At 64.7% G+C, this 54,839-nt stretch carries 61 protein-coding genes and 1 pseudogene (2 of these 62 cut by a window edge); 29 read left to right on the top strand and 33 right to left on the bottom strand.

The window, feature by feature from the left end:
• Positions 1-1,598, bottom strand: partial view of a threonine--tRNA ligase gene (gene thrS / locus F4U95_RS05740; protein WP_120251902.1) — the 5' portion only. The gene continues 385 nt to the left of window position 1, outside the view; only the first 1,598 of its 1,983 coding nucleotides appear in the window; its start codon is at positions 1,596-1,598; its stop codon lies off the left edge, out of view.
• A 176-nt stretch (positions 1,599-1,774) separates the two neighbouring features.
• On the opposite strand from thrS, the gene F4U95_RS05735 reads away from it, so the two are divergent.
• Both F4U95_RS05735 and F4U95_RS24555 read left to right on the top strand, forming a co-directional pair.
• Positions 1,775-2,209, top strand: a complete 435-nt coding sequence (locus F4U95_RS05735; protein WP_150424924.1) for an ExbD/TolR family protein — start codon at positions 1,775-1,777, stop codon at positions 2,207-2,209.
• Between the two features lie 196 nt (positions 2,210-2,405).
• Positions 2,406-2,582: a hypothetical protein gene (locus F4U95_RS24555; protein WP_161600372.1), complete on the top strand. Its 177-nt coding sequence runs from the start codon at positions 2,406-2,408 to the stop codon at positions 2,580-2,582.
• 1 nt (position 2,583) lies between these two features.
• Here F4U95_RS24555 and F4U95_RS05730 read toward each other — a convergent pair whose 3' ends face one another.
• From F4U95_RS05730 to F4U95_RS05695, 9 genes are all read right to left on the bottom strand, one after another.
• A complete protein-coding gene (locus F4U95_RS05730; RefSeq protein ID WP_150424923.1) occupies positions 2,584-2,949 on the bottom strand; it encodes a DsrE family protein in 366 nt (121 codons plus the stop codon).
• Positions 2,937-3,704 carry a HesA/MoeB/ThiF family protein gene (locus F4U95_RS05725; protein ID WP_150424922.1) on the bottom strand — a complete coding sequence of 256 codons (768 nt, stop codon included), beginning with the start codon at positions 3,702-3,704 and terminating at the stop codon, positions 2,937-2,939. Before F4U95_RS05725 ends, F4U95_RS05730 begins: the two co-directional genes overlap by 13 nt.
• Positions 3,701-4,105 (bottom strand): hypothetical protein, encoded by a 405-nt coding sequence (locus F4U95_RS05720; protein WP_150424921.1) that lies wholly within the window; start codon positions 4,103-4,105, stop codon positions 3,701-3,703. The genes F4U95_RS05725 and F4U95_RS05720 overlap by 4 nt, the downstream gene beginning before the upstream one ends.
• A gap of 4 nt (positions 4,106-4,109) precedes the next feature.
• Complete coding sequence (dut, locus tag F4U95_RS05715) at positions 4,110-4,565, bottom strand: dUTP diphosphatase (protein ID WP_150424920.1); 456 nt, start codon at positions 4,563-4,565, stop codon at positions 4,110-4,112.
• On the bottom strand, positions 4,540-5,811 hold the full coding sequence (gene coaBC / locus F4U95_RS05710; RefSeq protein ID WP_150424919.1) for a bifunctional phosphopantothenoylcysteine decarboxylase/phosphopantothenate--cysteine ligase CoaBC: 1,272 nt from the start codon (positions 5,809-5,811) through the stop codon (positions 4,540-4,542). The genes dut and coaBC overlap by 26 nt, the downstream gene beginning before the upstream one ends.
• Positions 5,808-5,939, bottom strand: a complete 132-nt coding sequence (locus tag F4U95_RS25345; RefSeq protein WP_281347227.1) for a hypothetical protein — start codon at positions 5,937-5,939, stop codon at positions 5,808-5,810. The genes coaBC and F4U95_RS25345 overlap by 4 nt, the downstream gene beginning before the upstream one ends.
• Positions 5,939-6,235 (bottom strand): nucleotidyltransferase family protein, encoded by a 297-nt coding sequence (locus tag F4U95_RS05705; RefSeq protein WP_150424918.1) that lies wholly within the window; start codon positions 6,233-6,235, stop codon positions 5,939-5,941. Before F4U95_RS05705 ends, F4U95_RS25345 begins: the two co-directional genes overlap by 1 nt.
• A 4-nt stretch (positions 6,236-6,239) precedes the next feature.
• The gene (ubiB, locus tag F4U95_RS05700; protein WP_120251911.1) at positions 6,240-7,778 is read right to left on the bottom strand and encodes a 2-polyprenylphenol 6-hydroxylase; all 1,539 of its coding nucleotides are present in this window, start codon (positions 7,776-7,778) and stop codon (positions 6,240-6,242) included.
• A gap of 151 nt (positions 7,779-7,929) precedes the next feature.
• Positions 7,930-8,661, bottom strand: a complete 732-nt coding sequence (locus F4U95_RS05695; protein WP_120251912.1) for a class I SAM-dependent methyltransferase — start codon at positions 8,659-8,661, stop codon at positions 7,930-7,932.
• A gap of 134 nt (positions 8,662-8,795) precedes the next feature.
• On the opposite strand from F4U95_RS05695, the gene mutM reads away from it, so the two are divergent.
• From mutM to F4U95_RS05675, 4 genes are all read left to right on the top strand, one after another.
• Entirely contained in the window at positions 8,796-9,608 is an 813-nt protein-coding gene (gene mutM / locus F4U95_RS05690; RefSeq protein WP_150424917.1) for a bifunctional DNA-formamidopyrimidine glycosylase/DNA-(apurinic or apyrimidinic site) lyase, read from the top strand.
• Between the two features lie 116 nt (positions 9,609-9,724).
• Positions 9,725-9,988 carry a 30S ribosomal protein S20 gene (gene rpsT / locus F4U95_RS05685; RefSeq protein WP_120251914.1) on the top strand — a complete coding sequence of 88 codons (264 nt, stop codon included), beginning with the start codon at positions 9,725-9,727 and terminating at the stop codon, positions 9,986-9,988.
• A 441-nt stretch (positions 9,989-10,429) separates the two neighbouring features.
• Positions 10,430-11,821: a chromosomal replication initiator protein DnaA gene (gene dnaA / locus F4U95_RS05680; protein ID WP_425505034.1), complete on the top strand. Its 1,392-nt coding sequence runs from the start codon at positions 10,430-10,432 to the stop codon at positions 11,819-11,821.
• A gap of 45 nt (positions 11,822-11,866) precedes the next feature.
• The gene (locus F4U95_RS05675) at positions 11,867-12,484 is read left to right on the top strand and encodes a peptidylprolyl isomerase (protein ID WP_150424915.1); all 618 of its coding nucleotides are present in this window, start codon (positions 11,867-11,869) and stop codon (positions 12,482-12,484) included.
• Positions 12,485-12,487: 3 nt separating this feature from the next.
• On the opposite strand, the gene F4U95_RS05670 is transcribed toward F4U95_RS05675, so the two are convergent.
• The 5 genes from F4U95_RS05670 to secB form a co-directional block, all read right to left on the bottom strand.
• Positions 12,488-13,705: a dicarboxylate/amino acid:cation symporter gene (locus F4U95_RS05670; protein ID WP_150424914.1), complete on the bottom strand. Its 1,218-nt coding sequence runs from the start codon at positions 13,703-13,705 to the stop codon at positions 12,488-12,490.
• 161 nt (positions 13,706-13,866) lie between these two features.
• Entirely contained in the window at positions 13,867-14,523 is a 657-nt protein-coding gene (locus F4U95_RS05665; RefSeq protein ID WP_120249212.1) for a DUF4136 domain-containing protein, read from the bottom strand.
• Positions 14,524-14,741: 218 nt separating this feature from the next.
• Entirely contained in the window at positions 14,742-15,746 is a 1,005-nt protein-coding gene (trpS, locus tag F4U95_RS05660; RefSeq protein ID WP_150424913.1) for a tryptophan--tRNA ligase, read from the bottom strand.
• 18 nt (positions 15,747-15,764) lie between these two features.
• A complete protein-coding gene (gene murJ / locus F4U95_RS05655; protein ID WP_150424912.1) occupies positions 15,765-17,354 on the bottom strand; it encodes a murein biosynthesis integral membrane protein MurJ in 1,590 nt (529 codons plus the stop codon).
• A gap of 153 nt (positions 17,355-17,507) precedes the next feature.
• Positions 17,508-18,008: a protein-export chaperone SecB gene (gene secB, locus F4U95_RS05650; protein WP_150424911.1), complete on the bottom strand. Its 501-nt coding sequence runs from the start codon at positions 18,006-18,008 to the stop codon at positions 17,508-17,510.
• A gap of 202 nt (positions 18,009-18,210) precedes the next feature.
• On the opposite strand from secB, the gene F4U95_RS05645 reads away from it, so the two are divergent.
• The 4 genes from F4U95_RS05645 to F4U95_RS05630 all read left to right on the top strand — a co-directional run bounded on the left by F4U95_RS05645 (position 18,211) and on the right by F4U95_RS05630 (position 22,468).
• Positions 18,211-18,867, top strand: coding sequence for a Tim44/TimA family putative adaptor protein (locus F4U95_RS05645; protein WP_150424910.1), 657 nt, complete (start codon positions 18,211-18,213; stop codon positions 18,865-18,867).
• Complete coding sequence (gene mltA / locus F4U95_RS05640; protein ID WP_150424909.1) at positions 18,864-20,123, top strand: murein transglycosylase A; 1,260 nt, start codon at positions 18,864-18,866, stop codon at positions 20,121-20,123. The genes F4U95_RS05645 and mltA overlap by 4 nt, the downstream gene beginning before the upstream one ends.
• Before the next feature lie 3 nt (positions 20,124-20,126).
• Positions 20,127-20,690, top strand: coding sequence for a Smr/MutS family protein (locus F4U95_RS05635; RefSeq protein ID WP_150424908.1), 564 nt, complete (start codon positions 20,127-20,129; stop codon positions 20,688-20,690).
• A 95-nt stretch (positions 20,691-20,785) separates the two neighbouring features.
• A complete protein-coding gene (locus F4U95_RS05630; protein ID WP_150424907.1) occupies positions 20,786-22,468 on the top strand; it encodes a putative bifunctional diguanylate cyclase/phosphodiesterase in 1,683 nt (560 codons plus the stop codon).
• Positions 22,469-22,615: 147 nt separating this feature from the next.
• Here the strand turns inward: F4U95_RS05630 and dapE are convergent, their stop codons facing one another.
• Positions 22,616-23,755, bottom strand: a complete 1,140-nt coding sequence (gene dapE, locus F4U95_RS05625; protein WP_150424906.1) for a succinyl-diaminopimelate desuccinylase — start codon at positions 23,753-23,755, stop codon at positions 22,616-22,618.
• Positions 23,756-23,833: 78 nt separating this feature from the next.
• Between dapE and F4U95_RS05620 the strand changes: the two genes are divergently transcribed.
• Positions 23,834-24,886, top strand: coding sequence for a S66 peptidase family protein (locus F4U95_RS05620; RefSeq protein ID WP_150425041.1), 1,053 nt, complete (start codon positions 23,834-23,836; stop codon positions 24,884-24,886).
• Positions 24,887-25,133: 247 nt separating this feature from the next.
• On the opposite strand, the gene F4U95_RS05615 is transcribed toward F4U95_RS05620, so the two are convergent.
• Positions 25,134-26,399 carry a dipeptidase gene (locus tag F4U95_RS05615; protein WP_150424905.1) on the bottom strand — a complete coding sequence of 422 codons (1,266 nt, stop codon included), beginning with the start codon at positions 26,397-26,399 and terminating at the stop codon, positions 25,134-25,136.
• Positions 26,400-26,500: 101 nt separating this feature from the next.
• On the opposite strand from F4U95_RS05615, the gene aat reads away from it, so the two are divergent.
• Positions 26,501-27,241: a leucyl/phenylalanyl-tRNA--protein transferase gene (aat, locus tag F4U95_RS05610; protein ID WP_150424904.1), complete on the top strand. Its 741-nt coding sequence runs from the start codon at positions 26,501-26,503 to the stop codon at positions 27,239-27,241.
• A gap of 35 nt (positions 27,242-27,276) precedes the next feature.
• On the opposite strand, the pseudogene F4U95_RS25080 reads toward aat, so the two are convergent.
• The 4 genes and pseudogenes from F4U95_RS25080 to F4U95_RS05590 all read right to left on the bottom strand — a co-directional run.
• Positions 27,277-27,447 (bottom strand): annotated as a pseudogene (locus tag F4U95_RS25080) (DUF2155 domain-containing protein); the annotation flags it as partial.
• Positions 27,448-27,692: 245 nt separating this feature from the next.
• Positions 27,693-28,091: an NADH:ubiquinone oxidoreductase subunit NDUFA12 gene (locus F4U95_RS05600; RefSeq protein WP_120249224.1), complete on the bottom strand. Its 399-nt coding sequence runs from the start codon at positions 28,089-28,091 to the stop codon at positions 27,693-27,695.
• A 57-nt stretch (positions 28,092-28,148) separates the two neighbouring features.
• Positions 28,149-28,694, bottom strand: coding sequence for a DUF192 domain-containing protein (locus tag F4U95_RS05595; RefSeq protein ID WP_150424903.1), 546 nt, complete (start codon positions 28,692-28,694; stop codon positions 28,149-28,151).
• 185 nt (positions 28,695-28,879) lie between these two features.
• Positions 28,880-29,221, bottom strand: a complete 342-nt coding sequence (locus tag F4U95_RS05590; RefSeq protein ID WP_150424902.1) for an endonuclease domain-containing protein — start codon at positions 29,219-29,221, stop codon at positions 28,880-28,882.
• A 138-nt stretch (positions 29,222-29,359) separates the two neighbouring features.
• On the opposite strand from F4U95_RS05590, the gene F4U95_RS05585 reads away from it, so the two are divergent.
• Positions 29,360-29,659, top strand: coding sequence for a terminase small subunit (locus F4U95_RS05585; protein ID WP_150425040.1), 300 nt, complete (start codon positions 29,360-29,362; stop codon positions 29,657-29,659).
• A 214-nt stretch (positions 29,660-29,873) separates the two neighbouring features.
• Here the strand turns inward: F4U95_RS05585 and F4U95_RS05580 are convergent, their stop codons facing one another.
• The gene (locus tag F4U95_RS05580; protein ID WP_120249227.1) at positions 29,874-30,395 is read right to left on the bottom strand and encodes a regulatory protein RecX; all 522 of its coding nucleotides are present in this window, start codon (positions 30,393-30,395) and stop codon (positions 29,874-29,876) included.
• A 187-nt stretch (positions 30,396-30,582) separates the two neighbouring features.
• On the opposite strand from F4U95_RS05580, the gene F4U95_RS05575 reads away from it, so the two are divergent.
• Complete coding sequence (locus F4U95_RS05575) at positions 30,583-32,304, top strand: fatty acyl-AMP ligase (protein WP_120249228.1); 1,722 nt, start codon at positions 30,583-30,585, stop codon at positions 32,302-32,304.
• Between the two features lie 113 nt (positions 32,305-32,417).
• Entirely contained in the window at positions 32,418-34,703 is a 2,286-nt protein-coding gene (locus F4U95_RS05570; protein WP_150425039.1) for a putative bifunctional diguanylate cyclase/phosphodiesterase, read from the top strand.
• A 2-nt stretch (positions 34,704-34,705) separates the two neighbouring features.
• On the opposite strand, the gene F4U95_RS05565 is transcribed toward F4U95_RS05570, so the two are convergent.
• From F4U95_RS05565 to aroQ, 5 genes are all read right to left on the bottom strand, one after another.
• On the bottom strand, positions 34,706-35,455 hold the full coding sequence (locus F4U95_RS05565; RefSeq protein ID WP_150424901.1) for a ParA family protein: 750 nt from the start codon (positions 35,453-35,455) through the stop codon (positions 34,706-34,708).
• An 85-nt stretch (positions 35,456-35,540) separates the two neighbouring features.
• Entirely contained in the window at positions 35,541-35,885 is a 345-nt protein-coding gene (locus tag F4U95_RS05560) for an arsenate reductase family protein (RefSeq protein ID WP_150424900.1), read from the bottom strand.
• Entirely contained in the window at positions 35,882-37,234 is a 1,353-nt protein-coding gene (gene accC, locus F4U95_RS05555) for an acetyl-CoA carboxylase biotin carboxylase subunit (protein ID WP_120249231.1), read from the bottom strand. Before accC ends, F4U95_RS05560 begins: the two co-directional genes overlap by 4 nt.
• A 15-nt stretch (positions 37,235-37,249) precedes the next feature.
• Complete coding sequence (accB, locus tag F4U95_RS05550; RefSeq protein WP_120249232.1) at positions 37,250-37,735, bottom strand: acetyl-CoA carboxylase biotin carboxyl carrier protein; 486 nt, start codon at positions 37,733-37,735, stop codon at positions 37,250-37,252.
• Between the two features lie 93 nt (positions 37,736-37,828).
• The gene (aroQ, locus tag F4U95_RS05545) at positions 37,829-38,269 is read right to left on the bottom strand and encodes a type II 3-dehydroquinate dehydratase (protein WP_120249233.1); all 441 of its coding nucleotides are present in this window, start codon (positions 38,267-38,269) and stop codon (positions 37,829-37,831) included.
• 110 nt (positions 38,270-38,379) lie between these two features.
• On the opposite strand from aroQ, the gene thiS reads away from it, so the two are divergent.
• The 13 genes from thiS (at position 38,380) to F4U95_RS05485 (ending at position 49,513) form a co-directional block, all read left to right on the top strand.
• Positions 38,380-39,381, top strand: coding sequence for a sulfur carrier protein ThiS (thiS, locus tag F4U95_RS05540; RefSeq protein ID WP_150424899.1), 1,002 nt, complete (start codon positions 38,380-38,382; stop codon positions 39,379-39,381).
• 537 nt (positions 39,382-39,918) lie between these two features.
• Positions 39,919-41,394: a signal recognition particle protein gene (gene ffh, locus F4U95_RS05535; protein WP_150424898.1), complete on the top strand. Its 1,476-nt coding sequence runs from the start codon at positions 39,919-39,921 to the stop codon at positions 41,392-41,394.
• A gap of 118 nt (positions 41,395-41,512) precedes the next feature.
• Positions 41,513-41,962 (top strand): 30S ribosomal protein S16, encoded by a 450-nt coding sequence (rpsP, locus tag F4U95_RS05530; protein WP_150424897.1) that lies wholly within the window; start codon positions 41,513-41,515, stop codon positions 41,960-41,962.
• Between the two features lie 5 nt (positions 41,963-41,967).
• Positions 41,968-42,462, top strand: coding sequence for a ribosome maturation factor RimM (gene rimM, locus F4U95_RS05525; RefSeq protein WP_150424896.1), 495 nt, complete (start codon positions 41,968-41,970; stop codon positions 42,460-42,462).
• Between the two features lie 32 nt (positions 42,463-42,494).
• Complete coding sequence (locus F4U95_RS05520) at positions 42,495-42,767, top strand: antitoxin (protein WP_150424895.1); 273 nt, start codon at positions 42,495-42,497, stop codon at positions 42,765-42,767.
• Entirely contained in the window at positions 42,764-43,162 is a 399-nt protein-coding gene (locus tag F4U95_RS05515) for a type II toxin-antitoxin system VapC family toxin (RefSeq protein WP_150424894.1), read from the top strand. The genes F4U95_RS05520 and F4U95_RS05515 overlap by 4 nt, the downstream gene beginning before the upstream one ends.
• Positions 43,159-44,661 carry a serine hydrolase domain-containing protein gene (locus F4U95_RS05510; RefSeq protein WP_211363948.1) on the top strand — a complete coding sequence of 501 codons (1,503 nt, stop codon included), beginning with the start codon at positions 43,159-43,161 and terminating at the stop codon, positions 44,659-44,661. Before F4U95_RS05515 ends, F4U95_RS05510 begins: the two co-directional genes overlap by 4 nt.
• Positions 44,662-44,720: 59 nt before the next feature.
• Positions 44,721-44,993, top strand: a complete 273-nt coding sequence (locus F4U95_RS05505; RefSeq protein WP_150424892.1) for a hypothetical protein — start codon at positions 44,721-44,723, stop codon at positions 44,991-44,993.
• Complete coding sequence (trmD, locus tag F4U95_RS05500; protein ID WP_150424891.1) at positions 44,990-45,727, top strand: tRNA (guanosine(37)-N1)-methyltransferase TrmD; 738 nt, start codon at positions 44,990-44,992, stop codon at positions 45,725-45,727. The genes F4U95_RS05505 and trmD overlap by 4 nt, the downstream gene beginning before the upstream one ends.
• A gap of 6 nt (positions 45,728-45,733) precedes the next feature.
• Positions 45,734-46,099, top strand: a complete 366-nt coding sequence (gene rplS, locus F4U95_RS05495) for a 50S ribosomal protein L19 (RefSeq protein WP_150411837.1) — start codon at positions 45,734-45,736, stop codon at positions 46,097-46,099.
• A 47-nt stretch (positions 46,100-46,146) separates the two neighbouring features.
• A complete protein-coding gene (locus tag F4U95_RS24890; RefSeq protein WP_150443118.1) occupies positions 46,147-46,428 on the top strand; it encodes a hypothetical protein in 282 nt (93 codons plus the stop codon).
• Positions 46,429-46,447: 19 nt separating this feature from the next.
• Complete coding sequence (locus F4U95_RS05490) at positions 46,448-48,925, top strand: TonB-dependent receptor plug domain-containing protein (RefSeq protein WP_150424890.1); 2,478 nt, start codon at positions 46,448-46,450, stop codon at positions 48,923-48,925.
• 66 nt (positions 48,926-48,991) lie between these two features.
• Positions 48,992-49,513, top strand: a complete 522-nt coding sequence (locus F4U95_RS05485; RefSeq protein WP_150424889.1) for a GNAT family N-acetyltransferase — start codon at positions 48,992-48,994, stop codon at positions 49,511-49,513.
• A 162-nt stretch (positions 49,514-49,675) separates the two neighbouring features.
• On the opposite strand, the gene F4U95_RS05480 is transcribed toward F4U95_RS05485, so the two are convergent.
• Positions 49,676-50,977, bottom strand: a complete 1,302-nt coding sequence (locus tag F4U95_RS05480; protein WP_150424888.1) for an MFS transporter — start codon at positions 50,975-50,977, stop codon at positions 49,676-49,678.
• 88 nt (positions 50,978-51,065) lie between these two features.
• A complete protein-coding gene (locus F4U95_RS05475) occupies positions 51,066-51,866 on the bottom strand; it encodes a TrmH family RNA methyltransferase (protein ID WP_150424887.1) in 801 nt (266 codons plus the stop codon).
• Positions 51,867-51,996: 130 nt separating this feature from the next.
• Between F4U95_RS05475 and F4U95_RS05470 the strand changes: the two genes are divergently transcribed.
• Complete coding sequence (locus tag F4U95_RS05470) at positions 51,997-53,091, top strand: AI-2E family transporter (protein ID WP_150424886.1); 1,095 nt, start codon at positions 51,997-51,999, stop codon at positions 53,089-53,091.
• Between the two features lie 109 nt (positions 53,092-53,200).
• On the opposite strand, the gene F4U95_RS05465 is transcribed toward F4U95_RS05470, so the two are convergent.
• The 4 genes in view from F4U95_RS05465 to F4U95_RS05450 are tightly spaced (at most 28 nt apart) and all read right to left on the bottom strand, a layout consistent with a single transcriptional unit that may run on beyond the window.
• Entirely contained in the window at positions 53,201-53,473 is a 273-nt protein-coding gene (locus F4U95_RS05465) for an HPr family phosphocarrier protein (RefSeq protein ID WP_120249247.1), read from the bottom strand.
• Entirely contained in the window at positions 53,470-53,874 is a 405-nt protein-coding gene (locus F4U95_RS05460) for a PTS sugar transporter subunit IIA (protein ID WP_056683923.1), read from the bottom strand. The genes F4U95_RS05465 and F4U95_RS05460 overlap by 4 nt, the downstream gene beginning before the upstream one ends.
• A 28-nt stretch (positions 53,875-53,902) precedes the next feature.
• On the bottom strand, positions 53,903-54,829 hold the full coding sequence (gene rapZ, locus F4U95_RS05455) for an RNase adapter RapZ (RefSeq protein ID WP_120249248.1): 927 nt from the start codon (positions 54,827-54,829) through the stop codon (positions 53,903-53,905).
• Positions 54,826-54,839, bottom strand: partial view of an HPr kinase/phosphorylase gene (locus F4U95_RS05450; RefSeq protein WP_120249249.1) — the 3' end only. Its footprint extends 427 nt past the window's final position; the window shows 14 of its 441 coding nt (coding positions 428-441); the start codon falls outside the window, past its right edge; the stop codon is at positions 54,826-54,828. The genes rapZ and F4U95_RS05450 overlap by 4 nt, the downstream gene beginning before the upstream one ends.

Genomic DNA, 54,839 nt, shown 5'->3' with positions numbered 1-54,839 from the left:
TGCAGCATGACCGGACGATGCCGTTCGCCATCCTCCGCAATGTAGCTGGCGTCGAGTCGTTCGGGCAGCACGCGGTCCGACTGGATAGTGCCGACCTGCCAGGTGCGGCCGATCGCGTCGGTCAGATGCCATTCCAGCTTGGGCGCGTAGAAGGCGCCTTCGCCCGGCAATTCTTCCCAGCCATATTCGGGCGTGTTGAGGCCGGCGGCGGCCACCGCGTTGCGCAGCTCTTCCTCGGCAATGTCCCACACTTCTTCGCTGCCGAAACGCTTTTCGGGGCGCAGGGCCAGCTTGATGGAATAAGTGAAGCCGAAATCCTTGTAGATCCGGTCGGCCAGCGCGCAGAAGGCGCGGACTTCCTCGACGATCTGGTCTTCGCGGCAGAAGATGTGCGCATCGTCCTGCGTGAACTGGCGCACGCGCATCAGGCCGTGCAGCGCGCCATGCGGCTCGTTACGGTGGCAGCAGCCATTTTCGTAGAAGCGCAGCGGCAGGTCGCGATAGCTTTTGATGCCCTGGCGGAAGACCATGACATGTGCCGGGCAGTTCATGGGCTTCAACGCCATCCACTCGGCGTCATTCGACACCAGTGGGCCTTCATCCTCCACATTGGGGACTTCGTCGGGGATGACGAACATATTTTCGCGATATTTGCCCCAATGGCCGGACTGCTCCCACTGGCGCGCATCCATCACCTGCGGGGTCTTCACCTCGCGATAGCCCGCATCGTCGATGGCGCGGCGCATATAGGCTTCCAGCTGACGCCAGATCAGATAGCCCTTGGGGTGCCAGAAGACCGAACCATGCGCTTCCTGCTGAAGGTGGAACAGGTCCATCTCCGCGCCCAGCTTGCGATGGTCGCGCCGGGTCGCTTCTTCAAGGCGCGTAAGATGTTCGGCCAGCTGCTTCTTGTTGAGCCAGCCGGTGCCGTAGATGCGGGACAGCATCGCATTCTTCTGGTCGCCGCGCCAATAGGCGCCCGACACGCGCGTCAGCTTGAACGCGGCCGGGTCCAGACGGCCGGTGGAGGCCAGATGCGGGCCACGGCACATGTCATACCACCCGTCACCCGAATGATAGACGGTCAGTTCCTCGCCCTGCGGCAGTTCGGCGGCCCATTGCGCCTTGAACGTCTCGCCGGCCGCTTCCCATTGCGCGATCAGCGTGTCGCGGGCGATGACTTCGCGGCGCAACGGCTTGTTGGCGGCGATGATCTTGCGCATCTCCGCCTCGATCGCGGGCAGGTCTTCCTCGGTAAAGGGGCGGTCCTTGGGCGCGAAGTCATAATAGAAGCCATCGTCGGTCGACGGGCCGAAGGTGATCTGCGTGCCGGGGAACAGGCTCTGCACCGCTTCGGCCAGCACATGGGCGAAATCGTGCCGCGCCAGTTCCAGCGCGTCGGCCTCATCCTTGCTCGTCACCAGCGCCAGCTGCGAATCCTGTTCCAGCGGGCGACCGATGTCGCGCAGTTCGCCATCGACGCGCGCGGCGATCGCGGCCTTGGCCAGACCCGGCCCGATCGCCGCTGCAATATCCGCCGGAGTAGTGCCGGGCGCGACTTCGCGCACGGAACCATCGGGCAGGGTGATCTTGAGCATGGCGGACACGGGGGGTCTTTCTATTGAAAATGTCAGGTCGCGCGGCATCCAGAAAGCCGCGCCTTCCCCTTAAATGGGCGGTCGGTCCTGTCAATAGAACCCCTCTTGCCAAGATGCGGCAGGCGATGCATCATTTATGTGCTGATATATCATATTTTCAGCATGAGGAGGGACGTATGGCTTTGAGCTTTGCAACACCCCAATCGGGCGATCAGGGGACGCCCATTTCCGATCTGAACACCACGCCGCTGATCGACGTGATGCTGGTGTTGCTGATCATGTTCATCATCACCATCCCGATCCAGACCCACAGTATCGGCGTCGACCTGCCGGGGCAGGCGACCGCGCAGACGATCCCCATGGACCCGGTGAAGAACAAGGTGACGATCGATGCGGCGGGCCTGATCCGCTGGAACGGGACGGCGATCGATCGCCTGACGCTCCGCCAATATCTGGCCGCGTCGCTGCGCATGCCGGTGGAGCCGGAATTGCAGTTCCAGCCGGAGGCCGATGCCCGTTACCTGACCGTGGATGAAGTGCTGGCCGACATCAAACGATCCGGCGTCACCCATCTCGGCTTCGTCGGCAACGAACGCTATCGGGATTTCTAGCGTTCCCGATGTAATCAGCCTGATTCATGTGAGCCGTTCCCCGGCGCAGGCCGGGGTCCAGTTCAGAGCGTGGAACTGAACCCCTGGCTACGCTTGAGCGGACCAAGTCAGAGCGACGACGGTATGACAGCCTCTGTGCCTTGTCCCCTGCCTGCGTCCCCTGTACACAGGCGCGCATGGAAAGGGGGCAGGGCGCATGAAATCCATTCGATATGGTCTGATCGCCTTCTTCTGCCTCGGCGCCATCTGGGGCGTGGCGCATATGGCGACCCTGCCGGCATCGGACGGCGCAGGCATTCCCGGTTTCGATGTCGCACCCGCCGCGCAGCATCAGGCGCAGGGCAATTGGCGCTACTTGCCGGTTCTTCGATAAATTACGCCATCAACAGCCGGGCGCCGTCGTCCACCTGTTGCAGGAAGCCGATCGGTCCGCCGATATCGACGCCCTCGGGCAGGTCCGCCGCGCTCATGCCGCTCAATGCCAGCCCGCTCTGACAAGCGGATAACGCAACGCCCAGCGCCAGCGATTCGGTCAGCAGCGCGGCCAGATCCGGCAGGCCCGCCGCCCGATGATCGGCATCGCGCGGGCCGGCGATCGGCGCCCTGAGCAGCGCGACCGCGTCGAGTTGCAGGAAAATCGCGGCCTCGCCGCCCATCGCCGCCTGCGCCGCCGCCAGCATCAATGCGCCGCGCAGCCGCTCCGCATCGGTAGTGGCGACGACGATGTTCAGGGCGCGCATAGGGCGGCCGCACAACCGGGGCAGGCGGGATCCTTGGGCACATCCAGCGTGCGGAAGCGCATGGACAGCAGATCGGCGATCAGCAGCCGTCCCGCCATGTCCGTGCCGAACGGCACCAACGCGCGGATCGTTTCCAGCGCGGCCAGGCTGCCCATCGCGCCGGTCAGCGCGCCGATCACGCCGGTTTCCGCGCAATTGCGTTCGGGCGCATCCTCCGGCGCGCCGACCAAGCAGCGATAGCAGGGCTTGTCCGCTTCCCAGCCGCGATAGGTGGCGATCTGCCCTTCGAACGGCCCGACCGCCGCCGATACCAGCGGAATGCGCAGCCGCTGGGTCGCATCGGCCACCGCCAGCCGCGTGTCGAAATTGTCGCAGCCGTCCATCACGACATCGGCTTCGCGCAGGATCAGGTCGGCATTGGTCGCGTCGATCCGCGCGTTGATGGGGATCAGCTTCACGTCCGGATTGAGCCGGGCGACGGCGGCCATCGCCGCTTCGGCTTTCGGCGCACCGACATCGGCCGTGCCGAACATGATCTGCCGTTGAAGGTTGGACAGGGCGACCGCATCATGGTCGATCACGCGGATGGTGCCGACGCCGGCGGCCGCCAGATAGAGGATCGCCGGGCTGCCGATGCCGCCCGCGCCGATCACCGCCACATCGGCGGACAGCAGCCGGGCCTGACCCGCGCCGCCTATTTCCTTCAGGATGATATGCCGGGCATAACGCTCCAGCTGCTCATCGCTTAGCGTCACGGCGCATCGGACCAGAGGAAGCGGACCTGCGAACGCATCCAATAGGCTTGCGTCGCGCCGCTCTTGGGGAAGCTGTTGCGCAACGAACTCAGGATGCGGCTGCTCACGAACTTTTCCACTTCGGGGCAGCGCGCATTGACGGGGGCGATCTTCAACGGCTTGCCGTCGCCCGACAGCAGGAACAGCATGTCGATTTCCAGCAGATGCGACCCCTGATGGTCGACCGCGCCGCTACATTCGCCACGGCGATAGAGGCGGGCGACATCTTCCGACCATTCCGGGGATTTGCGTCGGCCCAGCCAGCCGTCGATGACCGGCACGCTGCCCAGATCCTGCGGCATCGGCGGCGCGGCGCCCGCCACCGGGGTTGCGGCCAGCATCAGCGAAAGCAGCATCGTCATCGCATCACACTCCTGTCGATCCGAACCCGCCCTCTCCGCGAACGGTATCGTCCAGACTATCGACTTCCGCAAAGCTGGCAAGCTGCACCGGCGCCACCACCAGCTGGGCGATCCGGTCGCCGCGCGCGATGGGGAAGGGCGCGTCGCCCAGGTTGATGAGGATGATCTTCAATTCGCCGCGATAATCGGCATCGATCGTGCCGGGCGTATTGGGCAGGCTGATCCCATGTTTCAGCGCCAGTCCCGACCGGGGGCGCACCTGAACCTCATAGCCTTCGGGAATGGCCATCGCAAAGCCGGTCGCCACCGCATGACGGCCGCCCGGCTGCAGCACCAGCGCCTCCGCCGACACGACATCCATCCCCGCCGCATGGGCGGTGGCATAGGCCGGCACCGGCAGCCCATCGCCATGGGGCAGGCGCTTCAGCTGGATTTCAATCGGGGTAAGAGGCGAGGGCATGGGCAACCTTTTCGATGAGTTTGTCGGCCACCTCGCTTTTGGGGAGGCTGGGCCAGGATTCGATGCCGGCGGCGCTGACGATCTGCACGGCGTTGGCGTCGCCGCCCATCACGCTCATGCCGGGCGGGCCGGACACATCGTTGGCGACGATCCAGTCCGCGCCTTTCTTCGCCAGCTTGGCCTGCGCATGCTCGGCAATCTTCTGCGTCTCGGCGGCAAAGCCGACCAGCAGGGCCGGGCGCTGCGCATGATGGCCCAGCGTCGCAAGAATGTCCGGATTCTCGACCAGAGCGAGCGGGGCGGGCTGGCCGGAGCCATCCTTTTTCAGCTTCTGGTCGGCCGCATCGGCGGCGCGCCAGTCGGCCACGGCCGCGACCATGATCGCGGCGTCGGCGGGCAAAGCGGCTTCGACGGCGGCCAGCATCTGTCGCGCGGTTTCGACGTCGACCCGATCGACGCCTGCGGGCGTGGGCAGATGAACCGGGCCTGCGACCAGCGTGACGCGCGCGCCCGCCTTTGCAGCGGCGGCGGCGATGGCGAAGCCCTGTTTGCCCGACGATCGATTGGCGATGTAGCGCACCGGATCGATCGGCTCATGCGTCGGGCCGGCGGTGATGAGGATATGCTTCCCCGATAAACCGCCGTTCGGTTCGAGCCTGTCGAGAACCGGTTGCGCAAAAGGCTTCTCGACTTCGCTCGAAGCGAACGGAATTTCGAGCAGCCGCTCGATCTCTGCCGCAATGGCTTCGGGTTCGGGCAGTCGTCCCTTGCCAAATTCGCCGCACGCCATGGCGCCGTCGTCCGGCTCCATCACATGCACGCCATCGGCGCGCAATTGGGTCAGGTTCCGCTGGGTCGCGACATGATGCCACATGCGCACATTCATCGCCGGCACGGCCAGCACCGGCTTGTCGGTGGCGAGCAGCAAGGTGGTCGCCAGATCGTCGGCGATGCCGTGCGCCATCTTGGCCAATATGTTCGCGGTCGCGGGCGCCACGACGACCAGATCGGCCTGACGCGACAGCTGGATATGCCCGATTTCCTGCTCGTCCTTCAGGTCGAACAACTGCTTGAAGACATGATCCTCGGTCAGCACGCCCAAGGTCAGCGGCGTCACGAATTGCTGCGCGCTTTCCGTTAGCACCGCCCGCACCGCAATGCCCCGCTTGCGCAGCAGCCGCACCAGTTCGAGCGATTTATAAGCGGCAATACCGCCCGAGACGATGAGAAGGACGCGCTGGGTCATTCGCCGATCCGATCCAGTTCCGCACGGCATAGAATGGCCAAATCTGTCTTTACCAAACGCGCATGAATCCGGTCGATCAGCAGCAGGATCACCTCCAGCCTGGTCGCGTCTCTTTGATCGTCATCCATCAAAAAATGCGCACCGTGTCTGCGGCTGCGTGTCGCGCAACGCGCGGATACAGAGCCTGCCGTTCGACAAGGTCAACCTCTGCTCGCAATATGTGAGACAGGCGCTCCTGCAAACCTATAAATTCCAGGAGGCCGATCTTTGGTGTCGCGGCAATATCGCAGGACAGATCGACATCGGAATCTGGACGCGCATCGTTGCGCGCCGTCGATCCGAACAGATAAAGCGCCGCCAGCCCTGCCGCGCGCAGTTCCGCTTCATGCGGCTTGATCCGGGCAATGGCTTCTTCGCGCGTCATGGCCTCAAGATAAGGTAAGCAACGCCATAGCGCCAGCCCCGGCCGCCGCCGCGATGACCGCCACCAGCGCATAGCGCCAGCCGCCGCCCACGCGGATCAGCTTCACCTCGCTCAGGGGCGGGGGAGGCGGGGCGCCGCCCTTTTCGGGGAAGGCGTCCTCGATCCGGCGGACCAGTCCCGGCAGCCGCTGGAGCGTGCGCCAATTTTCGATCAGCGTGTCGGCGGCCTTCGCCTCCGGCCCCAGTTCGTCGCGCAGCCAGTTCTTCACATAGGGGCCGCTGGTTTCCCACAGGTTGATGTCGGGGTCGAGCGCGGTCGCCACGCCCTCCACCATCACCATGGTCTTCTGAAGAAGGAGAAGGTGCGGCTGGGTCTGCATGTCGAAATCGCGGGTGATGGCGAACAGGCCGTCCAGCATCCCGCCGACCGACAATTCGCGCACCGGCTTGCCGCGCATCGGCTCGCCCACCGCCCGCAACGCCGTCGCGAATTCATCGACATTATGATGGCCGGGCACATATTGCGCCTCGAAATGGATTTCGGCGACGCGCTTGTAGTTGCCGGTGATCAGGCCGTAGAGAATTTCCGCCAGCCACATGCGCGCGCGCCGGTCGATCCGGCCCATGATGCCGAAATCGATCGCGACGATGTCGCCATTGGGCGTCACGAACAGGTTTCCCTGATGCATGTCGGCGTGAAAGAATCCTTCCGCAATCGCCTGCCGCAGGAAGGCGTTGACCAGGCGTGCGGCCAGATCCTTTATGTCGTGGCCCGCCGCGATCAGGGCGTCGCGATCGGAAATCTTGATCCCGTCGATCCACTCCATCGTCATGACCTTGCCGGTCGTGCGATCCCAATCGATGGCGGGGATGCTGTATCCGGGCATCGCCTCCATCGCCTCGGCCAGTTCGGAGGCGGAGGCGGCTTCGCGGCGCAGGTCCAGCTCGCGCGCGGTCCAGCGCTTCATGTTCGCGATGACGAGGCGCGGGCGCAGGCGCGCCAGTTCGCCGCCCAGCATTTCGACATGGGCGGCGGCCCATTCATAGGTCTGGATGTCGCGGTTGAACTTCTCGATCACGCCGGGGCGGATCACCTTGACCGCGACGTCGCGCCCATCGGTGGTCAGCGCGCGATGCACCTGCGCGATAGAGGCGGCACCGACGGGCACTTCGTCGAACCGGCTATACATGGCCTCCAGCGGCCGGCCGAAGCTGGTTTCGATCTGCGCGCGGATCGTGTCGAACGGCACGGGGGGCAGGGCGTCCTGCAAGCGCAACAGATCGTTCGCCGCATGATCGCCGACCAGATCGGGCCGGGTCGCCAGCGTCTGGCCCAGCTTGATCGCCGCCGGACCGATCGACTGGAACGCGTCGGCATAGCGCGGCTGCTTGGGCACGCGCGCGCCGAAACGGGCGATGCGGACGAGGCGGCGGACCGGGCCGGGCGTGAGCGGATCGCGCTCGATTCCCGTCAGCGCGCCATGCCGCGCCAGCGTGCGGCCCCATTTTACGAGGCGCCAGAGATGCGTGATATGAGCGGTCATGCCAATTCTTCCCCCCTCCCTTTCAGGGAGGGGCTGGGGGTGGGTAGCGAGCGAAGCGAGCCTTGTTCCATCTCCATAGGGCATAGGCGCCGCTGCGCGGCGCACCCACCCCAACCCCTCCCTGACAGGGAGGGGCTTTTGGAAACAGGCGTCAAATCTTCCAGCCCGAATGGATCGCGACCAGCCCGCCCAAGATCGGCTCGACCTTCGTGTTCACGAAGCCGGCCTCGCGGATCATGCTCTCGAATTTGGGCATGGGCGGGAAGCGGCGGATCGATTCGATCAGATAGCGATAGCTGTCGGCATCATTGGCGAACAGCTTGCCCAGATGCGGCACCAGCTTGTGCGAATAGACGTCATAGACGTCCGAAAAGCCCGGCCAGGTGGTGGTCGAAAATTCGAGGCAGAAGAAACGCCCGCCGAACTTCAGCACCCGGTTCGCTTCGCGCAGCGCCTGGTCGATATGGGTGACGTTGCGGATGCCGAAGGCGATCGTATAGGCGTCGAACGCGCGGTCGCCAAAGGTCAGCGTCTCGGCATTCTGTTCCGACCAGATCAGGCCCTCATAGCCCTTCTTCTGCGCCCGCTCGACGCCCACGGCCAGCATTTCGGGGTTGATGTCGGACACCGTCACCTGCGCGCCATGCTTGTGCATGCGGAACGCGATGTCGCCGGTGCCGCCCGCCATGTCGAGAATCTGTTCGCCGGCGCGGGGCTTTACCCGACGCACGAACTGATCCTTCCACAGCCGATGCGCGCCGCCGGACATGGCGTCGTTCATCAGGTCATATTTGGCTGCGACATTGGAGAAGACTTCGCGGACCATGCCCGCTTTCTGTGCGGCATCGACGTCGCGATAGCCAAAGGATGCTGTTTCGCTCATGCGCCTCGCTCTAGCCGCAGTTCCGGCGCCATGCCAGCGCGAACGCGCGCATATGACGCTTTGGCGACGGCCCCCGTTGCAGCCCCCGCCGCAGCCCCTGTCGCAGGACGGCTTTAGTCCCTACATGATGGCCTATGCCTGAGCTTCCCGAAGTCGAAACAACCGTCGCTGGCCTGCGCTCCGTGCTGGAGGGCAGCGTCCTGACCCGCGTGGAGCCGCGCCGCGCCGACCTGCGCTGGCCGATTCCCGTCGACCTGCGCCAGCGGATGACCGGCGCCATGGTGACGGGCCTGTCGCGCCGCGCCAAATATGGCCTCATTGAAACCGATCGCGGCGACATGATGATCTTTCATCTCGGCATGTCGGGGCGCTGGCGAATCGACCCGGCGGAGATCGGAACCCATGATCACCTGTTGCTGGAAACAGGAAAAGGCCATGTCCTCGCGCTCAACGACCCGCGACGATTCGGATCGCTCGATCTGGTGCGGTCGGACGCGTGGCAAAGCTATACGCCCTTCACTCGCATGGGGCCCGAGCCGCTGGGGCCGGATTTCGATACCGCCTATCTGGCCGCCGCGCTCAGCGGCAAGGCGACGTCGATCAAGGCGGCGCTGCTCGATCAGCGGATCGTGGCGGGCCTGGGCAATATCTATGTGTGCGAAGCGCTCAACATGACCGGCATCGCGCCGACTCGGGCGGCGGGCAAGATCGGTCGGGCGCGACTCGCGCTGCTGGTGGAGGCGATTCGCGACGTCCTGTCGGCCGCCATCGTCGCGGGCGGGTCTACCCTGCGCGATTATGCGCGGCCGGACGGAGAGCTGGGCTATTTCTCCAAACAATGGCGCGTCTATGGGCGGGAAGGCGAATCCTGCCTGTGCGGCGGCACCGTCCAGCGCCGGGTGGATGGCGGCCGATCGACCTTCTTCTGCCCAAAATGTCAGAAATAGGCTGGCCCGAATCCGTTGACGCCTGCTCCGATACTCTGTAAGGGGCGCACCTTCACGAGGCATGTCGGCAGTTCGGCGGGCCTCTTCCCGAGATTTGATGAGAACCGAGGAATAGAATGGCCAATACGCCGCAAGCCAAGAAGCGCATCCGTCGCAACGAGCGTCGCGCCGCAATCAATGGCGCCCGCATCAGCCGGATCCGCACCCTGGTGAAGAAGGTGGAAGCCGCCATCACCGCTGGTGACAAGGATGTCGCTGCAACCGCTCTTCAGGCCGTTCAGCCCGAGCTGGCCCGTGGCGTTGCCCGCGGCGTGCTGCACAAGAACACCGCATCGCGCAAGTTCGGCCGCCTGACCAAGGCTGTCAGCGCGATCGCCTAAAAGCCTCTGGCTTTACGGACGCATTAAAGGCCCGCCCCGGCTATCGGGGCGGGCCTTTCGTCGTTTCTTCACAATAACGTCACTTTAACGATCGACCAATTTCCCGCGATTCGACGCGCTGCGGCATAAATTGCAGCTAATAAAGCATTGAAAAACTGTCATAATTTGATTGTCGGCGGATTCCCGCGGCTTTGCCGAGTCAACGGCTTTATTTCACTTTTTTGAACCAGGCTGCCCTTGATCCCATGAAGCAGGCCCGTCTATTTTTGAAATCCGGCCGCCGTCGAATCACCTTGAGGCGGCCATCTTGAAAGATTGATTGTCGTGGAGAATCCGGAAACGGGGGCGTTTCCGGGTCAGGCTTCGTGCGTCTTTTTTCCTGCCCGATAACGGGGGGCATAGTTGGTAGGGTCGTCTAAGGTTATGAAGGATAGTGTGCGCGTGGTTGGTTGGCAGGACGGACAGGTGGACAAGGCCGATGCAGGTCTGGAATCCGCCTGGACCGCGATCCGCGCCGGCCTGCGCCGCGATGTCGGCGCCCGCATGTTCGACCAGTGGTTGAAGCCCGTGCGCCTGGGCGATTATTGCGCCGAATCGCAGACGCTCGACCTGCTGGTGGCCAGCGACTTCAGCGCCAATTTCGTGTCCGGCCAGTTTGGCGACCGCCTGCGCATGGCCTGGCGCAGTGCCAGCGTCGGCGTGCGCGAAGTGCGCCTGCGCCGGGCGACCGACGTGGCCGGCCCGCGCCTGCTCGAAGTCGTGCATGTCGAAGCGGCTGCCCCTTCGCTCGTCGAAACGCCGGTCGCGATCGCGTCCAACTTCCTGCCGCGCCATGGTTTCGAGGCATTCGTGACCGGCGACACCAATCGCCTGGCCTTTTCGGCGGCGCAGGCGATGGCGGGCGAAGCCACGCCGCGTTTCAGCCCGCTGTTCATCCATGGCGGCACCGGTCAGGGCAAGACGCATCTGCTGCACTCGATCGCTCGCGCCTTCTCCGCGCACAGCCCGTCGCAGGCGGTGCTCTACATGTCGGCCGAACGCTTCATGGTCGAATTCGTGAACGCCATGCGCGCCAATGAGACGATGGCGTTCAAGGGCCGGCTGCGCGCCGCGCGCCTGCTGCTGATCGACGACATCCAGTTCATCGCGGGCAAGGGATCGACGCAGGAGGAGTTTCTCCACACGATCAACGACCTGATCGATACCGGCGCGCGCATCGTCGTGACCGCCGACCGGGCGCCGCAGCTGCTCGAATCGATCGACCCGCGCATCCTGTCGCGTCTGGCCGGTGGCCTGGTCGCGGACATTCAGCCGGCCGGCCTCGACCTGCGCCTCGCCATCCTGGAGGCCAAGCGGGCCGTCGCGGGCGATCCGCCGGTGCCCGACGCGGTCATCGACTTCCTCGCCCGTTCGATCCGCTCGAACGTGCGCGAACTGGAAGGCGCGTTCAACAAGCTGGTCGCCTATGGCCAGCTGACCGGCCGCTCGATCGACCTCGACTTCGCGCAGCAGATGCTGGCCGATGCCGTGCGCGCCAATGCCCGCCGCATCACCGTGGATGAAATCCAGAAGGCCTGCGCCGCCCATTTCAAGATCGACCCGTCGGAAATGCGCTCCAAGCGCCGCGCCCGCGCGGTCGCCCGCCCGCGTCAGGTGGCGATGTACCTCGCCAAGAAGATGACGCCGCGCTCGCTGCCCGAAATCGGCCGTATCTTCGGTGGTCGCGATCACAGCACGGTGATCCATGCCGTGCGCACGATCGAGGCGCTGCGTGAAAGCAACCCGGATATGGACGCCGACGTCCGCGCGTTGCAGCGCTTGCTGGAAGGCTGAACGCAGCCCTCTGGCGCCTGCCGCAAGACAGGCTAGGCTGGCGGCATGATTCGCTCCCTAGCCCTGCTGCTCGCCACCCTGCTGACCCTGTCGCCCGTCGCGGCGCAGACGGCGCCCGCCGCGCCGCCCGCACTGGCATCCCATGACGTGCGGGTCGCGCTCGATACCAGCGCCGGCCCGATCATCGTCGCCGTCCATGTGGACAAGGCGCCGGTCACTGCCGCCAACTTCCTGAAATATGTCGACCAGAAGCGGTTCGACGGCACCGCTTTCTATCGCGGCGTGGGCGCGGCCGATTATGGCTTCGTGCAGGGCGGGGCGCAGAACGATCCCAAGCGCATCCTGCCGCCCATCAAGCATGAGCCGACCACGCAGACCGGCCTCACCCATGATGACGGTGCGCTGTCGATGGCCCGCTATGCGCCGGGCAGCGCGACCGGCGACTTCTTCATCGTGCTGGGCAAGATGCCTGCCATGGACGCCCATCCCGAAGCACCGGGCGACAATCAGGGCTTTGCCGTCTTCGCCCATGTGGTGGAGGGGCTGGACGTGGTGAAGGCGATCCTCGCCGCGCCCAAATCGCCCACCGCCGGGGAAGGCGTGATGAAGGGCCAGATGCTCGCCGCACCGATTCGGATCGTCACGGCGCGGCGGGTGCCTTGATTTTTACGCCCGATCCAAGATCCAGCCCGCCGCCATGTCGGCGGTTACGTTGCCCACCGTGCGGAAGATGTCGGGCACCGTTTCCACCGCCAAGAGCAGGGGCAGTGCCTCCACCGGCACGCCCATGGCCAGGCAGATGGGACCAGTGGTGGTGAAGAAGGTGATCTGGCTGGGCAGGCCGACCGCCGCCAGGCTGACGATCGCGGCCACCAGCACCCCCATCACCAATTGCGCCGGGCCGAGCGCCACCCCGTTCATCGCCGCCACATAGAGGGCGACGCCCAGATTGGCCGGCGGACTGGTGATGCGGAACAGGGATATGGCGAGCGGCAGGACGATGCTGCGCGTAGTTTCCCGCACGGCGAGTGGCCCATCGCTCGCCTGAATCATCGCGGGCAGCGACGCGATCGAGCTTTGCGTGGAGAAGGCGATGGCCTGCGCCGGAATAGCGGCGCGGACGAACCGGCCCAGCCCGATTCGCCCCGCGATCATGACCAGCGGATAGACGAGCAGGGTCACGATGACGCAGATCAGCACGATGAAGCCGATATAGTGAAGCAGCGCGCCTGCCGTCGCCAGACCCGATCGCGCGCCTGCCACCAGCGCCAGCGCAAAAACGCCGACAGGGGCCAGCCACAGCACCCAGCCGACCACGACCAGCAGCGCATCGGCCAGCGCCTGAAAGAAGCCGGTCAGCAGCGCGCGCCGCGCTTCGGCAATGCGGGTGACGGCAAAGCCGAAGATCAGCGCGAACAGCACCACGGCCACCACCTGCCCTTCGCTGGCGGACTTCAATGGATTGACCGGGATGAAGCCCAGCAGCCAGTCGGCCGATGGACGCACGTCCGGCACTTCGGCCACGCCCTCCGCCCCCGCCAGCGCGCCGACCGCCCCGGCCGGCACGGGCCAGACATGCAGCATCATCGGTCCCACCAGCGCCGCGACGGCCGCCGACCCGACCAGCAGGATCGCAAACAGGGCGATCGCGCGCCCGGCCAGGCCATTGGTCCGCGCGCTGGTCGCCGCCTGGGTGATGCCGGTCACCAGCAGCGCGAAGATCAGCGGAATGAGCGGCATCTGCAATCCGCCCAGCCACGCCTTGCCGATCGGCTGGGCCAACGCCACGACATCGTTCCCCCATCGGCCGCCCCCTTCCGCCAGCGCGATCCCGCAGGCCAGGCCCAGCACAAGCGCGATCAGGATGCGGACGGTCAGGGACATGGGCGTGAACTTCCTGGCAAGGGTGCCTGAATGGCAACGGGCCGGGGCAGGCTATCCGCTATGCGGACGGACGAAACGGGGAAATTTCAGTCCCATGACAAAAAAAGCCGGCGCATCCTGCGATGCACCGGCTTTTTGAACCGCATGAAGCGGGTCTGTACTCAGCCCCGCTTTTCGGGCGGCAGCGTCACCTTCACATCTTCGCCGCTCTTGCCGGGGAAGTTGGTGAACATCACGTCGATCAGGTTCGGCACCAGATAGGTCAGCTTGTTGGACAGCGACTGGGCGCTGGCCTTGCCTTCGAACAGGCGGCGATTGTCGGCCGCGCGGTCGATCTTCAGGCTGAGGTCGCTGGTATAGACGGTGTAGCTCGACACGTCGTTGAAACCGCCACCGCCAAACAGCCAGGGATCATAGAAACCATAGCCCCATGGGCGACCCCAACGGCCGCCAAAGCCACCGCCCCACGGCCCCCAGGCCGATCCGTACCCGCCGCCAAAGCCGGTCGAGCGGACCTTTTCACGGCCATTGTCGACATCATAGGCGACACGCACGATCAGGTCGGCGCGGGCCGGGTCGCTGGCGGCGACATAGCCGGTCTGGGCCAGACGCTGCCCGACCAGGTCGGCATAATGGGCGAACTCCAGCCCGCCGGCCAGGCGCGGATCGTCGGCGACGACGGTATAGCTTTGCCCGGCAGGGGCGGGGAGTTGCTGGAAGCGGGCGACATTGGCCTTGAAGCCAGTGGTGCAACCGGACAGCGCGACCAGCGCCAGAGCGGGCGCTGCAATCAAGCCGAACTTCTTGAAACGAGCCATGTTTTTACGTCCTATTTCAGGCGAACCCGCCTGCGACCATCTTTGCGCCCTGTCATAGCAAAACGCAACTGAACATCGTTTGAACGCGCGAACCCATCGAACGGGCGCAAAACCATGTTCTCACACTTACGACGCTGCGGAGATGGCTATTCCGTACCCCAAAGAAAAGGGGCCATCCTTTCGGACAGCCCCTGTGACTTTGGCGCATCAGTTGCGGGTTAGCGCATCAGACCCATCGCATCATAGGCCGCGCGCAACGTCGGCTCCGCCGCCGCCGCCGCCTTGGCCGCGCCCTTGTCCAGGATCGCGTCGAGCGCCGCATCCTCGGTGCGCAGCTCCAGGAAGCGCTCGCGAATCGGGCGCAGCGTTTCCACCAGCACCTCGCCCAGCGCCGGCTTGAACGCGCCGAAGCCCTTGCCCGCAAACTCGGCGCAGACCGCATCGGTCGTCCGCCCGGTCAGCGTCGCCAATATGCCGACCAGATTGCTGGCTTCCGGGCGACCGGTCAGGCCCTCGGCCGTTTCGGGCAGCAATTCCTGATCGCTCTTGGCCTTCTTCACCTTGGCCATGATCGCATCGTCATCATCGGTCAGGTTGATGCGGCTCATGTCGCTGGGGTCGGACTTCGACATTTTCGCCGTGCCGTCGCGCAGCGACATGATGCGCGCCGATTCCTTGGGGATGATCGGGGCGGGCAGGGTGAAGAGGTCGACGCCGAAATCGGTGTTGAACTTGGTCGCGATGTCGCGGCACAATTCCAGATGTTGCTTCTGATCCTCGCCCACCGGGACATGGGTGGCGTTGTAGATCAGGATGTCAGCGGCTTGCAGCACCGGATAGACGAACAGGCCGACAGAGGCGCCCTCGCGATCCTTGCCCGCCTTATCCTTGAACTGGGTCATGCGATTGAGCCAGCCGATGCGCGCCGTGCCGTTCAGCAACCAGCACAGCTCGGCGTGGGCGGGTACGCGCGCCTGATTGAACAGCACGCTGCGATCCGGGTCGATCCCGGCGGCCACCAAAGCGGCGGCCATGTCGCGCACGTTGCGGATGCGCTGCTCGCGCCCTTCATGCACGGTGATGCTGTGCATGTCGGCCAGGAAGAAGAAGCACTGGCTATCCGCGTCCATCTCATCCTGCATCCGCACCCAATTGCGGATCGCGCCCAGATAATTGCCAAGGTGCAGATTGCCGGTGGGCTGGATGCCGGAAAGGACGCGCATTAGGAGATCCGTTCTTCTTCAGTTTGCATGTTTGCGGCGCATCAGCGCCTTGATGTCGGACAGCCGATAGGCCCTCGTGACGACGGACGCCAGCCCGTAAAGCGCCACGCCAGCACCCACCAGTACGGCCAGCGCGGCATAGCGCTGCACCATCGCGCCGGTCAGCCAGGGATCGAGCAGATCCTCGCCCGCCCACAGCGCCACGCCCATGATGAGCGCGGCGATCGCCAGCCGGGGCAGGCGGCGGCGCAGCCCCGCATCGGCCGCGAAATGGCCGCGCTTCACCAGCGTGGTATAGAGCATCGCGACATTGATGGTGGAGGACAAAGCGGTCGCCAGCGGCGGGGCGACATGGCCCAATCCGAAACGGGCAAGCGTCGGGATCATGGTCAGGTTGCCGACGATGTTGATGAGGATCGAGAACATGGCGTAACGCACCGGCGTCTTCGTGTCGCCGCGCGCATAATAGCCCGGCGTCAATACCTTGACGAGGACATAGGAGGGCAGGCCGATCGAGAAAGCCGACAGCGCCCAGCCGCAGCGCATCGCATCTTCCGGCGTGAAGCGGCCATATTGGAACAGCCCCCGCACGATCGGTTCGGCCACGACCAGAAAGGCGACGGTCGCCGGCAGCGTCAGGAACAGCGCCAGTTCGATGCCCCGGTTCTGCGTCTCCATCGCCTCGGCCTCCTGCCCCTTGGACAGCATGCGCGAAATGGTGGGGAGCAATATGGTGCCAAGGCCGATGCCGATCAGGCCCAGCGGCAACTGATTCAACCGATCGGCATAATAAATATAGGTGATGGAGCCGGACGCCAGCAGCCAGCCGGACAAAGCGGTGGAGATCAGCAAATTGATCTGCGACGCGCCCGCGCCGGCGGCGGCGGGCAAAATCTTGCGCAGCAATTCGCGCACATCGCCATCCAGCCGCGGGCGTTTCAGTTTCATCGACACGCCCGACCGCTTGCACGCCCAGATCAGCCACAGCAGTTGCAGCGCGCCGCCGATCGTCACCGACATGGCCTGCACCCGCGCCGTCTCATATTCGTCGGCGCCGTGGAAGAACCACAGCCCCGCGATCATCGCGACGTTCAGCAGGATGGGGGCGGCGGCATTGACCCAGAATTTGTCGAGCGAATTGAGGATGCCGCCCAGCAGCGAAGCGAGGCTGATCAGCGCCAGATAGGGAATGGTGATGCGCGACAGGGTGACGGCGAAGGCGAATTGATCCGCCGTCGGATTTTGCCGCGCAAAGCCGCCGGACAGCGCCCAGGTGATCGGCCAGGCGGCGGCGATCAATATGGCGGTGAACAGGATCAGGACCGGCAGCAGCACCGCCAGCGCCCGCTCGGCAAAATCATAACCGGCGGGCAGTCCGCCTTCGCCGGCCGCCTTCTTGTTGAACAGCGGGACGAAGGCGGCGGAAAAGGCGCCCTCGGCAAAGAGCGCGCGAAACATGTTGGGCAGGCGGAAGGCGACGCCGTTGAAAGCATCCGACGCAAAGCCCGCGCCGACATAGCGCGCCGCCAGCGAATCACGCACCAGCGCCAGCACCCGGCTGGCGAGCGTCAGCCCACCGACGGAGCCAAGGGCCTTGACCAGTTTCACGGCCTAATCCCTCCAGCCAGTAAGATCCGTTCGTCCTGAGTAACCACTGCGCGAAGTCGAAGTGGTGTATCGAAGGATGGATGCGCGGATGCTTCGATATGGGCCTTCGACAAGCTCAGTCCCTACTCAGCACGAACGGTTACGTTAGGTGAATCAGGCGTGACCGGCCGGTTCGCCTGCGGTCTGCTGCATCTGCTCGGCCTGCTGCAAATAGAGCGAGCCGAAGTCGATCGGATCGAGCAGCAGCGGCGGGAAGCCGCCGTCGCGGATCGCGTCGGCCAGCACGCGGCGGGCGAAGGGGAAGATGAGGCGCGGCGCTTCGGCCAGCATGAAGGGCTGGACCTGATCTTCGGGCACGTTGCGCATGCCGAACAGCGCGGCATACAGCAGTTCCACGGCAAAGGCGGTGCCCTGCGGCGCGATCGCCTTCACTTCGATCTTCAGCGCGATTTCCAGCACGTCGTCAGCGACGCGTTCGGCGCCGATGTTGAACTGCACGTCGATCTGCGGCTGGTCCTGCCACTGATATACCGCCGGCGCGTTCGGATTTTCGAACGACAGATCCTTCACATATTGGCTGATCAGGGCGATCTGCGGCGCGGTGTCGGCGCCATTGCCCAGGTTCGTGGTGATGTGGTCCGTTTCGTCGGCCATGCTCTTCCCTTGACTTTCCTCTGGTCCGGCGGCGGGAAGCCGCCGAATATCTCGACCCGCGCGCTTAGCAGGGGCTTTCCGACAGGGCAATGGCGGCGCTGGGGGCTTTGCTGCCCTATTGGATAAGCCCCTATTTGAAGTTGCGTGCAAACATGCCTATGTTGGCCGGAACATTATCCCACGCAAAAGGGTATAGCCTTCCGTGTATGTGATCGTCATCCTCGCCATGATCGCCGGTTTTCTGGCGCTGCGGCTCTATTCCGTGCTGGGCAAGCGCACCGGCCACGAGCAGGAGCCTGCGCCGCGCCCCGCCGATGAACGCGCCAAGGTGACGGTGCTGCAACCCGGCCCGGCATCGCAGAACAGCGGCGATTCGGTCCGTCTGGCCGAAGGGCTGATCGGCCCCGGCGCCGAAAATGGCGTGCGCGCCCTGATCGCCAGCGATCGCAATTTCGACGTGCCGCAATTCGTGGAAGGCGCCAAAAGCGCTTACAAGATGGTGCTGGAAGCCTTCTGGCGCGGCGACCGCGACGAACTGGCCTGGCTGTGCGACGATGACGTCCGCGCCTCCTTCGAAGAATCGATCACCGCGCGCGAAGCCGATGGTCATGTCCTCGACAACCGTCTGGTCCGCATCGAAAAGGCGCAGATCGTCGAAGCCTCGGTCAATGGCCGTATCGCCGAAGTCGCCCTGCGTTTCGAAGCGGATATCGCCGCCGTCACCCGCGACAAGGACGGCAATGTCGTCGCCGGCTCGCTGACCGATGCGGTGGGTACCAAGGATATCTGGACCTTCACCCGCGATATCCGCAGCGCCGATCCCAACTGGAAGCTCAGCGAAACCGACGAAGCGGCATGATCGCGCGTCAGTCGGGGGCAGCGCTGCTTGCGGCGCTGATGCTGTCCGCCTGCGCGGGTGGCGTCATTCCGCCGTCCGCCGGTGGTCCCGCGCCGACGCGCCCTGTGTCGGGTGGATCGAGTGGGGAGGCGACCCGTCCCGTTCCCGCTACGCCGCGCCCGACCCTGCCGGTCGATCTGCCCGCCGACCCCGCGCTCGACAAGGCGACGGCCGTCGGTCTTGGCGTCACGCGCGGCCCGGATATCGCCAGCCTCATTCCCTCGGGCGAACGCTCCCGCCTCGCGCTTCAGGCCTTCCGCATTTCCTGCCCGACGCTGATGCGCCGCACCGACACCAGCGGCCTGACCAAGGGGTCCGACTGGAACAATGCCTGCGCCGCCGCCTCCAGCTGGCCCGAAGCGTCCGCCAGCGAATTTTTCTCCCGCTATTTCGAAGCGGTGCAGGTGGGCGACGGCACGGCCTTCGTCACCGGCTATTATGAACCGGAAATCAGCGGGTCGCGCACCCGCCAAGCCGGTTACGACGTCCCCATTTACCGCCGCCCGACCGACCTGATCGACGTCGATCTCGGCCAGTTCAGCGACAGCCTGAAAGGCCGCACCATTCGCGGCAAGGTGAACGGCACCAAGTTCGTGCCCTTCGACGATCGCAGCCAGATCGTGTCGGGCACGCTCGCCGGCCGGGGTCTGGAACTCGCCTATGCCGCCGATCCGGTGGAATTCTTCTTCCTTCAGGTGCAGGGCAGCGGCCGGCTGAACCTGCCCGACGGTGGCGTCATGCGCATCGGCTATGATGGGCAGAATGGACGCGACTATACCGGCATCGGCAAGCTGATGAAGGATCGCGGGCTGATCCAGGCCGGCTCGATGCAGGACATCATGCAATATCTGCGCGCCCATCCGGCCGAGGGCGCTGCGATCATGAACGAGAACAAAAGCTTCGTCTTCTTCCGCGAACTGACCGGTGCCGGCCCGCTGGGTGCGCTCGGCGTTCCGGTGACGGCGGAGGCGACCGTCGCCGCCGATCCAAAGTTCATCCCCTTGGGCGCGCCTGTGCTGCTGTCGCTCGACCGGGCCGAACCCAATGGCATCTGGATCGCGCAGGATACCGGCGGCGCGATCAAGGGCGCCAACCGCTTCGACAGTTTCTGGGGTGCAGGTGCGCGAGCGCGCGGCATTGCCGGCGGCATGTCGGGGCGCGGCAGCGCGCTCATCCTGTTGCCGATCGGATCGGCCGCTCGCCTCGCCAAGCCCTGACCCATGGCCCGGCGGCGGCTGTCCAATGATGAACAAGCGCTCTGGACCGCGCTCGCCCGGACGGTCAGGCCGCTCCGCCCCACCGCGCGCGCGGTCATCGTGCCTGCCACGCCCAGTATGGAAGAGCTGATCGACCTGCCGGTCGTGAAAGGCTCCGGCAAAACAAGGTTAACGCCGCCGCCGTCACGGATGATCGTCGCACCGCCCGCCCGCACCCCCGCCGCCGTGCTGGACAGCGGCTGGGAACGGCGCATCCGTAGCGGCACGATCAGCCCGGACATGAGCATCGACCTGCATGGCCACACCCTGTCGATGGCCCATGCGCGCCTTAATCAGGCGATAGCACAGGCCCTGACCCGCGACATCCGCGTGCTGCTGGTCGTGACCGGCAAACCGCCCAAAAGCGCCGGTGCGGGCGGCGCGTCGCGACGCGGCGCCATCCGGGGGGAGATCGGCCACTGGCTCGAAACCAGTCCCTATGCCGATCGCATCGCCAGCGTCCGGATCGCCCACCCGCGCCATGGCGGCGATGGCGCGATCTATTTGATATTGCGCCGCAAAAAATGACCCATTTTTGTCAGACTCGCTGATCTTTTCTTAACCACTGTCCTTCATATCCCAATGATCGGAGGTTCTGCGGAACGGTATTGGGCGGGAGGCACATGCAGGGCGTGACGTTGAAAAGCCGCGCTGCTGCCTTCGCCTGCGCCGCGGGGGCGCTGGTGTTCATCCTGTCGCTCGTGCTCGGCTATACGCCGGGGCAGGCGGATGATCTGCTTCAGGTCGGCCGTGCCCTCATCATCGCCATCCTCTGCGGCACGATGAGCTGGGCCTCGGCGCGCCGCACAATCGCCACCACCGCCACCGCCATCGACGCTGCCACGGAGCGGCTGCTGTCCGCCGCCCATGGCGACCTGCAATCGCATGTCCCGGCGGAGATCGGGCAGGAATTGCCCGACCTGTCGGTTGCGATGGAAAGCCTGTTCAGCCAGGTGCGCACCAATCTCGACCATGTCCAGACGCTGGCCCTGTTCGACCAGATTACCGGCCTCGCCAACCGCACCAGCTTTTGCCGGCAGGTCGAACGTCTGCTCGCCGAACGCGACGATAACGGCATCGCCACTCTCTTCTTCATCGACCTGGACGGGTTCAAGGGCGTCAACGACACGCTGGGCCATGCGGCGGGCGACCAGTTGCTCGCCCGCGTCGCCGGTCGCCTGCGCGAAGTGGTGATGGCGCAGGTCAGTACCGGTGGCGGCGATGCCGTGATCGGGCGCCTTGCGGGCGACGAATTCACCATGTTCTTCCCCCATCTGTCCGGCCCGGCGGCGGCGCATCGCATCGCCCGCGCGATTCAGTTTGCGCTGGGCGAACGGTTCGACCTTGGCAGCCAGCATGTGGAATTGGGCGCGTCCATCGGCATCGCCTGCTATCCCGACCATGGCGCCACGCTCGCCGACCTGCTGCGTGCGGCGGACATCGCCATGTATCATGCCAAGCATCAGGGCCGTGGCCGCGCGGAAATCTACACCGACGCGCTGGCGCTGGAGGCGGAGGATCGCGCCGAGCTGGAGCGCGATCTGCTGCGCGGGCTGGAGCGGGACGAATTTCTGCTGGAATTTCAGCCGCAGATCGATGTGGCGACCGGCCGTGCCGTCACCGCCGAAGCGCTGGTCCGCTGGGCGCATCCCGAACGGGAGCTGGTCATGCCCGGCGCCTTCGTGCCGATCGCGGAGGAAAGCGGCTCCATCGTCGCGCTGGGCGACTGGGTGATGGGCCGCGTGTGCCAGACGGCGGCACGCTGGATGCAGGCCGGCATTCATCAGCGCATCGCCATCAACATTTCCACCCGCGAACTGGCGCAGGCCGACTTTTTCCTGCGCCTGCGCCACGCCATCGCCACCCATGGCGCGCGGCCCTCCATGCTGGAGCTGGAGATCACCGAATCGCTGGCGATGGAGATGGAACCGCGCGTGCTGGAGCAGCTGCGCGCGCTGCGCCGCGACGGGGTGCGCATCGCCATCGACGATTTCGGCACCGGCTATTCCAATCTCGCGCGGTTGAAGGAACTGCCGGTCGATCGGGTCAAGATCGACCGCAGCTTGGTCCGCGACATCGCTACCTCGGCCGAAGCCCGCACCATCTGCTCCGCCGTCGTCGGCCTGATTCAGGGGCTGGGCATGGAAGTGGTGGTCGAAGGGATCGAAAGCGAAGCGCAGATGGACGTGCTGCGCGTCATCGGCTGCACCCTGTTCCAGGGCTATCATCTGGCGCGCCCGACCGGCGAGCAGGCCTATCTGGCGCAATTCGCCCCGCCGCGGCCCATGGCTCGGGATGTGGGGTAGGGGATGCTCTTATTCCCCCTCCCGTTTACGGGAGGGGGTTAGGGGGTGGGCTGGACGTCGCGAAAGCCCACCCCGCTGCGACTAACGCGCTGCGCGCCTAAGTCTCGCCGCCCCTCCCGCCTGCGGGAGAGGCGTTCAACGTTCCACTCACCCCAGCGCCCGTTCCACCACCAGCGCATAAATCCGCGTCAGATCCCGCAGATCCTGCACCGCGACCGCCTCATCCAGCTTGTGCATGGTCGCGTTGTTCAGCCCGAACTCCACCACCGGGCAGATCCGCGACAGGAAGCGCGCGTCCGATGTGCCGCCCGTGGTCGACAATTCCGTCTCCACGCCGGTCACATCGCGGATCGCGCCGCTCACCAGATCGCTGAACGCACCGGGCGCCGTCAGGAAGGATTCGCCGCTGATCCTAGCTTCCACCGTGCCGCCTTCGGTCGCCGCGATCGCCTTGATCCGCTCGATCAGCGACGCGCCCGTATGCTGGTCGTTGAAGCGGATGGAGATACGCGCGGTCGCCGCGCCGGGGATGACATTATGCGCGACATTGCCGACTTCCAGGTCGGTAATCTCGATATTGCTGGGCTGGAACCAGTCGGTCCCCGCGTCCAGCACCTCCGCCTCGATCGCCGTCAGGATGCGCACCAGCTTGGGGATCGGATTGTCGGCCAGATGGGGGTAGGCGACATGGCCCTGCGCGCCCGCCGCGCGAATCCACATATTCACCGACCCGCGCCGGCCGATCTTCACCACATCGCCCAGCCGGGCGGACGATGTCGGCTCGCCCACCAGGCACAGGTCCGGGCGCAGGTCGCGCGCCTTCATCCGGTCCATCAGCGCCAGCGTGCCGTAAACCGCCGGCCCTTCCTCATCCCCGGTGATGATCAGGCTGATCGTGCCGGGCAGATCCTCGGGCAGGGCGTCCAGCGCCGCGACGAACGCCGCGATCGACCCCTTCATGTCCACCGCGCCCCGACCATAAAGCAGGTCGCCGCGAATCTCCGGCGCGAACGGGTCGCTGGTCCATCCCGCGCCCGGCGGCACCACGTCCAGATGCCCGGCAAAGGCGAAATGCGGGCCAGCGCCCGTCGTGCGCCATGCCAGCAGATTTTCCACCGGCCCGTCGGGAGCTTCGCCCACCATGAACCGGTCCACGGTAAAGCCGCGCGGCACCAGCATCGCCTCCAACGCGGCGAACACCTCGCCGGTGGCAGGGGTTACGGACGGGCAGGCCAGCAGGCGCTGGGCCAGTGCCACGACATCTTCATTGCTGCTGGTCATGCTCATCCTGTCGCGTTAGCGAAAGCCATGCGCCTTGGCCAGTGTCACGAAGCTGGCGCCCACGGGACGAGAGAAGGGACCATGATGCGGATCGATCGACGGGACATGATGGCCGGCGCGCTGGCGGGTATCGGGGCGGGCATGGGCGCGCTGCTGGCGGGCCTGCCGGCGATGGCCGCGCCGACGCCATGGGTAAAGCCGCCCCGCCTGCGCGCGGGCGATACGGTCGGCCTGATCGAACCGGCGGGCTTCACCGACGACAATTTCGACCTGGACCTCGTCAAGGACACGATCACTGCCATGGGGTTGAAGTCCAAGGCCGCGCCGCATCTGGCGGGCCGCTACGGCTATCTCGCCGGCACCGACAAGGATCGCGCGGCCGACGTCAATGCGATGTTCGCCGATCCGGAGGTTCGGGCGGTCTTTGCGGTACGCGGCGGCTGGGGCTGTGCGCGCATCCTGCCGCTGCTGGACTTCGCCACCATCCGCAAAAATCCCAAGCTGCTGGTCGGCTTTTCGGACATTACCGCGCTGCATCTGGCCTTCGCCGCCAAGGCCGGCTTCACCACCATCCATGGTCCCAATGCGGCGAGCAGCTGGGGCCAATATAGCTGGGACGCCTTTCGCGCGGTCGCCTTCGATGGCGCCACGCCGACCTTCGCCAATCCGGTCGGGCATGAGGATCGACTGGCGCAGCGCGCTGGCCGCATCCGCACCTTCCGCCCCGGCGTGGCGCGCGGGCGATTGCTCGGCGGCAATCTGACCGTATTGACGGCGTTGATGGGCACGCCCTGGCTACCCGATTTCGACGGCGCGCTGCTCTTTATTGAGGATGTGGGCGAACAACCCTATCGCATCGACCGGATGCTGACCCAGCTATCGCTGGCCGGGGTGCTGGGCCGCGTGAAGGGCGTGATCTTCGGCCAATGCAGTGATTGCGGACCGGGCGGCCCCAGCTATGGCGGCTTCACCTTGTCGCAAGTGCTGCAACAGCATCTGGAGCCACTCGGCATCCCCGCTTTTCAAGGCGCGCAATTCGGCCACGTCGCCAACCAATATAGCCTGCCGATCGGCATAGCGGCCGAAATGGACGCGACGGCGGGGACGGTGCGCTTGCTGGAAAGCGCGGTGGTTTAGGGCGGGATGGGCAGAGAGCGGACTTCCCTTATCCCTCTCCCCCTTGGGGGAGAGGGCTGCGCAGACTTGGCAGCTTGCTGCCTAGTCGGAGCTGGGTGAGGGGGAAGCGACCTTGCGATAGTACGCCAATCTTGCGCCAGCCCCCTCATCCAACTGCGCCTAACCGCTACGCGGTAAGGCTTCATATCCTTCTCCCTCAAGGAGAGAAGGAAGGTCCGCTTCCGGCAGCCTCCCGACCGAAAGCCGACTATTTCACCCCATCCAGCCCCGCCACGGTCCCACTCCCGGCCGGCTCGCCCGCCATCCCCGCCGCGACCTTCTCCGCTGCGGCCATCACGCGCAGCACATTTTCGCCGGCCAGTTTGGCGACATCCGCGTCGCTCCAGCCCCGGCGCATCAGTTCGGCCAGCAAAGCCGGATAGGTCTGCACCCCGCTCAGCCCCTGCGGCAATGACCCCACGCCATCGAAATCGCTGCCGATGCCGACATGGTCGACGCCGGCCACCTTGGCGATATGGTCGATATGGTCGGCGACCTGCGACAATGTCACGACCGGTTCGGGATTGGCCTTCTCCCAATCCGCCAGCGCCTTCTTCGCGCCCTCGGGATCGCCGATATACAGGCCATTGAACGGCGGCGCATTATAGCGCGCGATCTCGCCGCTGCGCGCCGCGCTCCAGATGCGGCGCGCTTCCGACACATATTGCGGCGCATAATTGACCATCACCACGCCGCCATTGGCCGCGACCTGTTTCAGCACCGCGTCCGACACGTTGCGCGGCGTGTTGCAGATCGCCCGCGCGCTGGAGTGGGAGAAGATGACCGGCGCCTTCGTCACGCGCAGCGCGTCCAGCATCGTGCCCTCGCTCACATGGCTCAGGTCCACCAGCATGCCCAGCCGATTAAGCTCATGCACCACCGCTTCGCCGAACGGGGTCAGCCCGTCATGTTGCGGATTGTCGGTGGCGCTGTCGGCCCAGGCGATGGTGCGCGCGTGCGTCAGCGTCAGATAGGATGCACCCAGCTGGCGATAGCTGCGCAGCACGGCCAGGCTGCCGTCGATCTGGCCGCCGCCCTCCACGCCCAGCAGCGACGCGACCCGCCCGGCCTTGTGCGCCGCGCGCAGCTCCGCCGCCGTGTTCACGAAGGCGAAGTCCTTGGGGTAACGCCGCGCGAAACTGTGCGCCAGGTCGATCTGCTCCAGCGTATCCTTCACCTGTTGCAGTTCGGGCAGGTCGGCCGACACCCAGACCGACCAGAATTGCCCGCCCACGCCACCGGCGCGCAACCGCTCGATATCGGTGTGGAAGGTCGCCGGGTCCAGCCGGTTCAGCGGCACCGTCCAGCGCTGCTCCTTGACCTTGTCGGCCAGCGCTTCGGGCCAGTCATTATGCCCGTCGATCAGCGGCGTGGCCTTCAGCACCTTCGCCACCCGCGCAGCATAAGGATCGGGCGCGGCATGAGCGGCGGTGGCGAGGAGGAGGGGCAGCAGGGCCAAAGGAAGAGTTTTCATGGGCGCGGAAGCTAGGGCCAAGACGATAAGTGTCAATCCGGCAATGACTTGGCACGGCGGGGCTTTCCCCCGCCGCCCGGTCTGCTACCCTTGGCGTCAGAATGATGATCGATCCGCTCGTCCTGTTGCAGGCCTATTCCATCGGCGTATTCCCCATGGCGGACGATCGCGACGCGGATGAGGTCTATTGGGTCGAACCCAAAAGGCGGGCGATCCTGCCGCTGGATGGTTTCCACCTGTCGCACTCGCTGGCCAAGACCATCCGCCGCGACCGATTCGCCGTCACCGCCAACCGCGCCTTCCCGCAGATATTGGCGCTGTGCGCGCAGGCCGCGCCGGATCGCCCCTCGACCTGGATCAACCATCAGATCGAAAGCGCCTATCGCCTGCTGCACGAATCCGGCTTCGCCCATTCGATCGAGGTGTGGGAGGGGGAGGAACTGGTCGGCGGCCTCTATGGCGTGGCGATCGGCCGGGCCTTCTTCGGCGAATCCATGGTGTCGCGCCGCACCGATGCGTCGAAAGTGGCGCTCGCCTGGCTGGTGGCGCGGTTGCGGGCGGGCGGCTTCACCCTGCTCGACTGCCAGTTCATGACCGATCATCTGCGCAGCATGGGCGCGATCGAAATCAGCCAGCGCGACTATCTTCAGTTGTTGGCGGGCGCGACCGGCGGCGTGGCGCTGGGCGCAGCGGCGGGCGCGTCCGTGCTCGCTTCGGGATCGGGCGCGGCGGCGGAACGGGCCTTCGCGCCGCTGGCCGGCTTGCCCTCGGCGCCCAGCTTGACCGTGTCGGGACCGGTTTCGGGCCATTCCATCGTGCAGCTTCTGACCCACACGTCATAGATCGGGTGCTGCACGACATTGCGGTCGGGCCGTTCGCGGAACAGCCAGCCGGAAAAGTTGCGTCGCCACTTTCCGTCGGCGCTGCTGCGCACGTCCAGCTGCACGAAGGCGCCGGTTTCCTGCACATTTTCCCATGGCGCGCTGGTTTCGCACGCCTGCAGGCGGACGATCGCATCGCCCACGCGCAGCGCTTCGCCCGGCTTCATGGTCAGATCGCGGGTCAGGCCGTTGCGCTTGTTGAGCAGGCCGATGACGGCGCTGCGCTGCGCCATCGGGGTGCCGGACGCCGCGCCATTGGTCGCGGCGCGGATCGGCGCGCTTTCCACCTTGACCGGTCCGCTCTGGTTGGCGGCCGGCACATCGGTCTTGCCGCAGGCGCCAAGCGCCAGGGCACAGGAGAGCAGGGGCAAGGAGTAGAGGATCGGCGGGACGCTTCCCGCCGGACGCCGGGTCATGCCGCGTCGGGGCTCCACGCCTCATAATCGCCGGTCGCCTTCTGGCGCAGGCCGCCCTTTTCGAGCGCACCCGACGGGCGATAGGCATTGCTGGTGCCGGTGAGGTTGACGCTCGATTCCTTTTCCCAGATGCGCGGCGGCGGCAGGAAGCTTTCGGGCGCACCCTCGATCGAATGATGCAGCCAGCCATGCCATTCGGCCGGCACGCGGCTGGCGTCGTTGGCGCCATTATACATGACCCAGCGGCGCGTCAGGCCATTGGGGTCGGTGCCGCCTTCATAATAGATATTGCCCTGATGATCCTCGCCCACTTTCGTGCCCTTGCGAGCCGTAAAGAGCCAGGTGCCGAAGGTGGCGCCATTCCACCAGGTGAAGACGTTAGCCAGGATTCCCATGCGCCAGCGCTTAGCCCCGATGACAGGCCATTGGCAAGGGCGCTTGTGCCGGGGCGATCAGGATTTCGGGCAGAAACTCAGGCGGTCCCACGCTTCGTCCGGTCGGGGCGAACCGATCGCGCAATTGCCCCAGCTGACCCTGTCGCCCTCGGCGATGCCCAGTTCCGCCGCGCGCCCGCCGCGCAGTTCCAGCACCGCCGCCACCGGCACGCCCGCCGAAACCGGTTCGCGCGCATAGGGTTGCGCCTCGCTCTTCAAAAACGCGATCGTCCCGTCAGTGTGGATGAACAGCATGTCGAGCGGGATCAGCGTATCCTTCATCCAGAAACTCGCGGTGCGCGGCGGGTCCATAGGAAAGAGCATACCGCTGTCCGCCTCCAGTGCCTTGCGGAACATCAGCCCCTTTTCCTGCTCCTGCGGCGTGGCGGCGACCTCGACATCGAAGCGATGCGTGCCTTTGGCCGTGCGGATGACGACGGGCAGGCTCTCACTAACCACCTGCGTCTGCGCCCCATTGTCGGCAGCGGGCTTGGGACTGGAACAACCGGCCAGCAGGCCGATGGAGAGGAGGGCAGAAGCCAAAAGTGGGGACAGGCGGATCATGGAACCGATGCCTAAAGCGATTCGGCGCGCAAGGGGAGGGGGTAATGCGTCGGCACATGGCACGGATGTGACCCGATCAGGGAAAGGCTGGTGAAGAGCAGCGGCGGACGTTTTCAAAGCCCTCTCCCGCCTTCGCGGGAGAGTTCAAAGCAGGCACGTGACTGCTTTGAAGGGTGAGGGTCTTCTTACTGGATCAGCGCCAGACGGATGGCCTCAATTGCGCCATCAAAATTTTCGAGCGCATCGTGGTTCCAGATACGCAAAAGACGATAGCCCTGAGCTAGCAGCCATGTAGATCGCTCTACATCCCTGTCTTCGTTGTGCTGCCCACCATCGAGTTCGACGATCAACCGCCGCTCCACACATAGAAAATCGACAATGAATGGACCGATCGTTGTCTGACGACGGAATTTGAAACCGTCCAATTGGCGATTGCGAAGAGCGGCCCAGAATTTTTGTTCGACATCCGTCGCGTCTTGGCGCAGTCGCGCCGCGTGTGGGCTGATCTGACGTCGGACGGGCGGCATCGCTCCGTCGTACAGAAAGAAAGACCCTCACCCAACCCTCTCCCGTGAAAAACGGGAGAGGGCTAAGAAGCCGCCGTGCTGCAATCCACCTCCAAATTCCCCTTCCAAAATAGGATTTCGTCTGTTCTATCCTTGTCGATGGAACAGCCTTTCGCCCCCAATCCGCCCGCGCCCGCCGCGTCTCCCAACCCCGCCAAACGCGCCCACTGGACGCCGGATCGGCAGCGCCGATTCCTCACCCATCTGCTCGCCACCGGCAACGTCACGCAGGCGGCCCGCGCCGTGGGCATGTCGCCGGCCAGCGCGCATCGGCTGCGCCGGCGCCTTTCGGGCACGGTGTTCGACCGGACATGGAGCCATGCGCTGGCGCTGCACGCACAAAGTCTGGCCGCCCCCTTTACCGACCCAACCCGCCAGCATGGCGTGACCCATGCGTGACCCGACAGGCGCGTCCCTGTCGCGGAGGGCGAGCGCACCCATGACCCAAGTGGCGCGCACCCATGCCCCTTATGGCGCGCCGCCGTCGCATCATGCGTGCATCGGCGGCGCACGGCTGTCGCATTCGCCCGTCAACGCGGGATATGAACGGTGTGAACTTTGCCGGCCAGCCCTGGCAGTGACCCACAAGTGACCCGATGATGACCTTGCCGGCCTATTCCTCCGCCAATGCCTCGCCCGGCGCGGCATCCACCCAGCGCCGCGCCATGGCATAATCATGGCCCGCCCGCAGGAAAGCCGCGATCGCCTTGTCCCGTTGCTTCGGATCGAGCGGCCCGGTCGCATAAGGGCCGACCCGCTTGCGCCGGGCGAAGCGCTCGGCCGCATTCCACGCCTCCGATGCGGTGTTCGCGTCCGCCTGCTCCCGGTCGCCTTCCGCTATGCCGGCGGCACGCAGCGCCTCGTCGATCCGCCGCGCGCCATAGCCCCGCCGGCCGAGCGACCCGCTCTTCATCACGGCAAATCCGGCATCGTCGATATAGCCCAGATCCACGAAGCGATCGGCCAGTCCCTCCGGATCGGCCGGCTCTTCGCCGCCCCAGCCGCGCTCCTTGATCTTGCGCTTCAGATAGGCCAGCAACTTCCCCCGACTGGTCGCAAAACGCGCGACATGGCGCAGCGCCATGTCGCGCAGCGCCTGTTCATCCAGCGGTGGGGGGAGGCGTTTGCCGGTCATGATGACACTTAATGACCGATGCGCCATGTTTATGCCACAGTCGGGCCGGAATTTCACCGTGCCTTGTCGGCTAATAAGCGAGATTGGCATGGAATAGGCGGTGCAAGCGGCGGCCAAAGCTGCTAGCGGCCCCGCTTTCATGAGTTTTAAGACATTGGGTGAAACCAATATGACGGGTTCGCAAGAGATGATGGCACCAACGCCGACCACTGATGATCTGCCACGCCGCTTCTCGGACTTCGAGACGCTGGGCGAAGCGCTGGACTATGCGGCGCTGGGCAAACGCGGCCTGAATTTCCATGACGCCCGTGGCAATCTGGCCCGGCCCTATCCCTTCTATGAACTGCGTGCCGACGCCATCGCCTGCGCCCATCGCCTGATCGCCCATGGCGTCAAGCCGCAGGATCGCATCGCGCTGGTCGCCGAAACCGGCGCCGATTTCGCGACGCTCTTCTTCGGCATCGTTTACGCCGGCGCCTGGCCGGTGCCGCTGCCGCTGCCCACCAGCTTCGGCGGCAAGGAAAGCTATATCGATCAGCTGAATGTTCAGCTGTCCAGCTGCGACCCGATGCTGTTCCTCTTCCCCAAGGAACTGGAAGAGATGGCGGGCGAGTCCGGCCGGCAGAAATCGGTCGAAAGCATCGCGTTCGAGGATTTTCTGGCGCGCGAAGCCATCCCCGTCGATCTGCCGCAGGCGCAGCCGCAGGAAATCGCCTATCTGCAATATAGCAGCGGCTCGACCCGTTTCCCGCATGGTGTGGCCGTCACCCATCATGCGCTGCTCTCCAACCTGTCGGCGCACAGCCACGGCATGGAAGTGCAGGACAGCGATCGCTGCATCAGCTGGTTGCCCTGGTATCATGACATGGGTCTGGTCGGCTGCTTCCTGTCGCCGGTCGCCAATCAGGTATCGACCGATTACATGAAGACGGAGGATTTCGCTCGTCGCCCGCTCGCCTGGCTGGATCTCATCAGCCGTAACGAGGGCACTTCGATCAGCTATTCGCCGACCTTCGGCTACGATATCTGCGCTCGCCGCATGTCCAGCCAGACCAAGGCGCAGGACCGCTTTGACCTCTCCCGCTGGCGTCTGGCCGGTAACGGCGCGGACATGATCCGCCCCGACGTGATGCAGAGCTTCGTCGACGCCTTCGCCGATGCAGGCTTCAGCCCCAAGGCGTTCCTGCCCAGCTACGGTCTGGCCGAAGCGACCCTGGCCGTCACCATCATGCCGCCGGGTGAGGGCATCATCGTCGAACTGGTCGAGGAAACCGACCTGTCGGGCGGCGATGCGCCGGAGGGCCGTCCGCAGCGTTTCCGCTCCATCGTCAATTGCGGCAAGCCGGCCAAGGACATGGTCGTGGAAATCCGCGACGAGGACGGCGGCCTGATGAACGAGCGTCAGATCGGCAAGGTGTGGACCACCGGGCCGAGCCTCATGGTCGGCTATTTCCGCGACGATGCCGCGACCGCCGCCTGCATGGCCGACGGTTGGCTCGACACCGGCGACATGGGCTATCTGTCCGACGGCTATCTCTACATTGTCGGCCGCGCCAAGGACATGATCATCATCAACGGCAAGAATCACTGGCCGCAGGATATCGAATGGGCGGTTGAACAGCTGCCCGGCTTCAAGCAGGGCGACATCGCCGCCTTCGCCATCACCACGCCCGGTGGTGAGGAAGCGCCCGCCGTGCTGGTCCATTGCCGCACCTCCGACAATGAGGAACGCTCGCGCCTGCGCGACCAGATTCGCGAGCGGGTTCGGGCCATCACCGGCATGAACTGCGTCGTGGAACTGGTGCCGCCGCGCACCCTGCCGCGCACCTCTTCGGGTAAACTCAGCCGGTCGAAGGCGCGCAATCTCTATCTGACCGGCGAAATCCGGCCTTACGATATCGCGGCATAAACGCCCGGTAAGGTTACCGATTGCTAACCCATGGCTGGTAACGCCGGCATGTGGGTAGCAAGATCGATCAGAGCGAAGAGCCGGGTCGACAGGAACGGGCATCGCTTCGGGCGATGATGGGACTGTCATCGATGGCGGACGAAACCGGCATGCGCGTGCTGGAGGCGCAGCTGCGGTCCGCCGACAGCGTCGCCATCCTGCGCCATGGCATGAACATGTGCGGCCTGCTTTTCCTGTGGCAGGTTTTTTCGCATTGCTGCCCGCTTATGCTGCTTGCCGGCTGGAGCGCGGCGCTGATCGTTGCCACGGCCGCCGCCATCGGCCTCAGCACCCATCGCGGCGGGGCGAACGGGCCTTCGGACCTGCGCCGCCATGGGCTGGGCGCGCTGTTGCAGGGGCTGGTCTGGGCCAGCTGCATGGCACTCATCGGCCGATCCGGACAGATGACCGAATTGATCGCGCTATGGACATTGGTCAGCTGCGTCATGGTGTGCGGCGCGATCAGCTATGCCGCGACCCCGCTCGCCGCCAGCGCCTATCTCCTGCCCTGCATCGTCGGCCTCTTCTTCATGTTCGACGATAACGGACAATTGCCGCTGCGCGCGCTCGCGACCAGCTATGCCCTGTCCCTGCTCGCCGGCTGCTTCATCTACGCCCGCACCTTCGCCCGTCAGCACAGCACCACGGCCCAACTGGCCGAAAAGAGCGAGGTGGTGAGCCTGCTGCTGCGCGAATATGAGGTCGGCGGGTCCGACTGGTTGTGGCAGACCGACACGCTGCGGCGGATCAGCGGCGTGTCCAGCCGCTTCGCCGAAACGCTGGGCGTCGAACCCGCGCAGCTGGAAGGCGTGTCGATGGTACAAATCCTCGCCGGCAGCGGTTGGGACAATGGCCGCTTCGCCGCAGGGCTGCACAATCTGGCCGACCATCTCAAGCGGCGCGAGAGTTTCAGCAACCTCGTCCTGCCGGTCGAGATCAAGGGACAATGGCGTTGGTGGGAATTATCCGCGTCACCCCGTCATGACGAAAATGGCGTGTTCCAGGGTTTTCGCGGCGTCGGCTCCGACGTCACGGCGCAGCGCGAATCGGCGGACAAGATCGCGCAACTGGCGCGCTTCGATCCGCTGACCGGCCTGCCCAATCGCAGCCATCTGCGCGAAGTGCTGGATCAGGCGATGGATACGGCGCGTGGCCGTTCGCCCGGCTGCGGCTTCATGATGATCGACCTCGACCGGTTCAAGTCGATCAACGATACGCTGGGCCACCAGATCGGCGACAAGTTGCTGAGCCAGGTGGCGCGCCGCCTGCGGCAGGTCTGCGATGCGGGCGAATTTTGCGGGCGCTTTGGCGGCGACGAATTTGCCGTCGTCCTGCCGCATGTCGCGGACGGCGCCGTCATGCCCCGGCTTGCGTCGGCGATCATCGGTGCCCTCTCGGCGCCTTATCAGGTCGACCAGCATATGTTGCATGTCGGGGCGTCCGTCGGATCGGCCTTGTCACCGATGGACGGCCGCGAATCCGAGGCGCTGATTCGCAGCGCGGACCTGGCGCTGTATCGGGCCAAGGATGACGGTGGCGGCGTGCATCGCGCCTATGAGCCGCAGCTTCATGCCCAAGCCGAAGAGCGGCGGCAGCTGGAACTGGCGCTGCGCGAGGCATTGGAAAAGGACCAGTTGCATGTCCTCTATCAGCCGGTGGTCGATGCCGATCAGGGTGTGGTGCTGGGCTTTGAGGCGCTGGTGCGCTGGACCCATCCGCAGCTGGGCGCGATATCGCCGGTCAAGTTCATCCCGGTGGCGGAGGAAGCGCGGCTGATCGGGCCGATCGGCGAATGGGTGTTGCGCACAGCCTGCATGGAAGCGGCGAACTGGCCGGACGATGTCCGGATCGCGGTGAACGTCTCGGCCGAACAATTGGCCCATCCCAGTTTCGTGTCCGCCGTCGTCTCCGCGCTGGCGCAGAGCGGGCTGGAAGCGCGGCGGCTGGAGCTGGAAGTCACCGAAAGCGTCTTCATGGGCGAGGATACGGGCGCGCTCAAGGTGCTGGATCAGTTGCTGGGCCTTGGCATCCAACTGTCGCTCGACGATTTCGGCACGGGCTACAGCTCGCTCGGCTATCTCAGTCGGACTCGTTTCAACACGATCAAGATCGACCGCAGCTTCGTCGTGGGCGCATCGAAGAACACTGCGGAAAGCCTGGCGATCATCCGCGCCGTGGTGACGCTGGCGGACAGCCTGGGCATGGCGACGACGGCCGAAGGCGTGGAAACTGAAGCGGAATTGCAGATGGTCCGCCGATTGGGCTGCAAGAAGGTGCAGGGCTATTATTTCGGCCGGCCGATGCTGCCCGAAGATGCGGCCCGGCTGTTCCCTGCGCCGCAGCGCGTCGCCATAGGTTGACCCTATTTCGCCAGCAGCAGCCGCTCCACCTGAGTCCATAGCGTCGAGAAGGCCTGCGCCGGGGGCGACGCCGGAGCGAAGACGCCTAGTGGCTTGCGGCGCACCGTCATCTGTTCGATCGTGCTGGACATCGGAATGGCGGGCCAGCCCGACTGGCTTTCCAGCGCCGTGCGATGCAGGCTGCGGCGGCGATCGACCATGGAATAGACCGGCAGGATCGGCGCATGATTGCCGCCGCGCTGCACCAGATAGCGGGCGACTTCGCCCATGGCGCGTTGCGACAGGGGGGACGGGATGACCGGGATGACGATCAGGTCGGCGGCGCGGAGCACCTGCTCGCTGGTTTCGGTCAGGCCGGGCGGGCAGTCGAGGATGATGCGGTCATAATCGCGGCCCAGGCTTTCGATCAGCTTGGCCAGCCGCTTCTTCTTGTCCATTTCGCGGAACAGATGGTCGAGGCTGCGCAGCGAGGTGTCGGCAGCGATCAGGTCGAGCCCCGGCACGGTCGATGGCTGGATCAGCTTGCGGACGTCCACATCCTTGCTGAAGATCGCCTGCGCCGCATCGCGGCTTTCCGTGTCGGTCGACAGGAGCCAGCTGGACGCCGCCTGCGGATCCAGATCCCAGAGCAGCGTACGCCGCTTCGAGATGCAGGCCGAAGCCCAGGCCAGGTTGATCGCGAAGGTGGTTTTCCCCACGCCGCCCTTGAGGCTGTAGACGGCGATGGTCGCCAATACCGGTTCCTTTGCCATGAATGGGGAAGCTACGGCTTCCCACCATCAAAGCAAGGACTCAAATCAGTCCCTTGTTACGGTTGCGTGACAAGGGGCTGGATAATCACAGGATTTCCAGAACCTTGTCCTGCGGGCGGCAGAAGCGGACGCCCTTTTCCGTTTCGACGAAGGGGCGGTTCACATAGGCGGGGTTGGCCGCCATTTCGTTCAGGATCGCGTCGCCATCCATGTCGGGCAGGCCGCGTTCTTCGGCATCGGTGCCCATCTTGCGGATCGCTTCGGCCGGGGTCAGCCCGGCGTCGGCGAACAGCTGGACCAGTTTGTCGCGGGTGAAGGGGGTCTTGAGATATTCGACCACCTCCACCTCGACGCCCGGCGTTTCCTCAAGGATCGCCAGCGTCTTGCGCGACGTGCCGCATTTGGGATTATGCCAGATGGTGGCCTTCACTGGCCATCCTCACGGGCGAGCCATTCTTCCAGCCACTTGATGGTATAGTTGCCGTCCAGAAATTCCGGATCGCGCAGCAGGGCCTGATGCAGCGGGATGGTGGTCTTCATCCCTTCGATCACATATTCCTCCAGCGCGCGGCGCAGACGCATGATCGCACCTTCGCGGGTGCGGCCATAGACGATCAGCTTGCCGATCATGGAATCGTAATAAGGTGGTACCTTATAACCCTGATACAGGCCGCTATCGACGCGGACGTGCATGCCGCCGGGAACATGATAGCTGGTCACGGTGCCCGGCGAGGGCGCGAAGGTCTTGGGATCTTCCGCATTGATGCGGCATTCGATCGCATGGCCGGTGAAGCGGATATCGTCCTGCGTGACCGACAGCGGCTTGCCTTCGGCGACGCGGATCTGTTCGCGCACCAGATCGAGGCCGGTGATCATTTCCGTCACCGGATGTTCCACCTGAAGGCGGGTATTCATCTCGATGAAGTAGAATTCGCCATTTTCCCACAGGAATTCGATCGTGCCGGCGCCGCGATAGGCCATGTCGGCCATGGCCTTGGCACAGATGCCGCCGATGCGTTCCCGCTCGGCCTGCGACAGGACGGGCGAGGGGGCTTCTTCCAGCACCTTCTGGTGACGGCGCTGGAGCGAGCAGTCGCGTTCGCCCAGATGGATGGCATTGCCATTGCCGTCGCCGAACACCTGAATTTCGATGTGGCGCGGGTTGCCCAGATATTTTTCGATATAGACGGTCGCGTCGCCAAAGGCGGCCTTCGCTTCCGAACCGGCCTGCTGCATCAGCGTTTCGAGGCTGTCGGGCGAGGTGCACACCTTCATGCCGCGACCGCCGCCGCCCGATGCGGCCTTGATGATCACCGGATAGCCGGCGGCTTCGGCAATCGCCTTGGCTTCTTCCACATCGCTGACCGCGCCGTCCGAACCGGGGACGAGCGGCAGGCCCAGCGCACCGGCGGTGCGCTTGGCTTCGATCTTGTCGCCCATGGTGCGGATATGTTCGGGCTTGGGACCGACGAAGGCGAGGCCGTGCGCTTCGACGATCTCGGCGAACTTGGCGTTTTCCGACAGGAAGCCGTAACCGGGATGGATCGCGTCCGCGCCGCTGATTTCCGCTGCCGAAATGATGGCGGCGATGTTCAGATAGCTGTCCTTGGCCGCGGGCGGCCCGATGCAGATGGCTTCGTCGGCCAGGCGCACATGCATGGCATCGGCGTCGGCGGTGGAGTGCACCGCGACGGTCTTGATGCCCATTTCATGGCAGGCACGGTGGATGCGAAGCGCGATCTCGCCACGGTTGGCGATCAGCAGTTTCTCGATGGCCATAAGCTTGTGCGGGCCTTATTCGATGACGATCAGCGGCTGGTCATATTCGACCGGCTGACCGTTATCGACCAGTACGGCCTTGACCGTACCGGCGACGGGCGCGGCGATCGCGTTCATGACCTTCATGGCTTCGACGATCAGGATGGTTTCGCCGGCGGCGACCTGCGCACCCACGCGGGCGAAGGGAGCGGAGCCGGGTTCGGCCGACAGATAGGCGGTGCCCACGATCGGCGACTTGACCACCGTGCCCGACGGCAGAGCAGCTTCGCCAGCAGGTGCAGCGACGGGGGCCGCGACAGGTGCAGCGGCAACGGGGGCGGCGGCCGGCGCGGCGGCATAGACGGGCGCAGCGGCCGATGCGGCCTTGCGAGCGACGCGGATCTTGCGATCGCCATCCTCAACCTCAATCTCGGTGAGGTTGGTGTCGTCCAGCAGCGCAGCGAGATCGCGCACCAACTGTACGTCCACCTGCATTGCGCCCTTTTCTTGTTTGTCGGTCATGTGAAGTCCCTGGCCGGTGAATATCGTTTCTGGTGCCCGCGCCTATGCGCATTTACGGCAAAGCGCAACTTTCGTGCGCCAAAACGTAAGGCGTTACAGTTCCAGCGCGGCTTCCAACGCCAGCATGTAGGACATGGGGCCAAAGCCCGCGATGGTGCCCTTGGCCGCCATGCCGACATAGCTTTTATGGCGGAAAGGCTCGCGCTTGTGCGGGTTGGAGAGGTGGATTTCGATAACGGGCACGGTGATGCCTTTGATCGCGTCGTGCAGCGCGATCGACGTGTGGGTGTAGGCGCCGGGATTGATGATGACGGCATGGGCGCCCTCCGCATGGGCTTCCTGCAACCAGTCGACCAGGTAGCCTTCATGGTTCGACTGGCGGAAGACGATCTCCACATGGGCGCGGCCGGCGACATCCTCCATGCGTTCGGCAATGTCGTCCAGCGTGTCGTAGCCATAGATTTCCGGCTCGCGCGTGCCCAGCATATTGAGGTTGGGGCCATTGAGAACGTAGATTTTGCGCGTGTCGGCCATGGCGAACCCTTCTGATGTTGCTTGGCGGGCAAGGCCGCCCCTATATGCGCACAATCCTTAGCCCTTCCCGTCTCGCCTAGTCGAGACTCCTTCTTGTCCGGGACAGCGCAGTGAGCATAGACGGCACCATTTCCATCCACATCAATGGCGAGCATCGCCGCATCCGCGACGGGCTGACGCTGGCGGACCTTGCGAGCGAACTGGGATTCGTGCCGGAAAAGGTGGCGGTGGAGCGCAATCTGGAGGTCGTGCCGCGTTCGACCCTCGCGCAGGTCAAGGTCGAGGATGGGGACGAATTGGAGATCGTGCATTTTGTTGGTGGTGGCGATGTCGCCGCAGTCGTTGACGATAGTTGGAGCGTGGCGGGCAAGACGTTTCGGTCGCGCCTGCTCGTCGGCACCGGCAAATATAAGAGTTTCGAGCAGAATGCGGCGGCGGTGGCCGCTTCGGGCGCGGAGATCGTGACCGTGGCGGTGCGCCGGGTCAATGTGAGCGACCCCAAGGCGCCGATGCTGACCGACTTTATCGATCCGAAAAAGATCACCTATCTGCCCAATACGGCGGGCTGCTTCACAGGCGAGGATGCGATCCGCACTCTGCGGCTGGCGCGGGAAGCGGGCGGCTGGGATCTGGTGAAGCTGGAGGTGCTGGGCGAGGCGCGTACGCTCTATCCCGATATGGTGGAAACGCTGCGCGCGACCGAAGTGCTGGCCAAGGAAGGCTTCAAGCCGATGGTCTATTGCGTGGACGATCCGATCGCGGCGAAGCGGCTGGAGGATGTCGGCGCGGTGGCGATCATGCCGCTGGGCGCGCCGATCGGGTCGGGCCTGGGCATCCAGAACAAGGTGACGATCCGCCTGATCGTGGAGGGCACCAAGTTGCCGGTGCTGGTCGATGCGGGTGTGGGCACGGCGTCGGAAGCGACCGTGGCGATGGAGCTGGGCTGCGCCGGCGTGTTGATGAACACCGCGATCGCCGAGGCGAAAGACCCGATCCTGATGGCCGCCGCGATGAAGGCGGGCGTGGAGGCGGGCCGCATGGCCTATCGCGCCGGGCGCATGGGCAAGCGACTCTATGCCGATCCGTCGAGTCCGCTGGCCGGGCTGATCTGAGCCGGCGCGACGCGACAGTCGCGCGACAGGGCGAAGTTCACAGTGTCGTCGGCCTATTCGGGCCGGACGCGCTCGCGAGGCTTTCGCGAAGCGCCTGTGCCGCGTCACGCGCGCGGCGGTTGGGTCACATGTGCGCGTCATTGGTGCGCCATCGGGGCGACGCGGACGCGCGCTAGAGGTGGCGTGTACTGGATGATCGCTCGACAGGCGCATTTTGGCGTTTGCGCGAGAGCGAGGGGCTGGGGGCAGGGTGGCAGGCGGCGGTTCCATTCCGCAGGTTAGATCGAAGGCCGGCCGGGTAGGAAAGCGGTTTGTGGTCGAGGCGATTGGCGGCTTTTCAAGGGTCGCTTGCGCTTTGATCGGCTTTCCCGTAAAGGCGCCTCTGCAATCGGTCGGTCCGCCGTCCGTACTCTGACGACTCCAGGGCGCCCGCATGGGGCATCGGATGGACGCTGGCCGGCGAGGTTTCGCCCGCCGGCGATTTTGTCGTTTGATGGGTGAGCATGGTTTTCCGGGCCTTTCGGTCCAAATGAGGTGATGATGTTCGATTCGCTAAGCGATCGTCTCAGTGGGGTATTCGACAAGCTGCGTGGGCGCGGTGCGCTTACGGAGGACGATGTCCGCGCCGCGATGCGCGAGGTGCGAATCGCGCTTCTGGAAGCCGACGTCGCGCTGCCCGTGGTGCGCCAGTTCGTCGATCAGGCGACTGAAAAGGCCGTCGGCAGCGATGTGCTGCGCTCGGTCACGCCCGGCCAGATGGTCGTCAAGATCGTATCCGACACGCTGACCGAGACGCTGGGGTCCGAAACCAGCGACCTGATGATCGACGTGGCGCCGCCCGCCGTCATCATGATGGTCGGCCTTCAGGGTTCGGGCAAGACGACCAGCACGGCGAAGATCGCCAAGCGGCTGAAGGAAAAAGAGCGCAAGAAGGTGCTGATGGCGTCGCTCGACGTCCAGCGTCCGGCCGCGCAGGAACAGCTGGCGGTGCTGGGTACGCAGACCGACGTCGCGACCCTGCCGATCGTTGCCGGGCAACAGCCGGTCGATATCGCCAAGCGCGCGTTGCAGGCGGCGAAGCTTCAGGGCTTCGACGTGGTCATGCTCGATACCGCAGGGCGCCTGCATGTCGATCAGGCGCTGATGGACGAGATGAAGGCGGTGGCCGACGTCACCAATCCCGCCGAAATCCTGCTGGTGGTCGATTCGCTGACCGGGCAGGACGCGGTGAATGTCGCGACCAGCTTTACGAGCCAAGTGCCGCTGACCGGCGTGGTGCTGACCCGTATGGACGGCGATGCGCGCGGTGGTGCGGCGCTGTCGATGCGGGCCGTTACCGGCCGTCCGATCAAGTTCGCCGGCACGGGCGAAAAGCTGGACGCGCTGGAGCCTTTCCATCCGGCCCGCGTGGCGCAGCGCATCCTGGGCATGGGCGACGTCGTGTCGCTGGTCGAACGCGCCGCCGAGACGATCGACGCGGAAGAAGCCGACAAGCTGGCCAAGAAGATGGCCAAGGGTCAGTTCGACATGAACGACCTGCGCAGCCAGCTGAACCAGATGCGTCGCATGGGTGGCCTTGGCGCGCTGGCGGGCATGCTGCCCGGCCTCAAGAAAGCGCAGGCGGCGATGGCCAATAGCGGCGCGAACGACAAGACGCTGATCCATCTGGACGCGATGATCGGTTCGATGACGCCCAAGGAGCGGGAAAAGCCCGCTTTGATCAACGCCAAGCGCAAGATCCGTATCGCCAAGGGCGCCGGCCGCACCGTGCAGGACGTCAACCGCCTCCTGAAAATGCATCAGGAAATGGAAGGCGCGATGAAGAAGATCCGCAAGATGGGCGGCCTCAAAGGGCTGGCCAAGATGTTCACCGGCGGCGGCATGGGAGGCCTTGGTGGTCCCGATGGCGGCGCGGGTGGCGCGCCCGACCTGTCGGGTCTGGGTGGCCTGGGCGGATTGGGTGGCAATATGCCCAAGCTGCCGCCCGGCTTTCAGAATTTCATGAAGAAGTGAAGTAACCCGTCATCCCAGCGAAAGCTGGGGCCTCACTGTCCCTGAAAGGCAAGAGAGGCGCCAGCTATCGCTGGGATGGCAATCCTAAAGAGCAGTTGAGTTAGAAAGGTTTAGTTCCATGGCAACCTCCATCCGTCTGTCGCGCGGCGGCTCCAAGAAGCGCCCCTATTACCGCATCGTCGTGGCCGACAGCCGCGCACCGCGTGACGGCAAGTTCATCGAGCGCATCGGCAGCTACAACCCCGTTCTGCCAAAGGGCGACGAAAAGCGCGTCGTTCTGGACATCGATCGTGCCAAGCACTGGGTCGAAGCCGGCGCGCAGCCGACCGACCGCGTCGCCCGCTTCCTGGACGCCGCTGGCGTGAAGGAGCGCAAGGTGCGCAACAACCCGAACAAGGCCGAGCCGGGTCAGAAGGCCAAGGATCGCGCCGAAGATCGTGCTGCCAAGGCTGCCGAAGCCGCTGAAGCTGCCGAAGCCGCCAAGGCTGCTGCCGCTGAAGCCGCTGCCGCTCCGGCCGCCGAAGAAGCGCCGGCTGAAGAAGCTGCTGCCGAACAGGCTGAAGGCTGAGCATAATGACAGACAAGCCCGTCACTCTGGCCGCGATCATCGGTGCGCATGGGGTGGCGGGCGATGTCCGTCTGAAGCTCTTTGGTGAAGGGGCGGAAAGCCTCAAAAGCTACAAGAGCTTCGATGTGGCGGGGCGCACGCTGACGTTGAAGTCGGTGCGCCCCGGCCCCAATGGCGCGGTGGCCCGCTTTGCCGAAATCGGCGATCGCGGCGCGGCCGAAGCGCTGCGCGGTACGGCATTGACCGTGCCCCGCTCCGCCCTCCCGCCACTGGCCGAGGGCGAATATTATCATGCCGACCTGATCGGCCTGCCCTGCACCGCCAGCACCGGCGAAGCGCTGGGCACGATCATCGCGGTCGAGAATTTCGGCGCGGGCGACATCATCGAGGTAGAGCGTCCGGCGGTCGAGGGCCAGAAGGCCAAGCGTTTCATGGCGCCGATGCATGCGGTTACCGTAGGCGACGACAGCGCCGTAATTGACGCGGCCTTCACGGAATAGTATATACTCTTCGTATATACGGAGGGTCCGTTATGGGCGAAGAGTATAAGGCCAAGATTTTCAAATCGGGCAACAGCTTGGCGTTGCGCCTGCCCAAGGCTCTGGGCCTCGCCGATGGCGAGGAAGTCGTGGTCATCCCCCATAACGATGGCAGCTTCTCCTTCTGGAAGCAGGATCAGTCACAAGAGATATTGCTGGGCCTGTATGGCAGCATGTCGGCGGGCTTCATGAGCGATGGGCGCGGTGACGTCGATCAGGCGGATCGTGACTGGGGTGATGATGGCGGCGCGACGGCGGCTGCGTGACTGAACTTTCCCATCTGCTCGACACCAATGTCTGCATTGATTTTCTGTTGGGGCGTAGTGCGCCTTTGGCCCAGCGCATGGCAGCCAGCCTAGGCGCTTTGGCCGTATCTGCGGTGACGGCAGCGGAATTGCGGGTGGGTAGCCGCATGTCGGCCGATCCGGACGGCGATATGCGGCGGATTGATACGTTCCTGTCTCTGATGCAGGTTGTGGCCTTCGACGATGCGGCGTCGCATATCTATGCGAACGTGGTACGACAGGTTGGGGTGCGTCGTCGTGGCTTCGATCGGTTGATCGGAACGCAGGCGCTGGCTCTGGGCCTGATACTGGTCACGCGCAATGATCGAGACTTCGCTGATATTCCCGGCCTGAAAGTGGAGGATTGGACGCAGTGACGGGGCGCTTCTTCTCATGGTCGCTGTGCCTGGCCCTGGTGCCGGCGACAGCGCAGGCAGCCGATGAGAGGAAAATCGAGGCGGCTCTGCCGGCCATCGACAAGCTGTTCGCCGATTTTCAGGTGGATAGCCATGCGCCGGGGCTGGTCTATGGCATCGTTGCCAATGGACGGCTGGTCCATGTGAAGGGGCTGGGGGTGCAGGATCTGGTGCAGAAACGCCCGGTGACGCCCGACAGCCTGTTCCGCATCGCGTCGATGACCAAGGCGTTCACGGCGCTGTCGATCCTCAAGCTGCGCGAGCAGGGCCAATTGTCGCTCGACGATCTGGCGGAAACCCATGTGCCCGAAATGCGCGGCTGGACCTATCCGACCAAGGACAGCCCGCATATCCGCATTCGCGACCTGCTGACCCATAGTGCGGGGCTGGTCGACGACAATCCCTGGGGCGATCGGCAGACGCCGCTGCCGGAGGCGGACTTCACCCGCATTCTGCAACAGGGCGTACCGTTCAGCAGCGCGCCGGGCAGCCACTATGAATATAGCAATTTCGGCTTCGCGCTGCTGGGGCGGATCGTCGCCAACGTCTCTGGCCAGCCCTATCGCCGCTATGTCGAGCGGACTCTGCTGACGCCGCTGGGCATGGCGTCGAGCGGCTATGAGATCAGCGAATGGCCGGTCGAGCGGCGGGCGATCGGCTATCGCTGGGAAGATGGTCGGTGGAAGGCGGAGCCGGCGATGCGCGATGGCGCGTTCGGCGCGATGGGCGGGTTGCAGACGAGCGCGAATGACTATGCGCGCTGGGTCGCTTTCCTGCTGTCCGCCTGGCCGGCGCGGGATGACGCTGACGATGGGCCTGTGTCGCGCGCCTCGGTCAGGATGCTGGCGGAGGGGAGCAATTTCGTCACCATCGCCCAGCGCAATGGCGCGAGCGGGCCGTCGGCCTGCCGTCAGGCGGCGGCCTATGGCTTTGGCATGCGGATCGCGCAGGATTGCGACCTGGGCCTGACGCTGGCGCATGGCGGCGGTTATCCGGGCTATGGCAGTCATGTCATGCTGATGCCCGACCATGATGTTGGGATCTTCGTCTTCACCAACCGCACCTATAATGGCGGCGCGGGTCCGGCCTGGGACGCGGCGATGGCCTTGCAGAAGGCCGGTGCGCTGGTCGAACGGGCGCTGGCGGTGTCGCCGTTGCTGGCGGAGGGCTATGCGACGGCGGGGCGCATCTATGCCGCGGGTGACGTGGGCGTGGCGCGGGACCGGTTGGCAATGAATTTCCAGATGGACAGCGAGTTGGACAGCTGGCGGCGGAAACTGGCGGGACTGAAAACGGAGGTCGGGGCCTGCCAGAGCGATGCGCCGATCAAGGCGAGCGGTGGCCTGTCCGGCAGTTTCACATGGGTTTGCGAGAAGGGTCGGGTGAGCGGATCGATCCTGCTGGCGCCGACGCGCGAGGCGCAGATTCAGGAATTGAAGCTGGCGGTGAAGCTGCCCTGACGCGGGCCGGGGTTGAGGCGCAACTGGACGGGGCAGCGCGCATCGCCTAAGCGCGGGCCATGGCGCAAATCCTTACCGCAATCTACCTGTTCGCAATGCTGGCCGCAGGTTGGCGCCTGTTCGGCGTCGACTGGTCGCGCGGGGCGAAGCTGTCCACTGCCGTAACGCTGATCTGCCCGATCCCGCTGCTGTTGCTGGTTCCGGCGTTGCTGCATCCCGGTCGGCCCTTTGGCGACCTGATGCGAGCGGGTGGGCTGATCTTGCTGCTGTGCGGGGCGCTGTGCATGGCGGGTGGCGTGTCGGCCGCCTGGGTCAGGACGCGACGCGCATGAGCTTTGCCGCGCAGATATTGACCCTTTACCCCGATATGTTTCCGGGGCCGCTGGGGACTTCGCTGGCAGGCAGGGCGCTGGCGGACGGTAAATGGTCGTGCGACCCGATCCATATCCGCGATTTCGCCGCCGATCGGCACCGTACCGTGGACGATACGCCGGCAGGCGGCGGGGCCGGCATGGTGCTGCGCGCGGACATATTGGCGCAGGCGGTCGACCATGCGCTGGACAAGCGGCCCGATCTGCCGGTGCTGGCCATGACGCCGCGCGGCACGCCCATCACGCAGGCGCGGGTGCGGGCATTGGCGCAGGGACCGGGCGTGACGATCCTGTGCGGCCGGTTCGAAGGGTTTGACGAGCGGATTTTCGACGCGCGCCCGATCGAGCAGGTCAGCATGGGCGACATCATATTGTCCGGCGGGGAAATGGCGGCTTTGCTGCTGCTCGATGCTTGTGTTCGGCTGCTTCCCGGTGTAATGGGCGCGGCTTCCAGCGGAGTCGAGGAGTCCTTTGAAACAGGCCTGCTCGAATATCCGCATTATACCCGCCCGGTGGAATGGGAGGGTCGCGCGATCCCGCAAGTGTTGCGATCGGGGGATCATGCGAAGATCGCCGCCTGGCGGAAACACCAGGCGGAGGCAGATACACGGCTAAGGCGGCCGGACCTTTGGGAACGTCACATCGGCGTTCGGGACCGTTCGCCCTCTGGTGCGCAGCAAAAGACCAAGGACTGACGTTACATGAACATCATCCAGCAGATCGAGGCGGAAAACATCGCCGCTCTCGCCAAGGATATTCCCGAATTCCGTCCCGGTGACACCCTGCGCGTCGGCGTGAAGGTCATCGAAGGCGAGCGTAGCCGCGTTCAGAACTATGAAGGCGTATGCATCGCCCGTTCGAACAAGGGCATGGGTTCCAACTTCACCGTGCGCAAGATTTCGTTCGGCGAAGGCGTGGAGCGCGTATTCCCGCTCTATTCGCCCAACCTCGATTCGATCACCGTCGTCCGTCGTGGCGTGGTGCGTCGCGCGAAGCTCTACTATCTGCGCGGCCGCACCGGCAAGCGCGCCCGTATTGCCGAGCGTCGCGACAACCGCGAAGGTTAATGGCACGACGGTCGAGCGTTTAAAAACGCTTCTTGACAGTTGTAAAAATGAAACAGGCGGTGACCCCCGGGGTCGCCGCCTTTTTCTTTATGTTACAGATATTTGAATTGCTCAACGGTCGCCCGGTAATAGGTGCCTGCGCGAGGATTTTGCAGTGCGGCATAAATAGCATTTCGCCTGATGGCGGATTTATGTCAGCCTTCCGTTTCCAGACATTGCTGAGTGTTTCCATTCCGGAGTCATATGGTTTCGAGGAAGAAGACGTTCATGCCAAATACAGAGGTATATTTAAGATAATAAAAAATATCAGGGAGAGGCCTCTTCGATAATATATTAGGGGGCTGTTTCATGAACTATAGAGGTCTGGTTTCTCGCGCGGCGATTGCCATCGCGATAAGTTCTTCTTCTGCTGTATTTGCCCAGGATAGCGCGCCGCAGGCTGCTGCAGTTGATGAGGGCGCCGCCATCATCGTGACCGGCACCCGCGCCACCGGCGTGACCGCCGCCGAAAGTGCCGCACCGATCAAGGTGCTGGACGCCGCCAGCCTCGAAAAGGTCGGGCAGCCCAACCTCAATCAGATACTGACCCAACTGGTCCCCTCCTTCACTGCCGAGGCCTTTGGCGGCGATACCGCCAACCTGACCCTGTCGGCCCGCCTGCGCGGCCTAAGCCCCAACCATGCGCTGGTTCTGGTCAACGGCAAGCGTCGCCATGGCACGTCCAACCTGCATGTGCTGAGCGGTCCCTATCAGGGTGGCGCCGCGCCCGACCTCGACATGATCCCGCCCGGCGCGATCGGCCGGATCGAGGTGCTGGAGGATGGCGCCGCCGCCCAATATGGGTCGGACGCGATCGCCGGCGTCATCAACATCATTCTGAAGGACGACAAGGACAGTATTTCGGGCAGCTTTACCGGTGGCCAATATTATGAAGGCGATGGCACCACTTTTTCGGGCAGCATCACCTTCGCGCCGAAGATCGATGACGACACCTATCTGAACTTCACCATGTTCCACCGCTATCATGGCTTCTCGCAGCGGGGCGGCGTGGATTCACGCATCTACAACGAAGATGGATCGATCCGGAGCGATGTGAGCGCGGCGCATGCGGCGATGGTGGCCGTGGGCCTGCCCAACGCCCCTTATACCAACCGCATCGTCGGCGACTCCCGCTCCACGCTCAGCACCATCATGTATAATGCCGGTCATGATTTCGGCGGTGTCGAGCTTTATGCCTTCGGCAGCTATGGCCGGCGTGAAGCCAGCGCTTACGAAAATTACCGGCAGCCCTGGCGTGTGTCGCGATCCCCGGTTCTGGGCGTCGCCGGGGAGCAGATCCTCTACAGCGCGACCGGCTTCAACCCGCGTGAGGCGATCAAGGAGGATGATTTCTCCAACACCGGCGGGATCAAGGGGGAAGCCGGCGGTTTCCGCTGGGATATCAGCACCACTTATGGCCAGGATTATGCCAAGCTGTTCACGTTGGATTCGGCCAATCGCACGCTGTTCATCAACACCGGAAAAACGCCGGGCAATTTCTATGACGGCTTCCTGAAGGCGTCGGAATGGACCACCAATATCGACATCGCCAAGGAGATAGAGGTGGGGCTGGCCGCGCCGGTCAACGTCGCATTCGGCGGGGAATATCGCGAAAATCTGTTCCAGATCGGCAAGGGCGACTTTGCGTCGACCTATTTCGAGGGCGGGCAATCCTATCCGGGTTTCCTGGCGACGGACGCGGGCAAGCATAAGCGCGATAACAAGGCGGCCTATCTGGACGTCGCGCTCAGCCCGGTCGATATCTGGAAGATCGACGGCGCGGTGCGGTTCGAGGATTATAGCGATTTCGGCACCAAATGGACGTGGAAGGTGACGAGCCGCGTCGACTTCACCGATCAGGTGGCGCTGCGCGGCACGGTGAGCACCGGTTTCCGGGCGCCGTCGCTGCTCGAATCCTATTATAGCTCGACCAATGTGGGGCCGACATCGGCCTATGTGCAATTGCCGCCGAACAGTGCCGCCGCCAAGCTGCTGGGCTATGACGACCTGAAGCCGGAAACATCGACCAACTACAGCCTGGGCCTGGTGCTGCGGCCCATTCCCAAGCTGAACATCACGCTGGACGCCTATCAGGTGAAGATGAAGAACCGCATCGTCGGCACCGGGTCGATCGTCGGGCTGACCGGTGGCGTCGTCACCAACCAGGCGGTGCTGGATGCGATCGCGGCGCATGGCAATGTGCTGGATCCCTATGTGCTGGAAGTGGGTGATGCGGGCATCAACCTGTTCACCAACGGCGCGGACACCCGCACCCGCGGCGTCGACCTGACCGCCAGCTATCCGACCCCGGTGGGCGAAGGATCGATCCTGTGGACGCTGTCGGCCAATTACAACACGACCAAGATCACCAGGCTGCGCCTGCCCGAAGATCTGTACGCGGCGGATGCGCGCAGCGTGCTGGAGAAGGCATCGCCCAAATATAAGGTGATTGCGGGCGGCCTGTTCACGCTGGGTGGCCTGAGCGTCACTCTGCGCGAAACCTTCTATGGCAAGTCGTCGCAGGTCGTCATCTACAACGGTACGACCCCGACGGTGCGGGCCGGGGCAGCGGCGATCACCGATCTGGAAGTCAGCTATGAACTGGCGAAGGGGCTGACGCTGAGTGCCGGCGCGAACAACCTGTTCGACAAGAAGGCATCGACCGTGCCCAATGGTCCGGACGGCCTGCCGATCGATGGCGGCGCGGTGCTGGATGCGCCTGTCACCTTCACGCCGTACGGCATCAACGGCGGCTACTGGTACGGCAAGGTCGGCTTCAAATTCTGATTTGATATCGACGCGTGAAGGCCGGTCCCTTGCATGGGGCCGGCCTTTGCTGTTTCAGGCAGGCCCATGACACGACTGACCCACCGACTGGCGACCATCGCCGACGAAGCCGTTCTGTCCGCCCTGATGACGCGGGCGATCGAGCAATTGCAGGCGAGCTGGCTGACGCCCGAGCAGGTGGCGGCCAGCCATGGCTTCATGGGGCTGGACAGCCGGCTGATTGCCGATGGCACCTATTTCGTGATCGAGGACAAGAGCGACATTGCCGGCTGCGGCGGATGGAGCCGGCGGGCGACGCCCTATGGCGGCAATCATAGCGCAGGGCGCGACGACCGGGCGCTGGACCCCGCGACCGAGGCGGCGAAGGTGCGGGCGATGTACACCCATCCCGATCATGTGCGGAAGGGCGTGGGGACGTTGATCCTGACGCTGTGTGAGGCGGCGGCCAGGGCGGAGGGGTTCGGCGCGCTGGAACTGTCCGGCACGATGGCCGGGGTGCCGCTCTATCGCAGCTTCGGGTTCGAGGGCGTGCGCGAATTCGAGGATAGCGGTGTGCCGATGCTGCTGATGCGCAAGGTCATAGCTTAGAGCATGATGCCGTGAGGCTGATTTAAAAGGCGCGTTCCCCGGCGAAGGCCGGGGTCCAGTTCAGAGCGTGGGACTGGACCCCGGCCTGCGCCGGGGAACGCTAAGTCTTTAGGCACCGCAGGTTTTCATCTTCCTCCGCAGAGACGCCGAGAAGAAAGGGGTTCAGGCGTTGCGGCTGGTGAACCAGAGGCCGGCGAGGCTGATGAGCGCCGCTGCCGACATATAGAGGCCGACAAGGCCCACGCCCTGCATGCCGATCAGCCAGGTGGCGACGATCGGGGCCAGCGCGCCGCCGATGATGCCGCCCAGGTTAAAGGCGAAGGACGCGCCGGTATAGCGCAGCTGGATGGGGAAGAGGGCGGGAAGATAGGCGCCCAGCGGCCCGTAGATGAAGCCCATGACGAACAGCGCGAGGCTGAGCGCCACGAAGATCGGCAGCAGCGCGCCGGTGCCGATCAGCGGGCCGAAGACCAGGCCCATCGCCACCGTGCCGACGCAGCCCCAGGCGAGCGCGGTGGTCGGCGTGGTGCGATCCGACCACCAGCCGGCCAGCACGATGCTGACCGCCATGAACAGGATCGCGCCGAGTTGAATGGCGAGGAAGATTTCCCGGTCGATCTTGAGCGCGGTGGTGCCGTAGCCGAGTGCAAAGGCGGTCGCGATATAATAGACCGCGAAGCAGGCGGCGCAGGCGAAGGTGCCGGCGATCGCGGCGCCGAGGTGCGAGGAAAGCACGGTGGCCAGCGGGACGGCGGGCGGCGGCGTTTCCTTCTGCGCAGCGGCGAATTCGGGCGTTTCGGTGAGTTTTAGGCGGACCCAGAGGCCCAGGATCACCAGCACGGAACTGCCGATGAAGGGCAGGCGCCAGCCCCAGGCGAAGAAGTCTTCGTCGGACAGGAAAGCGCCCAAGAGCAGGAACAGCCCGTTGGCGGCGATGAAGCCGACCGGGGCGCCAAGCTGCGGGAACATGCCGAAGCGCGCGCGCCAGCCGGACGGGGCATTCTCCACCGCCAGCAGCGCCGCGCCGCCCCATTCGCCGCCCAGGCCGAAGCCCTGACCGAAGCGCAGCAGGCACAGGATCAGCGGCGCCCAATAGCCGATCATCTGATAAGTGGGCAGGAAGCCGATGAGCAGCGTGCAGCCGCCCATCAGCATCAGCGAGGCGACCAAAGTCGCCTTTCGTCCGATACGGTCGCCATAATGGCCGAACACGGCCGCGCCGACCGGCCGAGCGAAGAAGGCGAGGGCCAGGCTGCCATAGGACGCCATCAACTGCGCGGAGGGCGAGGAGGCGGGGAAGAAGAGCGAGGGGAAGATCAGGCTGGCGGCGGTGGCGTAGATGTAGAAGTCGTAAAATTCGACCGCCGTGCCGATCAGGCTGGCCGCGAGCACCCGCTTGTGCCGCCACATCTCTCCCATGCCGCTCGTCTGTGTCACGTCTTTTCGCCCCCGTCTTTCCCGCATTCTGTTCCGCCGATCGGTTCCCCGGCGAAGGCCGGGGTCCGGATCGAAGCGTGGAACTGGACCCCGGCCTTCGCCGGGGAACGCTATGTTATCCGCGCTGCCGTTTCTGGTTCAGCAATTCATAGGCCATCACCGCCGTCGCCACGGCTGCGTTCAGACTGTCGGCCTTGCCCAGCATCGGCATCTTTACCAGCTGGTCGCATTCGGCCTCATAGGATTCGGGCAGGCCCTGCGCTTCGTTGCCGACCAGCAGGAAGCTGGGGCTGGCGTAGCGGGGTTCCTGATAATCCTGCGTGGCTTTCAGGCTGGTGCCGATCAGTTCGCCGGGGCCTTCGCGCAGCCAGTGCATGAATTCGCCCCAGCGCGCCTGGGTGATGGATTGGGTGAAGAGCGCGCCCATGGAGGCGCGGACCGATTCGACCGAAAAGGGATCGACGCAATCGTCGATCAGGATGAGGCCGCCCGCACCCACGGCGTCGCCGGTGCGCAATATGGTGCCCAGATTGCCGGGATCGCGGAGCGACTGGGCGACGATCCAGATGTCGGCCGTGCTGCGATCCAGTTTGTTGAGAGGGGTCAGCCGGTCGCGATAGACGCCGACCACGGCCTGCGCATTATCCTTGCCGCTGATCTTGGACAGGATGTCGGGCGTGGTTTCGATGACGTCGCCGCCGGCATCCTCGATCGCGTCGATCAGTTCCAGCGCCAGCGGATGCGTCGATCCGGCGTGGAACAGCATTTCGGGCAGCACGCCTTCCTCGCGCGCTTCGGTCAGGATGCGCAGCCCTTCGGCCAGGAACAGCCCCTCCGCCTTGCGATGCTTCTTTTCCCGCAAGGATCGGACGCGCTTCACCAGCGGGTTTGAAAATCCGGTGATTTCGCGTGCCACGGTCGTTGCTGGTCCCAAAAGAGCGGAGGAAGCGGCCTCCTTACCCATGGAAAGGCGAAAAGGACAGGGGGCAGGTTATGATGATCGTTCCGCGATGGATTTGGGGCGCGAATTTTGCGAAGGGACGGACATGGATGCCAAAACGCCCCCGCCGCTGAACGTCACGCCGAAAATCGAGGATGGCTTCTTCCTTGGCGTCGTGCTGACCGTGTCGATCGCTTTTGCGATGGTGATCGAGCCGTTCTTTGCCGCCGTGCTGTGGGGCGTGATTGCCGCGATCGTGTTCGCCCCGCTCAACCGGCAGATATTGTCGGCGATCCCCAAGCACCCCAATGGCGCGGCGCTGATCACATTGCTGCTGATCCTGGGCGTGGTGATCGTCCCGGCCTTCGTGCTGGGTGCGGCCTTGTTGCAGGAAGCAGCCTATTTCTATGGCAAGATCCAGTCGGGCGAGATTAATTTCGTGCGACTTTTCTCCGATACGATCGCGGCCCTGCCGGACTGGTTGCGGCCCTATGTCCGGCGGCTGGGCCTGACCAATTTCTATGCCGCGCAGGAAATGGTGACGAAGGGCGTGACCAGCAGTTTCCGCACGCTGGCGGCGCAGGCGTTCCAGATCGGGCAGAGCGCGTTCAGCTTCCTCGTCGCGCTGGGCGTGATGCTGTACCTGACCTATTTCCTGCTGCGCGATGGTGAGGCCTTGTCGCAGCGGATCGCCACCGCTGCGCCGTTGCGGCCCAGTCAGCGGACGGCGCTGATCGAGCAGTTCGTCATCGTCATCCGCGCCACGATCAAAGGGAGCATCGTCGTCGCCATCGTTCAGGGGCTGATCGGCGGCATCGTCTTCTGGGCGCTGGGGATACAGGGCGCGTTGCTGTGGGGGGTGCTGATGGGCGCCTTCTCGCTGTTGCCGGCGGTGGGGACTGGCCTGATCTGGGTGCCGGTCGCCATCTATCTGTTCGCCACCGGGGCGATCATCAAGGCGGTGATATTGGTGGTGTGCGGCGTGCTGGTGATCGGGATGGTCGATAATGTGCTGCGCCCGATCCTGGTGGGGCGCGACACGCGCATTCCCGATTATGTGGTGCTGATTTCGACGCTGGGCGGGCTGGAGCTGTTCGGCTTCAGCGGGATCGTGATCGGCCCGGTGATCGCGGCGCTGTTCATCGCGACATGGAATATCTTCACGCGGATGCGCGGCGCGGATGCGGTGGTTGAGGGGTAGGAGGCGGGTCCATTTTCGTGAGGTGGCATCCCCCTCACCCAGCTGCGACTAGGCAGCAAGCTGCCAAGTCTGCGCAGCCCTCTCCCCCCAGGGGAGAGGGGTATTTATCTCACTCTTCGCCGAATTTATCTTCGACCAGGCCGACCAGCTTGCCCAGGGAATCGACGGCTTCGGGGCCGGTGGCCTTGATGATGATGCTGTCGCCCATGGCGGCGCCCAGCATCATCAGGCCCATGATCGACGTGCCGGTGACATGGTTGCCGTCCTTGCTGACGACGATGTCGGCCGGCAAGCCGCTCGCCAGGGTCACGAATTTGGCGCTGGCGCGGGCATGGAGGCCGCGCTTGTTGCTGATACGGACTTCCTGGCTGATTTCATTCATGTGGTGCTGCCCAACAGTTCCGACGCTACGCTGATATATTTCTGCCCCGCTTCGCGCGCGGCGGCAACCGCGGCGCGCACGTCCATGACCTTGCGCGCGCTTTCCAGGCGGATGAGCATGGGCAGGTTGATGCCGGCGATCACCTCAATCTCGCCCGCCTTGAGCAGGGAAATGGCGAGGTTGGAGGGCGTGCCACCGAACAGGTCGGTCAGCAGGATCACCCCCGATCCGCTGTTCACGCGAGCGACGGCCGTCGCGATATCCGCGCGGCGCAATTCCATGTCGTCTTCCGGCCCGATGCAGATCGTTTCGATCTGCTGTTGAGGCCCGACCACATGTTCCATGGCCACGACGAATTCGGTCGCCAGCGACCCATGGGTGACGAGTACGAGTCCGATCATGTGCTTTCGCGGCCCACCTTTGTCATGATTATGCTTTCGGGCCTCCCGGACGACGCTTCTCCAGACCATCCTGGGGCGTCGATTCAATATTGCGGTGCAAGATGGTGGGCGAAAAGCCGGCCTCTTGCAAGTATTTCGCGACACGTTCCGCCACATGGACGGAGCGGTGCTTGCCCCCCGTACAGCCGAACGCGACGGTGATATAGGCTTTTCCGCCCTCCGAATAGCGCGGCAGCAGGGTGGTCAGCAGATCCTCGATCTTGCCCACCGCTTCGTCATAGGCAGGGTCCGCAGCGATGTAGGCGGCGACTTGCGCGTCCAGACCGGTTTTCGGTCGCAGGTCCGCGTCCCAGTGCGGATTGCGCAGAAAGCGCATGTCGAACATCAGGTCGGCATTGCGTGGCACGCCGCGCGAAAAGCCGAAGGACAATATGGTCAGCACCGGGTCGGACAGGCGCTCGCGCGAGAAGCGGTTGCGAATTTCCTGTTGCAGCGAGTTGCTGGTGAAGCCGGTGGTGTCGATCACCTGCGTCGCCCAGCGGCGCAGCGGTTCGGTCAGTTCGCGTTCGCGGGCGATGCCGTCGGCGGCCGGGCGGTCGAGCGCGAGCGGGTGGCGGCGGCGCGTTTCGGCAAAGCGGCGCTCCAGTTCGGTGCCGGAGCAGTCGAGGAACAGGGTTTCGATGTCATGGCCATGGCGTTCGCGCATCGCCTTGATCCGCTGGACGATGGCATTGGCGTCGAAATCGCGGGTGCGCGCATCGATGCCCAGCGCCAGCGGCCGTTCGTCCGCGCCGGCATGACCGGCGGGCAGGGGGGTGTCGAGCAGCCGGTCGAGCAGGACGAGGGGGAGGTTGTCGACCACTTCCCAGCCCATATCCTCCAGCGTCTTGAGTGCCGTGGTCTTGCCGGCGCCGGAAAGGCCCGACAATAGGAGTATGGTCTTGGGCTGGGTCATGCTGCGTCCA

Source organism: Sphingobium limneticum (assembly GCF_008710165.1).
Taxonomy (GTDB): domain Bacteria; phylum Pseudomonadota; class Alphaproteobacteria; order Sphingomonadales; family Sphingomonadaceae; genus Sphingobium; species Sphingobium limneticum.
Note: the sequence above shows the minus strand (reverse complement) of the source record. Positions and strands in the feature narration are given on the sequence as shown.

Bases quoted from the DNA above. Each gene is read 5' to 3' on its own strand.
- F4U95_RS05665 (WP_120249212.1), bottom strand. From the start codon at position 14,523: ATGGCTCGTTTCAAGAAGTTCGGCTTGATTGCAGCGCCCGCTCTGGCG.
- aroQ (WP_120249233.1), bottom strand. From the start codon at position 38,269: ATGGCCGACACGCGCAAAATCTACGTTCTCAATGGCCCCAACCTCAAT.
- F4U95_RS05485 (WP_150424889.1), top strand. From the start codon at position 48,992: ATGACACGACTGACCCACCGACTGGCGACCATCGCCGACGAAGCCGTT.
- mltA (WP_150424909.1), top strand. From the start codon at position 18,864: ATGATCGCGCGTCAGTCGGGGGCAGCGCTGCTTGCGGCGCTGATGCTG.
- F4U95_RS24890 (WP_150443118.1), top strand. From the start codon at position 46,147: ATGAAACAGGCGGTGACCCCCGGGGTCGCCGCCTTTTTCTTTATGTTA.
- ffh (WP_150424898.1), top strand. From the start codon at position 39,919: ATGATGTTCGATTCGCTAAGCGATCGTCTCAGTGGGGTATTCGACAAG.
- trpS (WP_150424913.1), bottom strand. From the start codon at position 15,746: ATGCGCGTCCTTTCCGGCATCCAGCCCACCGGCAATCTGCACCTTGGC.
- accC (WP_120249231.1), bottom strand. From the start codon at position 37,234: ATGGCCATCGAGAAACTGCTGATCGCCAACCGTGGCGAGATCGCGCTT.
- F4U95_RS05505 (WP_150424892.1), top strand. From the start codon at position 44,721: ATGGCGCAAATCCTTACCGCAATCTACCTGTTCGCAATGCTGGCCGCA.
- rpsT (WP_120251914.1), top strand. From the start codon at position 9,725: ATGGCCAATACGCCGCAAGCCAAGAAGCGCATCCGTCGCAACGAGCGT.
- F4U95_RS05675 (WP_150424915.1), top strand. From the start codon at position 11,867: ATGATTCGCTCCCTAGCCCTGCTGCTCGCCACCCTGCTGACCCTGTCG.
- ubiB (WP_120251911.1), bottom strand. From the start codon at position 7,778: ATGACCGCTCATATCACGCATCTCTGGCGCCTCGTAAAATGGGGCCGC.
- trmD (WP_150424891.1), top strand. From the start codon at position 44,990: ATGAGCTTTGCCGCGCAGATATTGACCCTTTACCCCGATATGTTTCCG.
- F4U95_RS05735 (WP_150424924.1), top strand. From the start codon at position 1,775: ATGGCTTTGAGCTTTGCAACACCCCAATCGGGCGATCAGGGGACGCCC.
- F4U95_RS05720 (WP_150424921.1), bottom strand. From the start codon at position 4,105: ATGACGATGCTGCTTTCGCTGATGCTGGCCGCAACCCCGGTGGCGGGC.
- dapE (WP_150424906.1), bottom strand. From the start codon at position 23,755: ATGAGCATGACCAGCAGCAATGAAGATGTCGTGGCACTGGCCCAGCGC.
- F4U95_RS05590 (WP_150424902.1), bottom strand. From the start codon at position 29,221: ATGCCGCCCGTCCGACGTCAGATCAGCCCACACGCGGCGCGACTGCGC.
- rplS (WP_150411837.1), top strand. From the start codon at position 45,734: ATGAACATCATCCAGCAGATCGAGGCGGAAAACATCGCCGCTCTCGCC.
- F4U95_RS05635 (WP_150424908.1), top strand. From the start codon at position 20,127: ATGGCCCGGCGGCGGCTGTCCAATGATGAACAAGCGCTCTGGACCGCG.
- F4U95_RS05695 (WP_120251912.1), bottom strand. From the start codon at position 8,661: ATGAGCGAAACAGCATCCTTTGGCTATCGCGACGTCGATGCCGCACAG.
- rapZ (WP_120249248.1), bottom strand. From the start codon at position 54,829: ATGACCCAGCCCAAGACCATACTCCTATTGTCGGGCCTTTCCGGCGCC.
- F4U95_RS05600 (WP_120249224.1), bottom strand. From the start codon at position 28,091: ATGGGAATCCTGGCTAACGTCTTCACCTGGTGGAATGGCGCCACCTTC.
- rimM (WP_150424896.1), top strand. From the start codon at position 41,968: ATGACAGACAAGCCCGTCACTCTGGCCGCGATCATCGGTGCGCATGGG.
- F4U95_RS05730 (WP_150424923.1), bottom strand. From the start codon at position 2,949: ATGCGCGCCCTGAACATCGTCGTCGCCACTACCGATGCGGAGCGGCTG.
- mutM (WP_150424917.1), top strand. From the start codon at position 8,796: ATGCCTGAGCTTCCCGAAGTCGAAACAACCGTCGCTGGCCTGCGCTCC.
- F4U95_RS25345 (WP_281347227.1), bottom strand. From the start codon at position 5,939: ATGGATGACGATCAAAGAGACGCGACCAGGCTGGAGGTGATCCTGCTG.
- F4U95_RS05570 (WP_150425039.1), top strand. From the start codon at position 32,418: ATGATGGGACTGTCATCGATGGCGGACGAAACCGGCATGCGCGTGCTG.
- F4U95_RS05470 (WP_150424886.1), top strand. From the start codon at position 51,997: ATGGATGCCAAAACGCCCCCGCCGCTGAACGTCACGCCGAAAATCGAG.
- F4U95_RS05565 (WP_150424901.1), bottom strand. From the start codon at position 35,455: ATGGCAAAGGAACCGGTATTGGCGACCATCGCCGTCTACAGCCTCAAG.
- F4U95_RS05630 (WP_150424907.1), top strand. From the start codon at position 20,786: ATGCAGGGCGTGACGTTGAAAAGCCGCGCTGCTGCCTTCGCCTGCGCC.
- F4U95_RS05460 (WP_056683923.1), bottom strand. From the start codon at position 53,874: ATGATCGGACTCGTACTCGTCACCCATGGGTCGCTGGCGACCGAATTC.
- F4U95_RS05575 (WP_120249228.1), top strand. From the start codon at position 30,583: ATGATGGCACCAACGCCGACCACTGATGATCTGCCACGCCGCTTCTCG.
- F4U95_RS05620 (WP_150425041.1), top strand. From the start codon at position 23,834: ATGCGGATCGATCGACGGGACATGATGGCCGGCGCGCTGGCGGGTATC.
- aat (WP_150424904.1), top strand. From the start codon at position 26,501: ATGATGATCGATCCGCTCGTCCTGTTGCAGGCCTATTCCATCGGCGTA.
- F4U95_RS05490 (WP_150424890.1), top strand. From the start codon at position 46,448: ATGAACTATAGAGGTCTGGTTTCTCGCGCGGCGATTGCCATCGCGATA.
- F4U95_RS05595 (WP_150424903.1), bottom strand. From the start codon at position 28,694: ATGATCCGCCTGTCCCCACTTTTGGCTTCTGCCCTCCTCTCCATCGGC.
- accB (WP_120249232.1), bottom strand. From the start codon at position 37,735: ATGACCGACAAACAAGAAAAGGGCGCAATGCAGGTGGACGTACAGTTG.
- secB (WP_150424911.1), bottom strand. From the start codon at position 18,008: ATGGCCGACGAAACGGACCACATCACCACGAACCTGGGCAATGGCGCC.
- F4U95_RS05480 (WP_150424888.1), bottom strand. From the start codon at position 50,977: ATGCGGGAAAGACGGGGGCGAAAAGACGTGACACAGACGAGCGGCATG.
- F4U95_RS05465 (WP_120249247.1), bottom strand. From the start codon at position 53,473: ATGAATGAAATCAGCCAGGAAGTCCGTATCAGCAACAAGCGCGGCCTC.
- F4U95_RS05705 (WP_150424918.1), bottom strand. From the start codon at position 6,235: ATGACGCGCGAAGAAGCCATTGCCCGGATCAAGCCGCATGAAGCGGAA.
- rpsP (WP_150424897.1), top strand. From the start codon at position 41,513: ATGGCAACCTCCATCCGTCTGTCGCGCGGCGGCTCCAAGAAGCGCCCC.
- dut (WP_150424920.1), bottom strand. From the start codon at position 4,565: ATGCCCTCGCCTCTTACCCCGATTGAAATCCAGCTGAAGCGCCTGCCC.
- F4U95_RS05520 (WP_150424895.1), top strand. From the start codon at position 42,495: ATGGGCGAAGAGTATAAGGCCAAGATTTTCAAATCGGGCAACAGCTTG.
- F4U95_RS05615 (WP_150424905.1), bottom strand. From the start codon at position 26,399: ATGAAAACTCTTCCTTTGGCCCTGCTGCCCCTCCTCCTCGCCACCGCC.
- F4U95_RS05585 (WP_150425040.1), top strand. From the start codon at position 29,360: ATGGAACAGCCTTTCGCCCCCAATCCGCCCGCGCCCGCCGCGTCTCCC.
- F4U95_RS24555 (WP_161600372.1), top strand. From the start codon at position 2,406: ATGAAATCCATTCGATATGGTCTGATCGCCTTCTTCTGCCTCGGCGCC.
- F4U95_RS05580 (WP_120249227.1), bottom strand. From the start codon at position 30,395: ATGACCGGCAAACGCCTCCCCCCACCGCTGGATGAACAGGCGCTGCGC.
- F4U95_RS05670 (WP_150424914.1), bottom strand. From the start codon at position 13,705: ATGTCCCTGACCGTCCGCATCCTGATCGCGCTTGTGCTGGGCCTGGCC.
- coaBC (WP_150424919.1), bottom strand. From the start codon at position 5,811: ATGACCCAGCGCGTCCTTCTCATCGTCTCGGGCGGTATTGCCGCTTAT.